The 57,671-nt window shown below is 73.8% G+C and carries 46 protein-coding genes and 1 pseudogene (1 of these 47 running past the window's edge); 14 read left to right on the forward strand and 33 right to left on the reverse strand.

The window, feature by feature from the left end; genetic code table 11:
• Window positions 1-55: 55 nt before the first annotated feature.
• Together gltX and ACI799_RS15485 are read right to left on the reverse strand one after the other, a co-directional pair.
• Window positions 56-1,531, reverse strand: a complete 1,476-nt coding sequence (gene gltX, locus ACI799_RS15480; RefSeq protein WP_456613423.1) for a glutamate--tRNA ligase — start codon at window positions 1,529-1,531, stop codon at window positions 56-58.
• Entirely contained in the window at window positions 1,528-2,340 is an 813-nt protein-coding gene (locus ACI799_RS15485; RefSeq protein ID WP_456588847.1) for a fumarylacetoacetate hydrolase family protein, read from the reverse strand. The genes gltX and ACI799_RS15485 overlap by 4 nt, the downstream gene beginning before the upstream one ends.
• A 42-nt stretch (window positions 2,341-2,382) precedes the next feature.
• On the opposite strand from ACI799_RS15485, the gene ACI799_RS15490 reads away from it, so the two are divergent.
• The 3 genes from ACI799_RS15490 (at window position 2,383) to ACI799_RS15500 (ending at window position 4,059) form a co-directional block, all read left to right on the forward strand.
• Window positions 2,383-2,763, forward strand: a complete 381-nt coding sequence (locus tag ACI799_RS15490) for a VOC family protein (RefSeq protein WP_456597995.1) — start codon at window positions 2,383-2,385, stop codon at window positions 2,761-2,763.
• Between the two features lie 238 nt (window positions 2,764-3,001).
• Complete coding sequence (locus tag ACI799_RS15495) at window positions 3,002-3,328, forward strand: putative quinol monooxygenase (protein WP_456588849.1); 327 nt, start codon at window positions 3,002-3,004, stop codon at window positions 3,326-3,328.
• 8 nt (window positions 3,329-3,336) lie between these two features.
• A complete protein-coding gene (locus ACI799_RS15500; RefSeq protein WP_456588850.1) occupies window positions 3,337-4,059 on the forward strand; it encodes a glutamine amidotransferase in 723 nt (240 codons plus the stop codon).
• Here the strand turns inward: ACI799_RS15500 and cimA are convergent.
• Entirely contained in the window at window positions 4,050-5,633 is a 1,584-nt protein-coding gene (gene cimA, locus ACI799_RS15505) for a citramalate synthase (RefSeq protein ID WP_456588851.1), read from the reverse strand. The two genes, ACI799_RS15500 and cimA, sit on opposite strands and share 10 nt — an antisense overlap.
• Window positions 5,634-5,847: 214 nt before the next feature.
• Between cimA and ACI799_RS15510 the strand changes: the two genes are divergently transcribed.
• Window positions 5,848-6,252, forward strand: coding sequence for a hypothetical protein (locus ACI799_RS15510; RefSeq protein WP_456613424.1), 405 nt, complete (start codon window positions 5,848-5,850; stop codon window positions 6,250-6,252).
• Window positions 6,253-6,256: 4 nt separating this feature from the next.
• On the opposite strand, the gene ACI799_RS15515 is transcribed toward ACI799_RS15510, so the two are convergent.
• Both ACI799_RS15515 and ACI799_RS15520 read right to left on the reverse strand, forming a co-directional pair.
• On the reverse strand, window positions 6,257-6,754 hold the full coding sequence (locus tag ACI799_RS15515) for a hypothetical protein (RefSeq protein ID WP_456588853.1): 498 nt from the start codon (window positions 6,752-6,754) through the stop codon (window positions 6,257-6,259).
• Between the two features lie 27 nt (window positions 6,755-6,781).
• Window positions 6,782-7,804, reverse strand: a complete 1,023-nt coding sequence (locus ACI799_RS15520; RefSeq protein WP_456588854.1) for a 3-isopropylmalate dehydrogenase — start codon at window positions 7,802-7,804, stop codon at window positions 6,782-6,784.
• A 145-nt stretch (window positions 7,805-7,949) separates the two neighbouring features.
• Between ACI799_RS15520 and ACI799_RS15525 the strand changes: the two genes are divergently transcribed.
• Window positions 7,950-8,771 (forward strand): hypothetical protein, encoded by an 822-nt coding sequence (locus tag ACI799_RS15525; RefSeq protein ID WP_456588855.1) that lies wholly within the window; start codon window positions 7,950-7,952, stop codon window positions 8,769-8,771.
• 120 nt (window positions 8,772-8,891) lie between these two features.
• The gene (locus ACI799_RS15530) at window positions 8,892-9,506 is read left to right on the forward strand and encodes a hypothetical protein (RefSeq protein WP_456613425.1); all 615 of its coding nucleotides are present in this window, start codon (window positions 8,892-8,894) and stop codon (window positions 9,504-9,506) included.
• Between the two features lie 69 nt (window positions 9,507-9,575).
• Here the strand turns inward: ACI799_RS15530 and ilvC are convergent.
• From ilvC to ilvD, 5 genes and pseudogenes are all read right to left on the reverse strand, one after another.
• Window positions 9,576-10,622: pseudogene (gene ilvC / locus ACI799_RS15535) on the reverse strand (ketol-acid reductoisomerase); the annotation flags it as partial.
• Window positions 10,623-10,704: 82 nt separating this feature from the next.
• Window positions 10,705-11,232, reverse strand: coding sequence for an acetolactate synthase small subunit (gene ilvN / locus ACI799_RS15540; protein WP_091933248.1), 528 nt, complete (start codon window positions 11,230-11,232; stop codon window positions 10,705-10,707).
• An 11-nt stretch (window positions 11,233-11,243) separates the two neighbouring features.
• Window positions 11,244-13,127, reverse strand: a complete 1,884-nt coding sequence (locus ACI799_RS15545; protein WP_456613426.1) for an acetolactate synthase large subunit — start codon at window positions 13,125-13,127, stop codon at window positions 11,244-11,246.
• A gap of 234 nt (window positions 13,128-13,361) precedes the next feature.
• On the reverse strand, window positions 13,362-16,175 hold the full coding sequence (locus ACI799_RS15550) for a putative bifunctional diguanylate cyclase/phosphodiesterase (protein WP_456613427.1): 2,814 nt from the start codon (window positions 16,173-16,175) through the stop codon (window positions 13,362-13,364).
• A gap of 68 nt (window positions 16,176-16,243) precedes the next feature.
• Window positions 16,244-17,968, reverse strand: a complete 1,725-nt coding sequence (ilvD, locus tag ACI799_RS15555; RefSeq protein ID WP_456588859.1) for a dihydroxy-acid dehydratase — start codon at window positions 17,966-17,968, stop codon at window positions 16,244-16,246.
• A gap of 63 nt (window positions 17,969-18,031) precedes the next feature.
• Here ilvD and ACI799_RS15560 point away from each other — a divergent pair, with 63 nt between their 5' ends.
• Window positions 18,032-18,418, forward strand: coding sequence for a PH domain-containing protein (locus tag ACI799_RS15560; RefSeq protein ID WP_456588860.1), 387 nt, complete (start codon window positions 18,032-18,034; stop codon window positions 18,416-18,418).
• On the opposite strand, the gene ACI799_RS15565 is transcribed toward ACI799_RS15560, so the two are convergent.
• A complete protein-coding gene (locus ACI799_RS15565; protein WP_456599668.1) occupies window positions 18,412-19,356 on the reverse strand; it encodes a 2-hydroxyacid dehydrogenase in 945 nt (314 codons plus the stop codon). The genes ACI799_RS15560 and ACI799_RS15565 overlap by 7 nt on opposite strands.
• 73 nt (window positions 19,357-19,429) lie before the next feature.
• Between ACI799_RS15565 and ACI799_RS15570 the strand changes: the two genes are divergently transcribed.
• Window positions 19,430-20,560, forward strand: coding sequence for a PQQ-dependent sugar dehydrogenase (locus tag ACI799_RS15570; RefSeq protein WP_456613428.1), 1,131 nt, complete (start codon window positions 19,430-19,432; stop codon window positions 20,558-20,560).
• A 3-nt stretch (window positions 20,561-20,563) separates the two neighbouring features.
• Here ACI799_RS15570 and ACI799_RS15575 read toward each other — a convergent pair whose 3' ends face one another.
• Genes ACI799_RS15575 through gatC form a run of 5 tightly spaced genes read right to left on the reverse strand, consistent with a single transcriptional unit; the run spans window position 20,564 to window position 24,620 of the window.
• A complete protein-coding gene (locus tag ACI799_RS15575; RefSeq protein WP_456613429.1) occupies window positions 20,564-21,100 on the reverse strand; it encodes a GNAT family N-acetyltransferase in 537 nt (178 codons plus the stop codon).
• A 10-nt stretch (window positions 21,101-21,110) separates the two neighbouring features.
• Window positions 21,111-22,610 carry an Asp-tRNA(Asn)/Glu-tRNA(Gln) amidotransferase subunit GatB gene (gene gatB, locus ACI799_RS15580; RefSeq protein WP_456588864.1) on the reverse strand — a complete coding sequence of 500 codons (1,500 nt, stop codon included), beginning with the start codon at window positions 22,608-22,610 and terminating at the stop codon, window positions 21,111-21,113.
• Window positions 22,607-22,801, reverse strand: a complete 195-nt coding sequence (locus ACI799_RS15585) for a hypothetical protein (protein ID WP_456588865.1) — start codon at window positions 22,799-22,801, stop codon at window positions 22,607-22,609. Before ACI799_RS15585 ends, gatB begins: the two co-directional genes overlap by 4 nt.
• Entirely contained in the window at window positions 22,798-24,306 is a 1,509-nt protein-coding gene (gene gatA / locus ACI799_RS15590; RefSeq protein ID WP_456597980.1) for an Asp-tRNA(Asn)/Glu-tRNA(Gln) amidotransferase subunit GatA, read from the reverse strand. Before gatA ends, ACI799_RS15585 begins: the two co-directional genes overlap by 4 nt.
• The gene (gatC, locus tag ACI799_RS15595) at window positions 24,303-24,620 is read right to left on the reverse strand and encodes an Asp-tRNA(Asn)/Glu-tRNA(Gln) amidotransferase subunit GatC (protein WP_456588867.1); all 318 of its coding nucleotides are present in this window, start codon (window positions 24,618-24,620) and stop codon (window positions 24,303-24,305) included. The genes gatA and gatC overlap by 4 nt, the downstream gene beginning before the upstream one ends.
• 220 nt (window positions 24,621-24,840) lie before the next feature.
• Here gatC and ACI799_RS15600 point away from each other — a divergent pair, with 220 nt between their 5' ends.
• Window positions 24,841-25,515: an ACT domain-containing protein gene (locus tag ACI799_RS15600; protein ID WP_456588868.1), complete on the forward strand. Its 675-nt coding sequence runs from the start codon at window positions 24,841-24,843 to the stop codon at window positions 25,513-25,515.
• A 66-nt stretch (window positions 25,516-25,581) separates the two neighbouring features.
• Here ACI799_RS15600 and ACI799_RS15605 read toward each other — a convergent pair whose 3' ends face one another.
• On the reverse strand, window positions 25,582-26,226 hold the full coding sequence (locus ACI799_RS15605; protein ID WP_456599665.1) for a glyoxalase superfamily protein: 645 nt from the start codon (window positions 26,224-26,226) through the stop codon (window positions 25,582-25,584).
• Window positions 26,227-26,624: 398 nt separating this feature from the next.
• On the opposite strand from ACI799_RS15605, the gene ACI799_RS15610 reads away from it, so the two are divergent.
• A complete protein-coding gene (locus ACI799_RS15610; RefSeq protein WP_456613430.1) occupies window positions 26,625-28,661 on the forward strand; it encodes a DUF222 domain-containing protein in 2,037 nt (678 codons plus the stop codon).
• 33 nt (window positions 28,662-28,694) lie between these two features.
• Here the strand turns inward: ACI799_RS15610 and ligA are convergent, their stop codons facing one another.
• The 14 genes from ligA to ACI799_RS15680 form a co-directional block, all read right to left on the reverse strand.
• A complete protein-coding gene (gene ligA / locus ACI799_RS15615) occupies window positions 28,695-30,833 on the reverse strand; it encodes an NAD-dependent DNA ligase LigA (RefSeq protein WP_456613431.1) in 2,139 nt (712 codons plus the stop codon).
• Between the two features lie 84 nt (window positions 30,834-30,917).
• Window positions 30,918-31,958, reverse strand: a complete 1,041-nt coding sequence (locus ACI799_RS15620) for a methionine synthase (protein ID WP_456588872.1) — start codon at window positions 31,956-31,958, stop codon at window positions 30,918-30,920.
• Between the two features lie 35 nt (window positions 31,959-31,993).
• The gene (locus tag ACI799_RS15625) at window positions 31,994-33,856 is read right to left on the reverse strand and encodes a bifunctional metallophosphatase/5'-nucleotidase (RefSeq protein WP_456613432.1); all 1,863 of its coding nucleotides are present in this window, start codon (window positions 33,854-33,856) and stop codon (window positions 31,994-31,996) included.
• A 167-nt stretch (window positions 33,857-34,023) separates the two neighbouring features.
• Window positions 34,024-36,273: a 5'-nucleotidase C-terminal domain-containing protein gene (locus ACI799_RS15630; protein WP_456613433.1), complete on the reverse strand. Its 2,250-nt coding sequence runs from the start codon at window positions 36,271-36,273 to the stop codon at window positions 34,024-34,026.
• A gap of 131 nt (window positions 36,274-36,404) precedes the next feature.
• A complete protein-coding gene (mnmA, locus tag ACI799_RS15635; RefSeq protein WP_456613434.1) occupies window positions 36,405-37,514 on the reverse strand; it encodes a tRNA 2-thiouridine(34) synthase MnmA in 1,110 nt (369 codons plus the stop codon).
• Entirely contained in the window at window positions 37,511-38,716 is a 1,206-nt protein-coding gene (locus ACI799_RS15640; RefSeq protein WP_456588876.1) for a cysteine desulfurase family protein, read from the reverse strand. The genes mnmA and ACI799_RS15640 overlap by 4 nt, the downstream gene beginning before the upstream one ends.
• Window positions 38,713-40,113 (reverse strand): MFS transporter, encoded by a 1,401-nt coding sequence (locus tag ACI799_RS15645; RefSeq protein WP_456588877.1) that lies wholly within the window; start codon window positions 40,111-40,113, stop codon window positions 38,713-38,715. The genes ACI799_RS15640 and ACI799_RS15645 overlap by 4 nt, the downstream gene beginning before the upstream one ends.
• Before the next feature lie 179 nt (window positions 40,114-40,292).
• Window positions 40,293-41,255: an electron transfer flavoprotein subunit alpha/FixB family protein gene (locus ACI799_RS15650; RefSeq protein WP_456588878.1), complete on the reverse strand. Its 963-nt coding sequence runs from the start codon at window positions 41,253-41,255 to the stop codon at window positions 40,293-40,295.
• A 33-nt stretch (window positions 41,256-41,288) separates the two neighbouring features.
• Window positions 41,289-42,068, reverse strand: a complete 780-nt coding sequence (locus tag ACI799_RS15655; RefSeq protein ID WP_456597971.1) for an electron transfer flavoprotein subunit beta/FixA family protein — start codon at window positions 42,066-42,068, stop codon at window positions 41,289-41,291.
• 171 nt (window positions 42,069-42,239) lie between these two features.
• On the reverse strand, window positions 42,240-43,259 hold the full coding sequence (locus ACI799_RS15660) for a CNNM domain-containing protein (RefSeq protein WP_456599659.1): 1,020 nt from the start codon (window positions 43,257-43,259) through the stop codon (window positions 42,240-42,242).
• Window positions 43,256-44,644, reverse strand: a complete 1,389-nt coding sequence (locus ACI799_RS15665) for a hemolysin family protein (RefSeq protein ID WP_456613435.1) — start codon at window positions 44,642-44,644, stop codon at window positions 43,256-43,258. The genes ACI799_RS15660 and ACI799_RS15665 overlap by 4 nt, the downstream gene beginning before the upstream one ends.
• A gap of 150 nt (window positions 44,645-44,794) precedes the next feature.
• A complete protein-coding gene (cds1, locus tag ACI799_RS15670) occupies window positions 44,795-45,892 on the reverse strand; it encodes an L-cysteine desulfhydrase Cds1 (protein ID WP_456588882.1) in 1,098 nt (365 codons plus the stop codon).
• Between the two features lie 5 nt (window positions 45,893-45,897).
• Complete coding sequence (locus ACI799_RS15675; protein WP_456588883.1) at window positions 45,898-46,677, reverse strand: enoyl-CoA hydratase/isomerase family protein; 780 nt, start codon at window positions 46,675-46,677, stop codon at window positions 45,898-45,900.
• A gap of 76 nt (window positions 46,678-46,753) precedes the next feature.
• Window positions 46,754-47,560, reverse strand: a complete 807-nt coding sequence (locus ACI799_RS15680; protein WP_456613436.1) for an ABC transporter ATP-binding protein — start codon at window positions 47,558-47,560, stop codon at window positions 46,754-46,756.
• Between the two features lie 70 nt (window positions 47,561-47,630).
• On the opposite strand from ACI799_RS15680, the gene glgX reads away from it, so the two are divergent.
• A complete protein-coding gene (gene glgX / locus ACI799_RS15685) occupies window positions 47,631-49,781 on the forward strand; it encodes a glycogen debranching protein GlgX (protein ID WP_456613437.1) in 2,151 nt (716 codons plus the stop codon).
• Between the two features lie 142 nt (window positions 49,782-49,923).
• On the opposite strand, the gene ACI799_RS15690 is transcribed toward glgX, so the two are convergent.
• Together ACI799_RS15690 and glgP are read right to left on the reverse strand one after the other, a co-directional pair.
• Window positions 49,924-50,877, reverse strand: a complete 954-nt coding sequence (locus tag ACI799_RS15690; protein ID WP_456613438.1) for an FHA domain-containing protein — start codon at window positions 50,875-50,877, stop codon at window positions 49,924-49,926.
• A gap of 121 nt (window positions 50,878-50,998) precedes the next feature.
• A complete protein-coding gene (gene glgP / locus ACI799_RS15695; protein ID WP_456588887.1) occupies window positions 50,999-53,548 on the reverse strand; it encodes an alpha-glucan family phosphorylase in 2,550 nt (849 codons plus the stop codon).
• Between the two features lie 159 nt (window positions 53,549-53,707).
• Between glgP and ACI799_RS15700 the strand changes: the two genes are divergently transcribed.
• Complete coding sequence (locus tag ACI799_RS15700; protein WP_456588888.1) at window positions 53,708-55,741, forward strand: alpha-1,4-glucan--maltose-1-phosphate maltosyltransferase; 2,034 nt, start codon at window positions 53,708-53,710, stop codon at window positions 55,739-55,741.
• 112 nt (window positions 55,742-55,853) lie between these two features.
• Window positions 55,854-57,671: a maltose alpha-D-glucosyltransferase gene (gene treS / locus ACI799_RS15705; RefSeq protein ID WP_456599656.1), complete on the forward strand. Its 1,818-nt coding sequence runs from the start codon at window positions 55,854-55,856 to the stop codon at window positions 57,669-57,671.
• A protein-coding gene (locus tag ACI799_RS15710; RefSeq protein ID WP_456613439.1) for a maltokinase N-terminal cap-like domain-containing protein crosses the window boundary here: on the forward strand, window positions 57,668-57,671 show its 5' portion. The gene runs 1,364 nt beyond the window's last position; the window shows 4 of its 1,368 coding nt (coding positions 1-4); it begins with the start codon at window positions 57,668-57,670; the stop codon falls past the right edge of the window. Before treS ends, ACI799_RS15710 begins: the two co-directional genes overlap by 4 nt.

A 57,671-nucleotide genomic window follows, 5' to 3' on the forward strand; every position in this document is an offset into this window, starting at 1 on the left:
GGTGGCGGTCCGGCGTACGGCTCGTCGGCCGGACCGCCACCGGTCCCCGGGAAGGTCATCCCGCCGTCGCCACCGTGCGGGCCGCCGCGAGCCGGGCCATCGTCCGCTCGCGCCCGAGCAGTTCCATCGACTCGTACAGCGGCGGGGACACCGTGCGCCCGCTGACGGCGACCCGCACCGGCCCGAAGGCCTGCCGCGGCTTGCGCCCCAGGCCCTCGACCAGCGCGTCCTTGAGCGCCTGCTCGATGGCCGGGGTGGTCCACTCCGGCAGCTCGCGCAGCGCCGCCTCTGCCGCGTCCAGCACCTCGACCGCGCTGTCCCCCGCGAGCTGCTTCTCCGCCGCCTGTGGGTCGATGGTGACCTCGTCGACGAACAGGAAGCCCAGCAGCCCGACGGCCTCGGAGAGCACCACCATGCGCTCCTGGGCCAGCGGCGCGATCGCCCGCAGCACCGACTCCTGCTCGGCGGTGGGCGGCTCGGCGACCAGCCCGGCGCCCGCCAGGTACGGCACCACCCGGGCGGTGAACTCCTCGACCGGCAGGGAACGCAGGTGGGTGGCGTTGATCGCCTCGGCCTTCTTCAGGTCGAACCGCGCCGCGTTCGCGTTCACCTTCGTGACGTCGAACGCCTCCACCATCTCAACGACCGAGAAGATGTCGCGGTCGTCGGCGATCGACCAGCCCAGCAGCGCGAGGTAGTTGACCAGCCCCTCGGGGAGGAAGCCGCGCTCCCGGTAGACGTCGAGGTTGGACGTGGGGTCGCGCTTGGACAGCTTCTTGGTGCCCTCGCCGGTGACCAGCGGGAGGTGGCCGAACCGGGGGGTGCCCTGCGCAACGCCGATGTCGGTGAGCGCCGCGTACAGGGCCAGCTGCCGCGGGGTCGAGGGCAGCAGGTCCTCGCCGCGGAGGACGTCGGTGATGCCCATCAGGGCGTCGTCGACCGGGTTCACGAAGGGGTAGAGCGGGGCGCCGTTGCCGCGCACGAGCACGAAGTCGGGCACCGCACCCGCGGCGAAGCGCACCTCCCCGCGGACCAGGTCGGTCCAGCTGAGGTCCTTGTCGGGCATCTTCAGCCGCAGTACCGGGGACCGGCCCTCGTCGCGGAAGGCCTGCTTCTGGGCGTCGGTGAGGAACCGGTCGTGGTTGTCGTAGCCGAGCTTGGGGTCCTCGCCGGCGGCGCGGCGCCGGGCGTCGACCTCCTCGTTGGTCGAGAACGACTCGTAGGCGTGGCCGGCCTCGAGCAGCTTCGCGGCCACCTCCCGGTAGACGTCGTGCCGCTCGGACTGCCGGTACGGGCCGTTCGGGCCCCCGACCTCCGGCCCCTCGTCCCAGTCCAGCCCGAGCCAGCGCAGGCTGTCGAGCAGGTGCCGGTAGGACTCCTCGGAGTCACGGGCGGCGTCGGTGTCCTCGATGCGGAAGACGAACGTGCCGCCGTGGTGGCGGGCGTGCGCCCAGTTGAAGAGGGCCGTGCGGATCAGCCCGACGTGGACCAGCCCGGTTGGCGACGGGCAGAAGCGGGTGCGCACGGTCATCGGGCGCCACCGGCCGTCGAGACGGCGTCGGCCGCCGTCACGGTGTTGGTCAGCGTGCCGAGGCCCTGGATGCTGCACGCCACGGTCTGGCCGGGGCGGATCGGGCCCACGCCCGAGGGGGTGCCGGTGAGCACCACGTCGCCGGGCAGCAGCGTCATCACCTGCGAGATGTAGGAGATGAGCGTGGGGACGGCGAAGAGCAGCTGGCTGGTGCGCCCGGACTGGCGGCGCTCGCCGTCGACGTCGCAGGTCACCTCCAGGTCGCCGGCGTCGAGGCCGATGCCGGCCAGATCGGTCTCGATCCACGGCCCGAGCGGGCAGAAGGAGTCGAAGCCCTTGGCGCGGGTCCACTGCCCGTCGCTCCGCTGCATGTCCCGCTCGGTGACGTCGTTGCCGATCGTGTAGCCGAACACGCTGCCCAGCGCCTGCTCCGGCGTGACGTTGCGGGCCCCGCGGGCGCCGATCACCACAGCGAGCTCCACCTCGTGGTGCACGTTCGTGCTGCCGGGCGGGATGCGGATGGCGTCGCCGGGGCCGATGACCGACGTCGAGGGCTTGAGGAACAGCAGCGGTTCCTTCGGGGCCTCCCCGGTGTTCATCTCCTTGACGTGCTCGGCGTAGTTCTTCCCGACGCACACGACCTTGCTCGGCAGGATCGGCGAGAGCAGCCGGATGTCGGCCTGCGCGTAGCGGGTACCGGTGAAGGAGATCTGGCCGAAGGGGTGGCCCTCGATCTGGGCGACCTGGCCGTCCCCGTCGAGGACGCCGAAGGACATGCCCTGAGGAGAGGCGAAACGGACGATGCGCACGAGCCGAGGTTAGTCGCGCGCCGTTCTGCCTATCGTCCGCCCATGGCCTGCCGGTTCAGCGAACTCGTCGTCGACAGCCGGGACCCCGAGTCCCTCGCCGCCTTCTGGGCGGCGGTGCTGGGCTACCGGGTGCTGGGACGGGAGGAGAACGGCGAGGTCGAGATCGGGCCCGAGGCGGGGTTCGGCGGGCCGGCGCCCACGCTCATCTTCCAGCCGGTGGCCGAGCCCACCCCGGGCAAGGTGCGGCTGCACATCGACGTCAACCCGACCGACCGCGACCAGGCCGCCGAGCTGCAACGGCTGCTCGACCTGGGCGCGACACCCGCCGACGTCGGGCAGTCCGGCGACGAGAGCTTCCACGTGCTGGCCGACCCGGAGGGCAACGAGTTCTGCCTGCTGAGGACGCGGCTGGAGCCGCTGTAGGTAGCGCGGCTCCGCCCGTCAGGGGGACGGCAACTGGCCGCGGTATCGCGGCGAGTGGGGCCCGGAGGGTCCCGGGCAGCCGCGACGGAGCCGCTCCGCCCGTCAGGGGGACGGCAACTGGCCGCGGTATCGCGGCGAGTGGGGCCCGGAGGGTCCCGGGCAGCCGCGACGGAGCCGCTCCGCCCGTCAGGGGGACGGCAACTGGCCGCGGTGTCGGCCGGAGGCCGACAATGTGACCGTGATCCTGATCGTCGTGAAGTTCCCCGTCCGTCCCGAGCGCGCCGACGAGTGGACCGGGCTGGCCGCCGACTACGCCCGCGCGGTGAATGCCGAGGAGGGCTCGCTGTTCTTCGAGTGGTCGCGGAGCCTGGAGGAGCCCGACACCTACGTCTGCGTCGAGGGCTTCCGCGACGCAGACGCGGGCGCCGCCCACGTGGCCACCGACGCCTTCAAGCGCTTCGTCGAGCAGGCGCCGGACCTGGTGTCGGCGCAGCCGCAGATCATCTACGTGGACGCGCCCGAGGTCGCCGGGTGGGGCCCGATGGGTGAGATCCAGCCGCGCTGACACCTCAGGTGCGGCCCTTCCTGCTGCTGTCCTCCCGCCCGGAGGACGAGGCAGCCGACGAGGAGTACGCCTCGTTCCTGCGGTGCACCGCGCTGCCTGCTCGGCGCCTGCACCGGATCCGCTTGGAGACGGGGCCGCTGCCTGCGATCGATCTCGACGACTACGCGGGCGTCTTCCTCGGCGGCGGACCGTTCAACTCCTCCGACGAGGAGAAGTCGGCCGTCCAGGTGCGGGTGGAGCGCGAGGTCGGCGGCCTGCTCGACGAGATCGTCGACCGGGACCTGCCGTTCTTCGGCGCCTGCTACGGGATCGGCACCCTCGGCACCCACCAGGGCGGGGTCGTGGACCGCGCGTTCGGCGAGCCGGTGTCGGCGGTGGAGGTGACGGTGACCCCGGAGGGGCGGGAGGACCCGCTGCTGGCCGGGGTGCCCGACCGGTTCGCGGCCTTCGTCGGCCACAAGGAGGCATGCCGCGTCCTCCCACCGACCGCGGTGCTGCTGGCCTCGTCCGAGACCTGCCCGGTGCAGATGTTCAAGGTGAAGGAGAACGTCTACGCCACGCAGTTCCACCCGGAGCTCGACGTGGCGGGGATCGTCCAGCGGGTGCGCATCTACCAGCACGCCGGCTACTTCGCGCCGAGCGAGGTGGAGGCGGTCGTCGAACGGCTGACCCCCGCGGTGGTGACCGCGCCCGGCCGGCTGCTGGCGAACTTCGTCGCCCGCTACGGCTGAGGCCGGCGGATCACCGCGTAGGTGAGCGCGTCGACGAGCGCGTGCCACGACGCCTCCACGATGTTGGCGTGGACGCCGACGGTGGTCCACTCCCCCACCCCGTCGGTGGTGTCGATGAGCACGCGGGTGGTGGCGCTCGTGCCGCCCTTCCACCCCAGGATGCGGACCTTGTAGTCGGCCAGGGAGACGTCGGCCAGCTGCGGGTAGCGGTGCACCAGCGCCTGGCGGAGCGCGTTGTCCAGGGCGTTCACCGGGCCGTTGCCCTCGCCGGTGCTGATGATCCGCTCGCCGTCGACGTGCACCTTGACCGTCGCCTCGCTGACGACGACGCCGTTGCCCCAGTGCTCGACGGAGGTGCGGTAGCTCTCCAGCTCGAACAGGGGCGGCGGCGCCTCCGGCAGCTGGGCGCGCAGCAGCAGCTCGAAGGAGGCGTCGGCGGCCTCGAAGGACCAGCCGTCGGCCTCCAGCACCTTGACCTGGTCCACGACCCGGCCGATGGCGTCGGACTGGCCGGAGAGGTCCACGCCCAGCTCGCGCCCCTTCAGCTCGACCGACGCCCGGCCGGCCATCTCCGTGACCAGGATGCGCATGTCGTTGCCGACCACCGCGGGGTCGAGGTGGTTGTACAGCTCCGGGCTGACCTTGATCGCGCTGGCGTGCAGCCCCGCCTTGTGCGCGAACGCCGAGGCGCCCACGTAGGGCTGGTGGTCGTCGGGGGCGATGTTGGCCAGTTCGGCGATCGCGTGGCTGACCCGCTGCAGCTCCGGGAGGCACTCGGCGGGCACCGCGGGGATGCCCATCTTGGTGACCAGGTTGGCGATCAGCGCGAACGTGTCGGCGTTGCCGGCCCGCTCCCCGTAGCCGTTCGCCGTCCCCTGCACGTGGGTGACGCCGGCCTCGACCGCGGCCAGGGTGTTGGCCACGGCGCACCCGGTGTCGTCCTGGCAGTGGATGCCCAGCTTGCCGTCCACGCGGGATGCCACGTCGGCGACCACACGCCCCACCCCCATGGGCAGCATGCCGCCGTTCGTGTCGCACAGGACGCCCACCTCCGCCCCGGCGTCGAACGCCGCCTGCAGCACGCGCACCCCGTAGTCCGGGTCGGCGGCGTAGCCGTCGAAGAAGTGCTCGCAGTCGAGGAACACCCGCCGGCCGGCGGCGACGAAGAAGGCGACGGTGTCGGCCACCATCGCCAGGTTCTCCTCCAGGGTGGTGCGCAGCGCCTCCCGCACGTGCCGCACGTCGGACTTCGCCACCAGGCAGACCACCGGCGTCTCCGCGTCGAGCAGGGCGCGGACCTGCGGGTCGTCGGCCACCGCGACGCCGGCCTTGCGGGTGGACCCGAACGCCACCAGCTGGGCGTGCTCGAGCTTCAGCTCGGTCCGCGCCCGGGCGAAGAACTCGGTGTCCTTGGGGAGGGCACCCGGCCAGCCACCCTCGATGTACCCGACCCCGATCTCGTCGAGCAGCCGGGCCACCGCCAGCTTGTCGGCGACCGAGTAGCTGACCCCCTCCCGCTGGGCGCCGTCGCGCAGCGTGGTGTCGAAGACGTGGAAGTCGGTCTCGGTGGTCACGGTGTCTCCCGGGGATGGCAAGGGCCGAACACGAAAAAGACCCCCCGGGTACGGGAGGTCTGCGCGCAGTCGGGGAGGTGACTGCGCGCTAGGCGATGATGATCGTGCCGCTGGTGTGCATCGCCGACCATGAAAGCACGGGAGGCGCGGTGCGCGGCACCCCCGTCCCGGAAACCGGGCGACGGGCCACCGCCTGCGCTGGTACCCACTCCTGGTGATCCCGACCGAGTGGACCCCCGTGCACCGCCCCGTCGACGGCGAGCTGGTGGGCTGGCTGGCACCCGACGGCGCCGCCGGCCAGGTGCGCCCGGTGCTGCTCACCGGCGCTCCCCTGGCCGGCCCCCGGTCCCCCGGCGACGCCGCGGCGCTGCTGCGCACCGAGGGGCTGCGCGCACTGGACCGGCGGTGGTGGGCCCGGCTGCCCGAGCCGTTCCCCGCCGGCACCGTCGCGGCCGGGGAGCCGGGCGAGGACTGGACCTGGCAGCCGGTCGTGCTGGTGGAGTCCTCCCCCGCCGGCTGCACGGTGCGCCCGGAGTGGCCCGCCCCGGGCGGGACCGGGCGCGCCGTCCTCCCGGTGCCGGTCGGCGACCTGCTGCGCGAGCAGCCTCCGGAGGGCTGAGACGTCACCCCCGGTCGGGGACCCGGGCGCGCAGCCGGTCGCTGAACTCGACGTCGTAGGGCAGACCCCGGAGGTCCTCCGCGACGACCTCGACACCCGCGGCGCGCAGCAGCTCGGCGAGCCATTCCCAGGGGTGGTCCTCGCCGGTGTCCTCCGCATCGTCCGGGAGCACGGTCGTGCGCACGTCGTCGGCCAGGTGCGCGAGGGTCAGGCCCTGCCACGGGTCCGCACCGCCGCCGAGCGTGAACCCCCGCTCGTCGTGCAGCCGGATGCGGCGCCCGTCCGCCAGGACGGCGAACTCCTCGACGCGGAACGAGATGCCGCCCGGATCGAGGACCGGCTCGTCGGGGGCCGGCACGTACGGCGCGTACCCCCACCGCGAGGTGGCGCGCTCGCCCGCCCGCGCGTCGTCGCCCTCGGCGCCGGCGAGCAGCCGTCGGCGGGCTTCCTCCTCGGTCACCAGGTCGCACCATGCGCCCAGCCCGACCACCGGCGTCCCCACGACCCGACCGTAGCGCCGGCCGGAAGGTCAGCCGCCGGCGAGGGCGGCGAGCCTGTCGCCGACGTCGGACGTGCGGATCGTCGCCCGCGGGTCGCGGGTGGACAGGTCGAAGGCGACGGCGGCGTCCACCTTGCGCGCCTGCTCGGTACGGCCCAGGTGCTCCAGCAGCAGCCCGACCGAGAGCACGGTCGCGGTCGGGTCCGCGATGCCCTGACCGGCGATGTCGGGGGCGGAGCCGTGCACCGGCTCGAACATGCTCGGGTTGGCCCCCGAGGCGTCGAGGTTGCCGCTGGCCGCCAGGCCGATGCCCCCGGTCACGGCGGCTGCGACGTCGGTGACGATGTCGCCGAAGAGGTTGTCGGTGACGATGACGTCGTAGCGGCCCGGGTCGGTGATGAAGAACATCGACGCGGCGTCGACGTGCTGGTAGGCGACGGTGACCTCAGGGAACTCGACCGACACCTCCTCCACGATCCGCGACCAGAGCCCGCCGGCGTGGGTCAGCACGTTGGTCTTGTGGATCAGCGTCAGGTGCTTGCGCGGGCGCGCCACGGCCCGCTCGAACGCGTAGCGGACGACCCGCTCCACCCCGAAGGCGGTGTTGAGGCTGACCTCGGTGGCGATCTCCTGCGCGGTGTCCTTGCGCAGCACACCGCCGTTGCCGACGTAGGGACCCTCGGTCCCCTCGCGGACGCACAGCATGTCGATCGGGCCGGGCTCGACCAGCGGGCTGCGCACACCGTCGAACAGCTTCGCCGGGCGCAGGTTGACGTGGTGGTCCAGCTCGAAGCGCAGCCGCAGCAGGAGCCCGCGCTCGAGGATGCCCGGGGGCACGCTCGGGTCACCGATGGCACCGAGCAGGATCGCGTCGTGCCGGCGCAGCTCGTCGAGCACCGTGTCGGGCAGCAGCTCCCCCGTCCGCTGCCACCGCGCGGCACCCAGGTCGTAGGGGGTCGTCTCCAGGTCGGGGGCGACCGCGCGGAGGACCTTGAGTCCCTCCGCCACGACCTCGGGTCCGATGCCGTCTCCGGGGATCACTGCCAGGCGCATGGGAAGGGACCCTAGGTCAGGGGGTGGGGTGTTCGGCGGGCCGGGCCGCGCGTGGCCCCACCCCGCCGGGTCCTTGCCCCCGTGTGGGCGCACCGACATCCTGGGCACCGAAGCCGGCACGGGCCGGCCCCGACGGAGGAGAACAGTGAGCCAGTCCGACGACCAGGGTCGAAACGATCCCCAGTCCTCCGCTCCTGGGAACGGGCAGGACCACGGCCAGCCCCCGTACGGGCAGCAGCAGCACGGGCAGCCCCAGCACGGTCAGCAGCAACACGGGCAGGGCCAGTACGGGCAGCAGCAGTACGGGCAACCCCAGTACGGGCAGCACCAGTACGGGCAGAGCCCCTACGGCCAGCCCCAGTACGGGCAGCCCCAGTACGGGGAGCAGCAGTACGGGGAGCAGCAGTTCGGGCAGAGCCCCTACGGCCAGCCGGGGTACGGCACGCCGGCCCCCTACGGTCAGCAGTACCCGCAGCCGTACGGCCCGTACGGCGCTCCCGGCGTCCCCGCCAAGCCGGCCGGCGTGATCACCGCGGCCGTGCTCGGTTTCGTCTACGGCGCCATCGGGCTGCTGGTCACCTTCTTCCTCTTCGTCGTGGGCGCGGCCGCCAGCGGCGCCGGCGGCGGGCTGGACGAGGAGATCCCCGGCTTCGGGGCGGTGACCGGTGCCGTCGGGGGCGTGCTGATCGGCTTCGGTGTGCTGGCCCTGGCCTGGACCGTCGTCATGATCTGGGGGGCGGTCTGGGCCCTCACCGGCCGCAGCCGGGTGCCGCTGCTGGTCGGCGGTTCGATCGCCCTGGCCTTCACCACCATCGGCCTGCTCGGCACCCTGGCCGACGGCACCGCCGGCGATGTCGTGGTGAACCTGATCTTCTTCCTGGCTGCCCTGGCGATCGTCGTCCTGCTGGCCATGAAGCCGGCCACGCAGTTCTTCGCCGCGCACCGCTACCGGCGTACCGGTCACTGAACCGGGTGCTTCCGGCCGGAACGGCCCGTTCCGGCCTGCCGGGCCCCCCTGCAGGTGTGAGGATTGCTACAACCCGCGTCCGTCGGCCCCGACGGATCCCTCGAGCAGGAGGTAGCTGCGATGTCCGGCCCCACGCCCGGTTCCGATCCCGACCACCCGCAGGGAGGGTCGCCGCAGGGGCAGCCCGGCTGGGGCCCGCCGCCCGGCCAGCAGCCCGGCCAGGGATACGGCCAGGGCCAGGGCTACGGCCAGGGGTACGGCCAGGGGTACGGCCAGGGGTACGGCCAGCAGCCCGGTGGCTACCCCGCCGCCCCGGCCGGCTACGGGCAGGCGCCCGCCGGCCAGCGCCCGGGTCAGGTGACGGCGGCCGCCGTCATCGGGGTGGTCATCGGCGGGCTCGGGACCCTCGGCGGACTGCTGACCCTCTTCGCGATCGGTGCGGTCTTCGAGGTCGACGCCCTGCTGGGCATCCTGGCGCTGCTGTCGTTCGCGGCCGCCGTCGTCCTGCTGATCGGCGGCATCCAGGTGCTGCGTGGCCAGGACCCGAAGCTGCTCCTCCTCGGCAGCTACGCGTCGATCGGCCTGCAGCTGCTGTACCTGCTCTGGAGCCTGGTGCAGGAGGAGGGCTTCATCTTCACCGGGCTGCTCGGCTTCGTGCTGCCGGTCCTCATCGTCGTGCTGCTGCGCAGCGGCCAGTCCCAGCAGTACTTCGCGGCCCGGGGCCAGTCCGTCTGAGTCCCCACCCCACGCGAGACGGCCCCCGCTGCGTGCGCAGCGGGGGCCGTGGTCGTCGTGCGGCCCGGATCAGTTGCGGGCGGCCGTACCGGTGTAGTCGTCGGACGCCGAGACCCAGCTCATCAGCCCACGCAGCTTGCGCCCGGTCTCCTCGATCGGGTGCGCCTCGGCGGCGGCCCGCTTGGCCTTGAAGTCGGGCGCGCCGGCGTCCTGGTCGGCGATGAAGGCCGCGGCCCAGGAGCCGTCCTTGATCGCGCCGAGGACCTCCTTCATCGACTCCTTGACCCGGGCGTCGATGACCTTGGGCCCGGAGGTGTAGTCGCCGTACTCGGCGGTGTCGGACACCGACCAGCGCTGCTTGGCGATGCCGCCCTCGTACATGAGGTCGACGATCAGCTTCAGCTCGTGCAGGCACTCGAAGTAGGCGACCTCCGGCTGGTAGCCGGCCTCGGTCAGCGTCTCGAACCCGGCGGTGATCAGCGCGCTGGCGCCACCGCACAGGACGGCCTGCTCACCGAACAGGTCGGTCTCGGTCTCCTCGGCGAAGGTGGTCTTGATGACGCCGGCGCGGGTGCCCCCGATCCCCTTCGCGTACGAGAGCGCGAGCGCCTGCGCGCTGCCGCTGGCGTCCTGTTCCACGGCGATCAGGCAGGGCACGCCCTTGCCGTTCTCGAACTCGCGGCGCACCAGGTGGCCGGGGCCCTTCGGGGCGACCATCGCGACGTCGACACCGGCCGGGGGCTTGATGTACCCGAACCGGATGTTGAAGCCGTGGCCGAAGAACAGCGCGTCGCCGTCCTGCAGGTTGGGCTCCACCGACTCGGCGTAGAGGTGCCGCTGCACGTGGTCCGGCGCCAGGATCATGATCAGGTCGGCCTCGGCGGCCGCCTCGGCGGGCGTGACCACCCGCAGCCCCTCGGCCTCGGCCTTCGCCCGGCTCTTGGACCCCTCGGGCAGGCCGACGCGGACGTCGACGCCGGAGTCGCGCAGCGACAGCGCGTGGGCGTGCCCCTGGCTGCCGTAGCCCAGGACGGCGACGGTCCGCCCCTGGATGATCGAGAGGTCGGCGTCGTCGTCGTAGAAGATCTCGGCGGCCATGCTGGTGGTTGTTCCCTTCGGTAGGTGACGTGCTGGAACGGCCCCGTCGCAGGGGCCCGCGGCGTGCGGAGCGCGTCGTGGGGGGCGACGGGGTCCTTGCTCAGGCGGTGCGCTCGACCGGGCGCAAGGTACCGGCGCCGGACATCGCCCGCGGCCCCCGGCCCAGGGCGACGGTCCCCGACTGGGCCATCTCCTTGATCCCGAGGGGGGCGAGCACGGCCAGCAGGGCCTGGAGCTTGTCGGGCGTCCCGGTGGCCTCGAGGGTCACCGTGTCGGGGTTGACGTCGACGACGCGGGCGCGGAACAGCTCGGCGGTCTGCAGCACCTGGGTGCGCTCGGCCATCGGCGCGCGCACCTTCACGAGCAGCAGCTCGCGCTGCACGGCGGCCTCGCCGTCCAGCTCGACGATCTTGATGATCTCGATCAGCTTGTTGAGCTGCTTGGTGATCTGCTCGAGCGGCTGGCTCTCCGCGTCCACGACGATCGTCATGCGGGAGAGGTCGGGGTTCTCGGTCGGCCCGACGGCGAGGGACTCGATGTTGAAGCCGCGACGGCTGAACAGCGCCGAGACGCGGGCCAGCACACCCGACTTGTTCTCGACGAGGACCGACAGTGTGTGACGGGACATGGGTGCGCTCCTCAGACCTGGCCGTCGCCGAAGACCGGGCGCAGGTCGCGCGCGGCCAGGATCGCGTCGTTGCTGGCGCCGGCGGCGACCATCGGCCACACCTGGGCGTCGGCCCCGACGACGAAGTCGATGACCACTGGCGCGTCGTTGATGGCCATGGCCTTCTCGATGACGGCGTCGACGTCGTCCTTGCTCTCGCACCGCAGCCCGACGCAGCCCAGCGCCTCCGCCAGGGCGACGAAGTCGGGGATGCGCACCGGCTTGGGCGAGCCGTCGGGGTTGCGCGCGTGCAGCTTGGTGTTGGAGTAGCGGCCCTCGTAGAAGAGGGTCTGCCACTGCCGGACCATGCCGAGGTTGCCGTTGTTGATGACGGCGACCTTCACCGGGATGCCCTCGATGGCGCAGGTGGCGAGCTCCTGGTTGGTCATCTGGAAGCAGCCGTCGCCGTCGATGGCCCACACGGTGGTGTCGGGGCAGCCGTACTTGGCGCCCATCGCCGCCGGGACGGCGTAGCCCATGGTCCCGAGGCCGCCGCTGTTGAGCCAGGTGCCCGGCTTCTCGTACCTGATGAACTGGGCCGCCCACATCTGGTGCTGACCGACGCCGGAGGTGTAGATCGCCTCCGGACCGGCGATCGCGCCCAGCCGCTCGATGACGTACTGCGGCGACAGCGCGCCGTCCTCGGGCCAGTCGTAGCCGAGCGGGTAGCGCTCGCGCCAGTCGTCGAGCTGCGCCCACCACGCCGCCAGGTCCGGCGTGCGGCCGGCCGCGTGCTCGGCGCGCAGGGCCTCGACCAGCTGCGCGATGGTCTCCTTGGCGTCGCCCACGATCGGCACGTCGGCCTTGCGGTTCTTGCCGATCTCGGCGGGGTCGATGTCTGCGTGGACGACCAGGGCGCCGGGCGCGAAGCTGGAGAGCTCGCCGGTCACCCGGTCGTCGAACCGAGCCCCGAGCGCCACGATCACGTCGGACTTCTGCAGGGCGGTCACCGCCGCGACCGTGCCGTGCATGCCCGGCATGCCCAGGTGCTGGGGGCTGCTGTCGGGGAACGCCCCCCGGGCCATCAGGGTGGTGACGACGGGGGCGCCGGTCAGCTCGGCGAGCTCGGCCAGCTCCGCGGTCGCCTGCGCCTTGAGCACCCCGCCGCCGACGTAGAGGACCGGGCGACGGGCGCCGGCGATCAGGCCGGCCGCCTCGCGGACCTGCTTGCCGTGCGGGCGCGTCGTCGGCTTGTAGCCCGGGAGGTCGAGCCGGGGCGGCCAGGTGAAGTCGGTGGTCGCCTGCAGGACGTCCTTGGGGATGTCGACCAGGACGGGGCCGGGGCGGCCGGTGGAGGCGAGGTGGAACGCCTCGGCGATGCGCTGCGGGATCTCCTCCGCCGTCGTCACCAGGAAGTTGTGCTTGGTCACCGGCATCGTGATGCCGCGGATGTCCGCCTCCTGGAAGGCGTCGGTGCCGATGGCCGCGCTCGGGACCTGGCCGGTGATCGCCACGATCGGGACCGAGTCCATGTAGGCGTCGGCGAGCGGGGTCACCAGGTTGGTGGCGCCGGGGCCGGAGGTGGCCATGCAGACGCCGACCCGGCCGGTGGCCTGGGCGTACCCGGTGGCCGCGTGCCCGGCGCCCTGCTCGTGCCGGACGAGGACGTGGTGGACGTGCGAGTCGAACAGCGGGTCGTACGCCGGGAGGATCGCCCCGCCGGGGATGCCGAAGACGACGTCGACGCCGACCGCCTCGAGGGACCGGACGAGGCTCTGCGCGCCGGTGATGCCGGTGGCCGGCTGGGCGGCGGCCTCGGCCACGGAGCGGGCCGTGGTCTCGACGCCGGTCAGCGCGGCGGCGGCCTCGCGGGTGGCGGCCTCGGAGTGGGGGGCCTCGTTCGGGGTGCTGGTCATCGCGCGGATCTCCTGTGCCTTGCGGCGTGGTGCGGGCTGGTGCGACGGGCGGCGTGCTCGCTGTGCGGCGGATCACGGCCAACAAAAAACCCCTCGTGCCCCGGGCACGAAGGGTCAGCGCGTCGGTCGGTGACCGGACGCGCTAGGCGAGTACGAGGACGCCGAGGGTGCGGGCGTCGGCGAGCATGAGGGTGCGAGGCACGGGGACACTGTGCGCCTGCCGACGCCCCTGCGTCAACCGCCGCGTCCCACCAGGTGGACACCGGCGTCCAGATTCGGCGGTCCCGGCTCGGCCGCGTCGAGTATGGAGTCGTCGAACGAGGCGAGCAGCGCCCGCAGTTCCGCGAACGGCATCGGCCGCCCGAAGAGGTAGCCCTGCAGGTAGCGGCAGTCCATGGCCTGCAGGTGGGCCATCTGCGCCTCGGTCTCCACGCCCTCCGCGACGACGTCCATGCCGAGCGTGCGGCCGAGCTCCACGACGGCGGCCACGAGCACGCGCCCCCGGGGACCGGTCTCGATGCCGGCCACGAACTCGCGGTCCATCTTCAGGATCTGCACCGGCAACCGCGCCAGGTAGGCCAGCGAGGACCACCCCCGCCCGAAGTCGTCCAGGGAGAGGACGACGCCCATGCCGCGGAGCGTCTCGAGGTCGCCGAGCACCCCTTCGTGCACGTCCAGCAGCACGGACTCGGTGATCTCCAGGACCAGCTTGCCGGCGGGCAGCTGGGCGGCGGTGAGCGCGGCGGCCACGTCCGGTGCCAGGCAGCCGGCCTGCAGGTGGCGCACCGAGACGTTCACGCCCATCTGCACGTCCCAGCCGTCGGCCAGGAGCACGGCCGCGTGCTCCGTCGCCACCCCGAGCACCCAGCGCTGGAGCGGCACGATCAGCCCGTCCTCCTCCGCCAGCGGGATGAACTCGTCCGGCGGCACGGTGCCCAGGAGCGGGTGCTCCCAGCGCACGAGCGCCTCCAGCCCGAGCACCCGGCGGTCGTGCACCCCGACGACGGGCTGGTACAGCACGCGCAGCTGGCCCTCGGCGAGCGCCGTGGGCAGGTCCCGGGCCAGCCGGGTGCGGCGGACCAGCGCCGCGTCGATCGCCTCGCCCGAGGAGCGCACGCAGCGCTTGCCCGCGGCCTTGGCCGCCCGCAGGGCGAGATCGGCCTGTCGGACGGTGTCCGACGCGTCGGCGACGGGATCGAGCTCGGCCAGGCCGATGCTCCCCGAGACGGCGAACCGCGGGCCGCTGCCCTGCCCGTCGGCCGACGGCGCACGGAACGGTCGGTCCAGCGCCACGACCAGCCGCTCGGCGAGCCCGGTCGCCTCTCCGAGCCCCCCGGGCACCAGCAGCGCGAACTCGTCCCCGCCGAGGCGGGCGACGAGGTCCTGCGCGCGGGCGCCGTCGCGCAGCTGGTCGGCCACCTGGACGAGCAGCTGGTCGCCGGCCTCGTGTCCGGCGACGTCGTTGACGGCCTTGAAGCCGTCGAGGTCGACCAGCAGCACGCAGCCCGCGTGCCCCTCGGCGGCGCGTAGCCGCGCGTCCTCCAGGGCGGCGAGGAACCGGGCGCGGTTGGGCAGCCCGGTCAGGTAGTCGGTGTAGGCCATGCGCTCCAGCTCCCGCTGGGTGGTCCGGCGAGCGGTGACGTCGCGCAGGTGGAGGACCAGGCCCTCCCGCAGCCCGGTCCCCGGCACCCCGGCCCGCGCGGCACCGGCGAGCTCGACGTCGCGCCGGTCCCCGCCGCGGGTGCGCAGCCGCACGGTCGGCGGCAGTGCGGCGGGGTCCGCCGGCACCCGTCCGCCGAGCACGTCCTCGAGCACCACGTGGTCGTCGGGGTCGACCAGGTCGGCCAGCAGGCGACCGGTGAGCTCCCGCTCGGGCCACCCGAGCTGACCGTCGGCCGCGCCGGAGACCCAGCGGACCCGGCCGCCGCCGTCCAGCACCACGGTGACGTCCTCGGCGCTGGCGGCCAGCGCGCGGAAGTAGGCCTCGGTCTGCAGCAGCCGGCGGGTGAGCCGCCCACCGTCGACCACCCACAGCAGGCTGCGGATCGAGGTGCAGACCATGAGCAACCCGATCGCCACCTGCTCGAGCCGGGTGAACACGTGCCCGGCGCTCAGCACCACGATGACCACGCCGGCGACCCCGTAGGCCGACGCGTGGCTGACGGCCAGGCCGAACAGCGGCAGGCCGTCGGCATCCCTGCCCTGCGCGGGGAGCCGCCCGGGGTCGGTGTCCACGGCGCGGACGCCGGCGGCGAGCATCCCCGACCAGGCGATGCTGACCAGCAGGTCCGCGGGCCGCTCCCCCAGCACATGGGCCAAGGCGGGCGCGACCCCGAGGACCGCCGTCCCCACCGCCGCGACCAGCAGCCACACCGCCGGGCGCCGGCGGGACGCGGGCGCCCGGGTGACGACCACGAGCGCCACCGCGCACAGCAGCGCACCCGCGGCGGGGTACCCCATGTTCTGCAGCACGCCGGTGACGCCGCCGCCGCGGACGCCCGACCGGGAGAGCACGAGCCCGGTGAGGAGCACGACCGCGACCAGCACGATGGCGCCGTCGAGCAGCTCCCGCACGCCGGCCCGCCCGCTCCGGCGCGGCAGCAGCAGGAAGCAGGCCGCGAGGCCGAGCGGCAGCGCGAGCACCTGCGGGACGTGGACCAGCGCGCCGTCCACGGCGCCGAGGAGGCGGCCGGCGGCCAGCAGCACGCCGGCCGCCGCCACCGCCTGCCACGGCCGGCGGGCGGCGGGGTCCAGCCGGGCCGCGTGCCTGCGGACGACGAGGGCGGTGGCGAGTGCTGCGCCCGCGAGGAGGACGGTCAGCAGGCGTTCGGCGCCCGCACCCAGGCCGGGCCGGGCGATACCGCCGCACAGCGCCAGCACGGCGAGCGCGACGTAGAGGAACACCGACTCCCGCCGCTCCCGCGCGGACGCGGCCGACGGCAGCAGGCCGATCGGGCAGGTGCGCAGCGGCGCGGCGAACGGGAGCGCCGCGAACGGCTCGGGCACCGACGGCGCACCGCCGTCCCGTCGCCGCGCGTCGGAGTCCACGACCCTCTGGTCGGCAAGGACCCCGGGGCGGTGGAGCCGCCACCGTCCCGGGGTCACCCCAAGGGGGGTCAGCCGCAGATGGCGCCCTGGGCGGCCGAACCGACGAGCTTGGCGTACTTGCCGAGCACGCCGGTGGTGTAGCGCGGCGGCAGCGGCTCCCAGCCCTCGGCCCGGCGGGCCAGCTCGTCGGCGTCGACCAGCAGGTCCAGCGTGCGGGTCGTCAGGTCCAGCCGGATGCGGTCGCCGTCGCGCACGAAGGCGATCGGGCCCCCGTCGGTCGCCTCCGGGGCGACGTGGCCGATGCACAGGCCGGTGGTGCCGCCGGAGAACCGGCCGTCGGTGAGCAGCAGGACGTCCTTGCCGAGTCCGGCGCCCTTGATCGCGCCGGTGACCGCGAGCATCTCGCGCATGCCCGGGCCGCCCCGGGGGCCCTCGTAGCGGATGACGACGACGTCGCCGGCCTGCAGCGTGCCCTCGGTGACGGCGTCCATGGCCCCCTGCTCGCCGTCGAACACGCGGGCGGTGCCCTCGAACACGTCGGCGTCGAAGCCGGCCGACTTCACGACCGCGCCCTCGGGGGCCAGCGAACCGCGGAGCACCGAGAGCCCACCGGTCGCGTGGATCGGGTCGTTCATCGCGTGGATGATCGCGCCGTCGGGGTCCGGCGGGGCGATGTCGGCCAGGTTCTCGGCCATCGTCTTCCCGGTGACGGTGAGCACGTCGCCGTGCAGCAGACCGGCGTCCAGGAGGGCGCGCAGGACCACCGGGACCCCGCCGACGCGGTCGACGTCGGTCATGACGAACCGGCCGAAGGGCTTGACGTCGGCCAGGAGCGGGGTGCGGTCGCCGATCCGGTTGAAGTCCTCGAGCTCGAGGTCCACCTGCGCCTCGTGCGCGATCGCCATGAGGTGCAGGACGGCGTTGGTCGAGCCGCCGAGCGCCATGACCACGGTGATCGCGTTCTCGAACGCCTTCTTCGTCATGATCTGGCGCGCGGTGATGCCCTTGCGCAGCAGGTTGACCACCGCCTCACCGGAGGCGACCGCGTACGCGTCGCGCCGGTTGTCGGGGGCCGGCGGGGCGGCGCTGCCGGGCAGCGCCATGCCCAGGGCCTCGGCGACGCTGGCCATCGTGTTGGCGGTGTACATGCCCCCGCACGAGCCCTGGCCGGGGCAGGCGGCGCGCTCGATCGCGTCGAGCTCGTCCTGGGTGATCAGCCCGCGGGCGCAGGCCCCGACGCCCTCGAAGACGTCGATGATCGTCAGGTCCCGGTCACCGAGCTTGCCCGGCATCGTGGAGCCCGAGTAGAGGAAGACGCTGGCCAGGTCCAGGCGCGCGGCGGCCATGAGCATGCCCGGCAGGGACTTGTCGCAGCCGGCCAGCAGCACCGAGCCGTCCAGCCGCTCGGCGAACATGACGGTCTCGACCGAGTCGGCGATGACCTCGCGGGACACCAGCGAGGCGCGCATGCCCTCGTGGCCCATGGAGATGCCGTCGGAGACCGAGATGGTGCCGAACTCCAGCGGGAAGCCGCCGGCGGCGTGCACCCCCTCCTTGGCCCGCTTGGCCAGCCGGTCCAGCGACAGGTTGCACGGGGTGATCTCGTTCCAGGAGGACGCGACGCCGATCTGCGGCTTGGCGAAGTCGTCGTCCCCCATCCCGACCGCACGCAGCATCGCCCGCGCCGGGGCCTTCGCCAGCCCGTCGGTCACCTCGTAGCTGCGGGGCTTGAGCGGGCTGTGCGTCGCGCTCGCTGGCTCGTTTCCGGGGATGAGGTCCTCGCCGATCGTCACGAGCGGCGATGGTAGGCCCGTCGCCGGACCGACCGGGGGGCGCGGGTGGGAGGATCGCCCTCCGTGACCCCTCCTGCCCGCTTCCGGATGAACCGGAGCGCGCTGCTGCCCGTGATCCTGCTGGCCCTCGGCATCCTCCCCACCGCCCTCGTGAGCCCGTGGACCCTCCTGCTGCTGCTGGTCCCGGTGGCCGTGGCCGCCTGGGTCCTGCGGACCGGCGTCGACGTCGACGACCGCGGCATCACCGCACGCTCGCTCGTGGGATCCCGGACCGTGCCCTGGCCCGAGCTGGCGGGCATCCGTCTCGGCCGGCGGGGGGAGCTGTGGCTGGTGACGACGAGGTCGACCGAGGTGCGGCTGCCGGTGCTGCGGGTGCGTGACCTGCCCCGCCTGGCCGCTGCCTCGGGCGGGCGCCTCGACGATCCTTCCGCCCGCCCCGTGGGTCAGTAGTCGCCGACGACGTTGGCCAGCGGCCGACCCGCGAGGATCCGGCCGATCTGCTCGGTGACCGCCGCCGTGGCCCGCTCACGGGTCGCCGGCACCTCCCCGCCGACGTGCGGGGTGAGCAGCAGGTTCGCCGCATCCCACAGCGGGTGGCCCTCCGGGAGCGGCTCGGGATCGGTGACGTCGAGGGCCGCGCGCAGTCGCCCGGACGAGAGCTCGGCCAGCAGGGCCCCCGTGTCCACGACCGGCCCGCGCGCCGCGTTCACCAGCAGGGCACCGTCGGGCATGGCGGCCAGGAAGCGCGCGTCGACCAGCCCGGTGGTCTCCGGGGTCAGGGGGACGAGCAGCACGACGACGTCGGCTGCGGGCAGCAGCTCCGGCAGCTCGGCCACCGTGCGCACGCCCTCGCGCGGGCGGCGGGCCACGTAGGTCAGCCGCACGTCGAAGCCGGCGAGCATCCGGCCCACCGTGATCGCGATGTCGCCGGCGCCGACGACCAGCACCCGCGCGCCGACCAGTGACCGGTGCGTGGCGAACGACCACCGTCCGGCCTCCTGCTCACGGACGAAGAACGGCAGCCCGCGCTGGGCAGCGAGAGTCGCCGCCACGACCCATTCGGCGGTCGCCGGGGTGTGCGCGCCCCGGGCGTTGCAGAGCACGACGCCCTCGGGCATGCGCCCGGCGAACCCCTCCGCCCCGGCGCTGGTCAGCTGCACCAGCCGCAGCCGCGGCAACGCGTCGAGGAAGCCGTCCGGCGGCGGCGCGGAGCCACCGCCGGCCACCCAGACCTGGGCCTGCGCGGGCTCGCCGCGGGGCGGGCCGTCCGCCGGCGCCACCCGGTGCGCCCGCACCCGCGGCGACAGCGCCTCCACCACCTCCGCCAGGCGCCGGGAGGGCACCAGCACGTGCAGCGTCTCGTCGGCCGTCAGCTCGAGCGTCGTCACCGCCTCACGCTAGCCAGCCCCGGTCGCACGCGCGCACGCCGACAGCGCATCCGCCGCACGTACCCTGGGCCCGGTGAGACCGAGGAGGGCGCGGAGCGCGCCGCGGGTGGTCACCGCACTCCTCGCCGGAGTGCTGCTGGCCGGCTGCGGCGGGGGCGGCTACGAGCCCGCCGGCCCGTTCCGGCCGCTGCCGGAAGCCCCCCCGCCCCAGGTGGGTCCGCCCCCGGCAACCCTGCCGCCGCCGGCGGACCCCGCCCAGCCGGGCTCGGGCGAGGAGGTCGGCGACCCCAACGTCGTCGCCACCGGGCTCAGCGTGCCCACGGGACTGGTCGTGCTGCCCGACGGGTCGGCGATCGTGGGCGAGCGGGACACCGGCCGCCTGCTGCAGGTCTTCCCCGACCGGTCGCCGGCGCGGGAGCTCATGACCGTTCCGGAGCTGGACACCAGTGGTGACGGCGGGCTCCTGGGCCTCGCCCTCTCCCCCACCTTCGCGGAGGACGGGCTGCTGTTCGCCTACGTCACCACCGCGACCGACAACCGCGTCGTGCGGTTCCCCGTCGGCGGGACGCCGAACCCGGTGCTGACCGGCATCCCGCGCGGTGAGACGGGCAACGGCGGCGGCCTGCTCACCGGAGCCGACGGCCACCTCTACGTCGGCACCGGGGACGCCGGGGACCCGGCGCTCGCCGCCGACCCGGACTCGCTGGCCGGCAAGGTGCTGCGCATCGACGTCTTCGGGCGCGCGGTCGGTGGGAGCAGCCCGGTGCACAGCCGGGGGTACCGCGACGTGACGGCACTCTGCCAGGACGGCGAGCGGCTCTACGCCACCGACGAGTCACGGCAGGGCCCCGACGAGGTCGACGTCGTCCAGGAGGGGGGCGTCGGCACGCTCCTGCTGCCGATCCCGGCCGAGGAGGGCGGTCTCGGCGGCTGCGCGGCGGCGAACGGCACGGTGTTCCTGGGCGCGCTCGACGGGCAGCGGGTGCACGTGATCACGCTCGACGAGAACGGCGTCCCGGTCGAGGGGGCCGCCGACGAGGTGCTCGTCGGCAGCTACGGCCGGCTGCGCACCGTCGTCCTCGACCCCGAGGGCGCGCTCTGGGTGACGACGTCCAACCGCGACGGCCTCGGCGCCCCCGCCGACGACGACGACAAGGTGCTGCGGATCCGTCCCCCCGGCGGCCAGCCGAATTCGCCGCTGTAGGGATCAGCGCACGAACCGGTGGACGACGTGCAGCCGGGAGTCGATCGGGTTGTCCGGGGTCAGCTCCCCCTCCGCGTACCAGGTCGCGCCCGCCCGCCGCAGTGCCCGCCAGGAGGCCTCGTTGGCCGCCACCACCGGCACCAGGACGTCGTGTGCGTCGGGGTGGTCGGCGAAGCCGCGCGCCACGGCCGCCGCGATCAGCGCGGCACCGAGCCCCCGGCCGCGGGCCGACGGCTCCCCCACCAGGTAGTCGATGCTCAGCGCCCCCGGCGGCACGGGGCACACCGCGCTGAGCTCGGCGAGGGACTCCGGCTCGTCGTCGAAGCGGTAGACCTGCACCAGCCCGAACGGCTCGCCGTCGTGCACGCCGAGGTACACCGAGGTGGCGTCGGTGCCGTCGATGCTGGGCCCGTACTGCGCCTCCACCGCTGCGGGGTCGTCGTCCCACCACCGCGCCACGAGAGGCTCGGCGAGCCATCGGGCCAGCAGTGGGAGGTCCGACCGCCGCAGCGGCCGCAGCACCACCTCGGGCAGCTCCACGCCGCAGAGGCTAGGACGAGACGAGCCGCTCCTCGAGCATCCGCTTGACGGTGGCGGCGTCGGCCTTGCCGCGGGTGGTCTTCATGACCGCACCCACCAGCGCCCCGATCGCCTGCACCTTGCCGCCGCGCACCTTCTCGGCGACGTCGGGGTTGCCCTCGATGGCGGCCTCCACCGCGGCGACCAGCTCGTCGGACTCACCCAGCACCGCGAGGCCGCGGGACTCCACGACCGCCGCCGGGTCGCCCTCGCCGGCGAGCACGCCGTCGAGCGCCTGGCGGGCGAGCTGGTCGTTGACCGTCCCGGCCTGCACCAGGCCCGCCAGCTCCGCGACCTGTCGCGGCGTGACCGGCAGCTCGGTGAGCTCGACGCCGGCGTCGTTGGCGCGGCGGGCCAGCTCGCCCAGCCACCACTTGCGGGCGTCGGCGGGCGAGGCACCGGCCGCGACGGTCTCGGCGACCAGGTCGACGGCCCCCGCGTTGGCGATCCACGCCATCTCGGTGGCCGACAGGCCCCACTCCTGCTGCAGCCGGGTCCGGCGGGCGGCGGGGAGCTCGGGCAGCGCGGCACGCAGGCCCTCGATCCACTCCTCGTCCGGGGCGAGCGGGACGAGGTCGGGCTCGGGGAAGTACCGGTAGTCGGTGGCCTCCTCCTTGCTGCGGCCCTCCGAGGTGCTCCCGGTGTCCTCGTGGAAGTGCCGGGTCTCCTGCACGATGCGCCCGCCGGCGTCGAGGACGGCGGCCTGGCGGCGCATCTCGTAGCGGACGGCCCGCTCGACCGAGCGCAGCGAGTTCACGTTCTTGGTCTCGGTGCGCGTGCCCCACTCGAGGCTACCGATCGGCGCCAGCGAGGTGTTGACGTCGCAGCGCAGGTTGCCCTGCTCCATGCGCACCTCGGAGACGCCGAGGGTCAGCAGGATCTCGCGCAGTTCGGTGACGTAGGCCCGGGCCACCTCGGGCGCCTTGGCGCCGGTCCCCGGGATCGGTCGGGTGACGATCTCGACCAGCGGGATGCCGGCGCGGTTGTAGTCGACCAGCGAGTGGTCGGCGCCGTGGATGCGCCCGGTGGCGCCACCGACGTGCAGGTTCTTGCCGGTGTCCTCCTCGATGTGCACCCGCTCGATCTCGACGCGGTAGGTCTCGCCGTCGACCTCGACGTCCAGGTGCCCGGCGGTGCACAGCGGCTCGTCGTACTGGCTGGTCTGGAAGCCCTTGGGGATGTCCGGGTAGAAGTAGTTCTTCCGGGCGAAGCGCGACCAGCCCGCGATCCGGCAGCCCAGCGCCAGGCCGATGCGGATCGTCGACTCGATGGCGGCAGCGTTCACCACCGGCAGGGAGCCGGGCAGCCCCAGGCAGACCGGGCAGGTCTGCGTGTTGGGCTCGGCGCCGAACGTGGTGGAGCAGCCGCAGAACATCTTCGACGCGGTGCCCAGCTCGACGTGCGTCTCCAGACCGATGACCGGCTCGTAGCGGGTCAGGACCTCGTCGAGGCCGACCAGGGTGTCGCTCATGAGGGGTCGTTCTCCTTCGGGGCGGCAGGGCCCTGCTGCTGGCGGCCGGTCACCACGGCGCCGACGGCGGTCAGCACGCCGAGGACCAGGAAGACGGCGAAGACGGCCCGGCCGGTGACGGCCCAGCCGACGATCCCGGCGAGGACGACGAAGGCGGTGAGGGCCCAGGCGGCCTTGAGCGGGCCGTTCACGCCGCGCCGCCGATCGCGTCCAGCAGCGCGTGGCCGCGGGCCGCGTCCTGCGCCGCCTCCAGCGCGGCCGCCACGCGGTAGCAGCGGTCGTCGGCCAGGGCAGGCGCCATGACCTGGAAGCCGACCGGCAGGCCCTCGGAGAGCCCGCACGGCACCGAGATGGCCGGGATGCCCGCGAGGCTGGCCGGCAGCGTGCACAGGTCGGCGGCGTACATGGCGATCGGGTCGTCGACGCGGTCACCCAGTGACCACGCGACGGTGGGGCTGGTCGGGCTGACCAGCACGTCGACGTCGTCCCACGCGGTGGTGAAGTCCCGCGTGATCAGGGTGCGCACCTTCTGCGCCTGCCCGTAGTAGGCGTCGTAGTAGCCGGCCGACAGCGCGTAGGTGCCGAGGATGATCCGGCGCTTCACCTCCGGGCCGAAGCCCTGCTCGCGGGTCAGCGCCATGACCTCGTCGAGGTCGCGGCTGCCGTCGTCACCGACCCGCAGGCCGTACCGGACGCCGTCGAAGCGGGCCAGGTTGGACGACGCCTCGCTGGGCGCGATCAGGTAGTACGCCGGCAGGGCGAGGTCGAACGCCGGGCAGGAGACCTCGCGGACCTCCGCGCCCATGCTCTCCAGCAGGGCCACCGTCTCGCGGAAGCGAGCGAGGACGCCGTCCTCGTAGCCGTCGGTGTGCCCCTCCCCGCCCAGCTCGCGGACGACGCCGACCTTCAGCCCGGCCAGCTCCCCCTGGGCGCCGCGGCGCGCGGCCTCGGCCAGCACGGGCACCGGCGCGTCGATGCTCGTGGAGTCCAGCGGGTCGTGCCCGGCGATGGCCTCGTGCAGCAGTGCGGCGTCCAGCACCGTCCGCGTCATGGGGCCGGCCTGGTCGAGGCTCGAGGAGAAGGCGATCAGCCCGTAGCGGGAGACCGAGCCGTAGGTGGGCTTGTGGCCGACCAGCCCGGTGACGGCGGCCGGCTGGCGGATGGACCCGCCGGTGTCGGTGCCGATGGCCCACGGGGCCAGCCCCGCGGCGACCGCGGCCGAGGAGCCACCCGAGGAGCCACCCGGGATGCGGTCGGTGTCCCAGGGGTTGCGGGTGACCTGGTAGGCGGAGTTCTCGGTGGACGAGCCCATCGCGAACTCGTCCATGTTGGTCTTGCCGAGCAGCACCGTGCCGGCGGCCTTCAGCCGTGCGGCGACGGTCGCGTCGTAGGGCGGCCGCCAGCCCTCGAGGATCCTGGAGCCGCTGGTGGTGGGCACGCCCTCGGTGACGACGACGTCCTTGAGGGCGAGAGGAACGCCGGCCAGCGGGCCGAGCTCGGCCCCGGCGGCGCGGGCGGCGTCGACCTCGCCGGCGGCCTGGAGCGCGGCCTCGGCGTCGACGTGCAGGTAGGCGCCGATGACGGCGTCCTGGTCGCTGATCCGGTCGAGGTACGCGCGCGTCACCTCGACCGCGCTCACCTCGCCGGCCTGCAGCGCCTCGCTGAGCGCGGCGGCGCTCGTGGTCGGGATGGTCACGCCTCCTCCCCGAGGATTCGCGGGACCCGGAAGCGGTCGTCCTCCGCGGCCGGGGCGCCGGCGAGGACGACGTCGCGGGGCAGGCTCGGGCGGGCGGCGTCGGGGCGCATGACGTTGGTCATGGGCACGGCGTGCGTGGTCGGGGCGACCTCGGCGACGTCGGCCTTGCCGACCTGCGCCACGGCGTCCAGCACGGCGGCGAGCTGGCCGGCGAAGAGATCCAGCTCTTCGTCGCTCACGGCGAGCCGGGACAGGTGTGCCAGGTGGGCCACCTCGTCACGGGTCAGTCGACCCTTCGGGGAGGGGGTGCTCATGCTGCGGCGGAACTCCACTTCGGCGGTGCCCGGCGGCCCGCTCTCGGCCCGGGGCGTGACCGGGCCACTCTACGTGGGGCCCTCCGGACGCCGGTCAGCGTGAGAGGCTCCTCCCGATCGCGATCGACGGAGATCGAACGAGGCCCCCCTCCTCCCCACCGCTCGCAGGCTCGCGGCGGGCCCCGGAAGGGGGCCATGGGGCCCATGACCCGGAGGAACCGTGTCCTATCTCCTGCGCCTGGTGCTGCCCGACCGCCCGGGCATCCTCGGTGCGGTGGCGACCGCACTGGGCACCGCAGGCATCGACATCGTCTCGGTGGACGTGCTCGAGCGGGGCAACGGGATCGCGGTCGACGACGTCGTCGTGGACCTGCCGGGCGACCGGCTGCCCGACAGCCTCATCACGGTGGCGCAGGCGGTCGACGGCGTGCGGGTGGAGTCGCTGCGCCCCTTCGCCGGCCCGCTGGACACCCACCGCGAACTGGACCTGCTGGATGCGCTCGCCCGCGGCGATCGCCCGCCGACCGAGCTGCTGACCGCGTCGTTGCCGCGGGTCTTCCACAGCGGCTGGGCGGTGATCCTCGACGACTCGGGGCAACCGGCCCCGCTGACCGAGGGCGCGGTGCTCGCGGCCTCGGACGCGGCGCCGGCCTTTCCCGGCCTCACCTTGCCGTGGCTGCCGCTGAGCGGCCCGCGGCTGCTGCCCAGCGACGACCCCTGGCTGCCGGAGCGGTGGCAGGAGATGGCCATCGAGATGATGGCCGTGCCCTACGGCGCCGGCCGGGCCATCGTGCTCGGCCGCTCCGGCGGCCCGGCATTCCGCCGGTCGGAGCTCCTCCGCCTGGCCCACTTCACCGGGATCGCGACGACGGTCGCCCACCTGCCGCCGCCCTGACCGGCATTCGGCGACCGCCACCAGCGGCCGGCACCCCGCTCGGGCGCCACCAGGACCGCTCGCCGCTCAACCGGAGGAACCCACGGCTCCCCACGCGGGCAGCAAGCGCCGGGCCTCCGCATCGGTGGGCTCGTTGAGGTGGAGATGGTTGCCGAACGGGTCGGCAAGGGTCAGCACGCGAGCTCCCCACGGCGCCTCCTCGATCTCGGGCACCCAGACCGCCGGGCCCCATACCGGCACCTCCGCCCGGCGGGCGTTCAGCTCCTCCCGGAGGGAGTCCAACCCCGCGATCCAGACCAGCACCGTGGCTCCGGCGCCGGGCGTGTAGGCGACCTCGGTCAGGTGCAACGTGGTGGACGCCTGGGTGACCTGCCCGTAGAAGGGCGTCCCCTCTCCGCCCGACGGGCCCCCGAAATCCAGGCGGAACCCGAGGAAGTCGACGTAGAACTGCAACGCGACGTCGACGGAGAAGATTCGCAACACCGGGATGGTGGTGCCCGACCCACCCCACGGCACCCGCACCGGGGACGGCGCGAGCCTGGCGTTGAGGGTGTTCCAGTCCGCCGCGCCCAACTGGCGCGCCACCAGCTCCAGGCACTGGCCGTGCGTCAGCTCGAGCCCCTGCCGCTCGCGCAGCGCGGCGCGGAGCCGCCTGGCCATCTGCTTGGCGGACCGGCTGTCCGGATCGCGCCTCGACTCGGCGTCCGACATGGATCCTCCGATCGGCGAACCCGTCGATGCACGCCAGTGCTCGCGTTGCTGACTGGTTCGCCGTGGTGGACCGGTGGACAGGTCAGTGAAGTCACGATGCGTTCACCACACCCCCGGGGGCGCGAGCGGCCGGCCGCATCAGCCGAGCAGGAACCTAGGCAGCCGCAGCAGGTCGGTCAACCCCCTTCCGGACGCCTCGAGGCCTGGTCGCTGAGCCCCTGACCTGCGCCTTCTTCGTGCTTCGCTTGCACCGACGTTCCTTCGAACACATGATCGAAGGCATGACCGGGACGACGTCAGGGACGACGCTCCCTCCGTCCGCGTCGGGTCGTCCGGCATCGGGCGCCTCCGCTGCCTCGGCGCCCGCCGCCGGCTGGGCCACCGGTCCGCTGGGTGCTGTGCAGGCGGCGGACCGGGAGATCGCCCGGCAGACCGCGCTGCGCGCCCGGGCGGTCGCCGAGTTCGCCGCCACCCGTCCCGCCTCGGCCGATCGCCCGGCGGGCCAGCCGGGGGCCATGAGCGAGGAGCGCCGCGCCGCCCGGCCGGAGGTGCTGGCCGACGTCAGCGAGTGGGCAGCGCAGGAGCTGGTGGTGGCCCTGTCGATCTCCACCCAGGCGGCCGAGCAGCTGCTGACGCGATCGCTGACGCTGGTGCACCGTCTCCCGGGAACGCTGGCCGCACTGGAACGCGGAGATCTCCACCCGGGACACCTCTGGCCGATGCTCGAGCGGGTGGCGCCGATCGCCGACGCGGCGAAGCGGGCCGCCGTCGAACGGGAGCTGCTCCGGTGGATGTCCGGCCGGGTGACCACACCTGCGCAGCTCGGCGCCAAGGCGCGCCGGCTCGGCCTGGCCCGTGACGCACGCGACGAAGCCGCCCGGCTGGCTGCGGCCCTCCGCGAGCGAGGCGTCTCCGTCCGGCCCGATCGCCGCGAGGGCATGGCGGTCCTCGGCGCGCTGCTCACGGTGCCCGAAGCGCAGGCGCTGCTGGATGCGCTGGGGCGCTACGCCGACAATCTGGACGACCCGGACGACCGCAGGACGCGCGGCCAGAAGATGGCCGACTGCCTGCTCGACCTGGTGCTCCGGCCGGAGCAGAACGAACTGCCCGCCGTGCAGGCGCAGCTGACCGTGGTCGCGGGGGTGCGAACCCTGCTCGGCGGCGACCAGCCGGGTGAGATCGGCGGTGAACCCGTACCGGCCGAGGTCGTCCGCGCGCTCGCCCGCGCCCTGGGCCTGCTGCCCGGGCCGGCGCCGGATCCCTGCGAGGAGGGCGCCACGACGGCCGCGGACGGCCACTCGCCGACAGGAGATGGCCGGGCCGACAGCCGGCCGGAGGACGCCCACGGCACCGACTCCTCGCCCGACGACGTCTGCCCCACCGATGCCTGGCCGCTGCACACCCGGGCCACGGAGTGGCGGGAGGCCGACGAGCGGTGGTGGGCGGAGGTCGAGGCCCGCGCTCTCCGGGGCGAATGGGGCGGCGCGGACTACACCCCGGAGGACGAGCTCCTCCGGCGGTGGGCCGAGGAGGCCCGCTTCGAGGCCTGGCTCGAAGCAGCCGGGGCGTTCTCCGAGCCGGCGCCGGACCCCGAAGCGGAAGGATCCCCCGATCCCGGGCTGGAACCGCAACACGGCCCCGGCCCTGACCCGGAACCCGACCCCGGGCCCGGCACCGAGGTGGAACCAGGGACAGACGACGGCGACAGCTCCTCTCACTGGGCCAACGCGCACGGGTCGCTGCAGGCCGCCGCAGACGCCCTGCTCGGCCTGGACCGGGCGATCGGTCGCGCCCGGAGGATGGTGGCCGACGCCCAGCGCGCCGACCGCCAGGACGAGAGCGCGTGGCTGCGCAGCGCCGCCGGCCGGGTCACTCGTGCGCCGAGCGATCTCGACGCCTGCGCCGACGCCGGGGAGTCCCGCCGGGCAGCCCTCGCCGCGCTGCTCGATGCGAGCAGCGGCGGGACGCTGGTCGACCGACCGCGGATCGCGGTGGTCGACGAACTCACCGGCGCGCTGCTCGCGCTCACCGACAGCCGCGAACTCCGCCGCCTGGCCCACTGCGGCGACGCCGCCTGCCGCCGCGCGCCGACCCGGTGCACGCACGACCTCACCGGCCGTCCGGGGCTCGACCCGCCCGGCCCGACCGACGGGTATCGACCCGGGGCCGCGCTCGACCGGTACATCCGCGCCCGCGACCGCCGCTGCCGCTTCCCGAGCTGCCGCCGGCGCGTCCCGCTGGGCGGGGAGCTCGACCACGACCGCCCCTACCCCGAGGGGCCGACGAGTGCGGAGAACCTCACCGGCTTCTGCACCCGCCACCACCGGGGCAAGCACCAGGCGCCCGGCTGGGCCTACGACCTCGCGCCCGACGGCACGCTCACCGTCACCACACCGACCGGCATGGTGGCGAGCACGACTCCCCCGCCCTACTGACCCAGGTGATCGTTGGCGCACCCGGCCGCGGGGCTACTCGCTGCCGTCGCCGATCGACGCGACCTCGCGGGCGGCGTCCGGCCCCTGCTCCAGCAGCACCCGGAAGCCGTCGTCGTCCAGGATCGGTGCCTTCACCTGCACCGCCTTGTCGTACTTGCTGCCCGGGTCGGCGCCCACGACGACGAAGCCGGTCTTCTTCGACACCGAACCGGTCACCTTGCCGCCCCGCTCCTGGATCGCCGCGATCGCCTGGTCGCGGCTGAAGTCGCGCAGCGACCCGGTGACGACCACGGTGACGCCGGTCAGCGGTCCCGGGGGTGCGTCCTCGGCCGCGTCGGCCATGCGCACCCCGGCCTGCCGCCACTTCTCCACGACGTCGCGGTGCCAGTCGACGGCGAACCAGTCGCGCACCGACCTCGCGATCGTCGGACCTACGCCGTCCGCGGCGGCCAGCTCATCCTCCGTGGCGGCGATGATCCGGTCCATCGACCGGAAGTCGCGGGCCAGCGCCTGCGCGGCGGTGGGCCCCACGTGCCGGATCGACAGCGCGACGAGCACCCGCCACAGCGGCACGTCCTTGCGGACCTGCAGGTTGGTCAGCAGCTTGGCGCCGTTGGCCGACAGGGTGCCGTTCTTCCGCGTGAAGAACGGCGAGCGCTGCAGCTGCTCCTCGTCGAGGAAGAACAGATCGCCCTCGTCGGTGAGCAGCCGGCTCTGCAGCAGTGCGACCGCCGCCTCGTAGCCGAGGTTCTCGATGTCGAAGGCGCCACGCCCCGCCACGTGGAAGACCCGTTCCCGCAGCTGCGCCGGGCAGGACCGGGCGTTGGGGCAGCGGATGTCGGCGTCCCCCTCCTTCTCCGGCCGCAGCTCCGTGCCGCACTCGGGGCAGTGGGTCGGCATGACGAACTCGCGCTCGTCGCCGGTCCGGGCCGCGACGACCGGGCCCAGCACCTCGGGGATCACGTCACCGGCCTTGCGGATGACGACCGTGTCGCCGATCAGCACGCCCTTGCGCTTCACCTCGCTGGCGTTGTGCAGGGTGGCCAGCTGCACCGTCGACCCGGCCACCTTCACCGGCTCCATGAAGGCGAACGGCGTCACCCGGCCGGTGCGCCCGACGTTGACCCGGATGTCCAGGAGCTTCGTCGTCGCCTCCTCCGGCGGGTACTTGAACGCGATCGCCCACCGCGGCGCCCGGGAGGTCGACCCCAGCCGACGCTGCAGCGCGACCTGGTCCACCTTCACCACGACACCGTCGATCTCGTGCTCCACCGCGTGGCGCTGCTCGCGGTAGCGCTCGATGTAGGCCCACACGCCCTCGAGATCGGGGACGACCTGGAAGCGGTCGCTCACCGGCAGCCCCAGCGCGCGCAGGCCCTCGTAGGCCGCCGACTGCCGCTCCGGCTCGAAGCCCGTGCGGGCGCCCAGCCCGTGGACGACCATCCGCAGCGGGCGGGACGCGGTGACCTTCGGGTCCTTCTGCCGCAGCGAGCCGGCCGCGGCGTTGCGCGGGTTGGCGAACGGCGGCTTGCCCTGCTCCACCATGGCGGCGTTCACGTCGGCGAACGCGGCGACGGGGAAGTAGATCTCGCCGCGGACCTCCAGCAACTCCGGGACGTCGTCGCCGGTGAGCTGCTGGGGGACGTCGTCCATCGTGCGCACGTTGGCGGTGACGTCCTCGCCGGTCACCCCGTCGCCCCGGGTGGCGGCCCGGACCAGGCGGCCCCGCTCGTAGACCAGGTCGACGGCCACCCCGTCGACCTTCAGCTCGCACAGGTAGCTGGCCTCCGCCGCGCCCTCCCGCTCGGCGCGCGCCGCCCAGGCCGACAGCTCGTCGCTGCTGAAGGCGTTGTCCAGGCTCTGCATGCGCTCCAGGTGCTGCACGGGGGCGAAGGTCGCGGTGAAGCCACCGTTGACCTTCTGGCTGGGCGAGTCCGGGGTGACCAGGGCCGGGTGCGCGGACTCGATCGCCTTCAGCTCGGCCATCAGCTCGTCGTACTGGCCGTCGCTGATCAGCGGCTCGTCGCGCACGTAGTACGCGAAGGCGTACCGGTCCAGCTCCTCGGAGAGGTCGCGGTGGCGCGTGCGGACGTCGTCGGGGACCTCGGTGAGGTCCTCCCGGTCGGCCACCGGGGTGACGGACGGTTCGACGAGGTCGGCGTCGGTGCTCACGGGCGAACGGTATCCGGCGGGTACGACGGTCAACCGGGGCTCACCCGCTCGTGGCGCGGTGCTCCCGGCGGCAGGTCCCTCGCGCTACCCGGGCAGCAGGTACTTCGCGGCCTCGCGCACCTGGCGCATCGCGGCGCGGGCGTAGGACGGCGTCGCCCCCGCGAGTCCACAGGCGGGGGTGAGCGTCACCGCCCCGGGCAGCCGTTCGGCGGCGAACCCCAGCTCGCTCCACCAGGCCTGCACCCGCGACGCCGTCGCCTTCGGAGCCGGCAGTGCGGTGTCGGTGCCCGGCACGACGCCCGGCAGCAGGTGCACCCCGGCGTCGACCGCCTCACCCACCGCGTCGAGGTCCTGGACCAGGCCCAGGTCGAACGAGAGTCCGGCCGCGCCGGCTGCACGGAACAGGGTGAGCGGCATGCGCGGCGCGCAGCAGTGCACCACCACGGGGCCGGGCAGCGCCCGCAGGACGGCGGCCAGCTCCTGCTCGACGACGTCGGCGGCGACCGCCGGCAGCTTCCCGAAACCGCTGATCGTCGGCAGCCCGCCCTGGAGCACCGCGGGAACCGACGGCTCGTCGAGCTGGACCACGATCCGCGCGCCGGGGAGCCGGTTCTGCACGGCCGCCACGTGCGCGGAGAGCCCCTCGGCCAGCGACTGACCCAGATCGCGCCGCGCCCCGGGATCGACCACCGCCCGGTCCCCCCGAGTGCGCTCCAGCCCCGCGGCGAGGGTCCACGGCCCGGTGGCCTGCACCTTGAACGGCCCCGTCCAGTCCTCGGCCACGTCGTGCAGCGCGTCGAGGTCCCGGGCGAGGAACTCCTCGGCCCGCTGCTGGTCCATCCCGGGCCGCGGCACCAGCCGCCAGCCCGAGGGGGTGAGGTCGACCGCGAGGCCGACCAGCAGCGCCGCGGTGCGCCCGAGCATGTCGGCCCCGGGGCCCCGGCCGGGCAGCTCGGGGAGGTGGGCGAACCCCGGCAGCTCCCCCACCACCGTGCGCGCCGCCTCGGCCGGGTCGCTGCCCGGCAGGGATCCCACACCGGTGGCGGGGCCCCAGGGCGGACCGGCCGGCTGGGCGCCGTCGGCAGCCCCCGGGGCGGGATGGGCGGGGTCGAGCGGGGAGACCACGGCGGCGACGGTAGCCCGTCGCCCGGAGCACCGGTTCAGCAGGCCAGCCGCTGGTCGGTCGGGACGGCGAGCCCCAGCGCCGGCGGACCCACCGGGGAGCGCGACCCGAGATACGCCACCAGGGCCCGGCGGTCCGAGGGCCCGCGCACGACGTCGTCGCCCTCGGCGAAGGAGGTGTACCCCTCGCCCCCCTCGCGCAGGTAGCTCGTCATAGCCACCCGGTAACGCCCCTCCGGCTCGACGCGCGCGCCGTCGATCTCCAGGGAGCAGGGGTCCACGCGGTCGCCCAGCGGCCGGGCCGGGTCGTAGCGGTAGGTCAGGCTGCTGGAGGTGCTCAGCACGAGGACGTCCGCGTGGGTGAACTGGTGTTCCAGCGCCTCCCGGATCGCCGCACCGGAGACGGTGAGGGTCTCGACGCGGAACCCGAACGGCAGGGCGCGGAATGCGTCCCGGTAGGTCACGACGCCGTCGGCGCCCGGCGGGTCGCCGTCGTCCCGGAGCAGGCCGGCCCGCAGCATGGGCACGGTCGTGAAGGCGAGGACGGGACGGCCGTGCCGCTCGTCCTGCACGGCGGCGAGGAACGCATCCGCCACCAGCACGCCCATGGGCGACTCCGGCGCCGGCCCGGCCGGGACGTCCTCGGCCACCTCGCCCACCACCCGGTCGCCCTCGGGCTCGGCACGGGCCACCCAGTGCCCGACGATCCGCTCCACCTCCGCGTCCGCGGCGGTGCGCAGGACCGGCACGGCCGTGGCGGTCGTGCGCTCCCGGTCCACGTCGCCGTCGGCGCGGACGACCAGCCGCAGGTCGGTGACCGTCCGCCCGTAGGTGGCCGCCTGCGTCACCGGCCGCGGAGCGCCGTCGGGGTCGGCCAGCGAGCAGGTGTACGGCGCGTGCGTGTGCCCGCCGATGATCACGTCGACAGCGGGTGACACCTCGGCGTTCAGCGCACCCGCCGGGGTGCCCGCGAGCTCCCCGACGCAGGTGTCCGGCGTCGTGCCCGGCGGCTGGCCGCCACCCTCGTGCGCCAGCAGGACGATCGCCTCCACCCCGCGCTCCTGCAGCTCGGCGGCGTACCGGTTCGCCCCTGCGGCCGGGGGCTCGATCGTCAGCCCCGCGAGCGCCGAACCGGGGACGTAGTCGAGGGTCTCGCGGGTGACGACCCCGATGATCCCGACCTGCGTGCCTCCGCTGGTGCGCACCACCGCGTACGGGGGGAGCGCCGGCTCGCCGGTGTCGGTGTCCCGGACGTTGGCGGCGAGGTAGCCGAACCCCGAGCCGGAGAACTCCTCGCCGGTGCTGTCGCGGAAGCAGCCCTCCGTCCGCCGCGCCACGCCGTCGCAGGCGCCGATGTCGTCGGAGAACTGCCCGTCGGTCGCACCGGACAGCCGGAACAGCTCCTCCTTGCCGCGGTCGAACTCGTGGTTGCCGACCGCGGCGAAGTCCAGACCCAGGGCGTCGAGGACCTCGATGGCCGGTTCGTCCTGGTACAGCGTGGAGGCGAGCGTCGAAGCGCCCACCAGGTCACCCGCGGCCAGGGTGAGGGAGTCCTGCTCGGCGCCGCCGAAGTCCGCCCGCCGGTCGGCGAGCGTCGCGGCCAGGTACGCGGCCCCGCCGACGGGCCAGGGGCCGTCGTCGGGCGTGTCCGGGACCCCATCGGCCCCGGGCCCCGGCTCACCGGTGTCGAGGAGACCGTCCACGCCCGCCGGCACGTCCAGCCTGCCGTGGAAGTCGTTGAGGGCGAGCACCTGCACCGTGGTCTCGGTGACCGGGGTGGCGGTCCTCTCCGTCGCGGCGGGCTCGCCGTCCGCCGTCGGCGCGACCGTGCTCCGGCAGGCGGTCAGGAGCAGCAGCGAGAGCGCGACGGCCGGCGCTCCGACGCGGTGGGACAGGAGCACAGGACCTCCTCGTCGAGCCGGGCAGGACCACCAAGATGATCACGCCCCCGGCGGACCTGCCACCCGGGAACGCACAGGTCGCCGGTGGCTCCGTCGGTGACGCCGGAGGCCGGCCCCCGCGGTGCGGGAACCGGCCTCCGGTCAGCGTGCTCGGTCGGCGCGGCGGCTCAGCCGAGCGTGAAGGTGGTCGTCGCCCACTCACCCGAGGTGCCGGTCACCGTCACCGTGTACTCGCCGGCCGGAGCCCGCTTGGGCACCGGGAAGCGCATCGTGGCGGTGCCCTGCGCATCGGTCCGGCCCTCGGCCAGGCGGCGCCCGTCGGACAGCACCGCGGTCACCTTCTCGCGGGGGCCGAAGTCCGCCACGGTCACCGAGATCACGTCGCCGAGGTCCGGGGTGGCCGTGGAGAGGGTGGCCGTGGCGTCGCACGGGCCGGCCACGGCGCTGGTGCCGTCGGCGACCGCCGGCGGCTGCGCCGGGGCGTCGGTGCCGCTGAGACCGGTGGCCACCGGCGGGAGGGGGAAGCTGCCCGGCTGGCCGTGGTCGGCCGCCGGCGGGGCGACCGGGCCGGACGCCGCCTCGAAGTAGGCGACGGCGGTCTCGACGTCGACCGGACCGGTGGCGGGATCCGTCCCGTTGGTGAAGGCGGTGAAGGAGTCGCCGCCGGCGATCAGGAAGGAGTTCGCCGCCACCCGGTAGCTGGCCGCGGGGTCGACGACCTCGGCCGGCAGCGGGCCCGAGCCGTCGGGGTCCAGGGTGATCGACGCCGGGTCGACCCGCTGCCCGTAGGGGTTGGCGGTGTCGAAGCGGTAGGAGAAGCCCTCCGAGGTGCCCAGCCGCAGGGTGCTCGCACGCGGCTGGTCGGACTGGAACTGCTGCTCCAGCACCGCGCGGATGTCAGCGCCGGTCAGGGTGATCGCGTTGACCGTGTTCCCGAACGGCTGCACGGTGAACAGCTCGGCGTAGGTGACCTCGCCGGCCTCGATGTCGGCGCGGAGGCCACCGGGGTTCATGAACGCCAGCACGGGGTCGCCGTAGGCGGGGTCGACCTGCAGCGCCTCCAGCTGCATCTGCGCCACCAGGTTGCCCAGGCTGGACTCGCCGTCCCGGACGGGGCGGAACACCGGCTGCCCCGTCGTCGGGTCGGTGGTCCAGGTGCCGGCGCGGCGGATGTCCTCGCTGGCGGTGCCGACGACGCGGTCACCCGCCTCGGCGGACCGCTCGTCCCAGTACTCCACGATCCCCGCGATCTCGGCGTCCGGGTTGTCGCGCAGCACCGGGACGTTCGCCGCCCGGTAGTCGCACCCTCGCTGCACGTCACCGGTGCGGCCGTCCAGCGTCAGCCGGATGTCGCTGACCAGGCGGCCGTAGGAGCCGGCCTGGGTGATCAGCCGCGGCTGGCCGGCGGGGTCGGCCACCAGGCAGGAGTAGCTCGCGTGGCTGTGCGAGCTGACGATCAGGTCGACGGCCGGGGAGACCCGGTCGTTGATGTCGACGACCGGGCCGGTCAGCTCGTCGCAGCCGTTGAAGTCGGCCGCGTCCTCGCCGGTGTTCTCCCCGCCCTCGTGCAGGAGCACGCCGATGGCCTCGATGCCCTGCTCCCGCAGCTCGGGGACCCAGCGGTTGACCGCCTCGGCCTCGTCGCCGAAGTCGACGTCGGCGATGCCGGTCGGGGAGACGATGGTCGGGGTGGTGTCGGTGACCACACCGATGAGGGCGATCTTCTTGCCGCCGGCCACGTCGAAGACCTGGTACGGGGGCAGGATCGGCTGGTCCGTGCCCTTGGCGTAGACGTTGGCCGCCAGGTAGGGGAAGTCGGCGCCGCGGAACGCGTTCCCAGTGCTGTCCTCGAAGCAACCGGTCACCCCGACCTCGACGCCCTCGCAGGCCTCGACGTCGTCGGTGAACGTGCCGTCGGTGGCCGCCGAGATGCGGCGCAGCTCGTCGGTGCCGCGGTCGAACTCGTGGTTGCCCACGACCGAGACGTCCAGACCCAGTGCGTTGAAGACCTCGATCGTCGGCTCGTCCTGGAAGACGCTGGAGTCGAACGGCGAGGCGCCGATCAGGTCGCCGGTGCTGACGAAGAGCGACGAGTCGGCGTTCCCGCCGGACTGCACGAACGCGGCCCGGGTCTCCTCGACGGTGCTCGCCAGGCTCGCGGCGCCGCCGACCAGGACGGTGCCGTCGTCGGCGGTGCCGGCGACGCCGTCGGGGCCGGGGCCCTCACCGGTGACCAGCGTCGCGTCGCTGCCCGTGGTCTCGGAGATCCGGCCGTGGAAGTCGTTGATCGCGAGGAGCTGGACCGGGACGTCGGCGTAGCGGTCCGGAACGGGGGCGGCCGAGGCCACGGCCGGCAGGCCCACCACCACGGCCGACGCCGCCAGGGTGGCGGTCAGGGAGAGGCGCGTTCTGCGCACGGGAGGTCCTCCAGAAGGGCGTGCGGGACCAGACCGCCGGGAGGGACGGCCTGCGGGTTCGGTGCACGGAGTCGAGCTGCGCGCTCGCGCTCGGGGAGACGGTTCGCGTGAAAGCTAGCGGGCGGCCCGGCTCATGCCAAGGCCCCGTGACGAACCGTCCCTCCTCGTTCACCGGCGGTTCGGATCGCGGCCTGTCCCAGGACCCGGTCACCACGTTCGGCGTCGGGTTCGTAGAGCACCGCCGACTGCCCGGCGGCCACCCCGCGCTGCTCGGCGTCGAGCAGGATCCGCAGCCCGCCGGTCTCGTCGGCGGTCACCGTGCAGGGCACGGGCGTGCCGTGCGCGCGCAGCTGCACCTCCGCCCGGAACGGCGGCACCGGCGGCTCCCCGGTCCACGTCGGAGCGCCGGTGACGACCAGTTCCACGCCGGCGAGGTCGGCGGTGCCGATGGTCACCGTCCGGGTGACCGGCTCGATCCCGAGCACGTAGCGGGGGCGCGAGTCACCGGCGCTCACCCCGAGGCCGCGCCGCTGGCCGACGGTGAAGCCGTAGGTGCCGTCGTGCTCGCCGACGGTCGCGCCGGTGGCGGCGTCGACGACGGGGCCGGGGCGGCTGCCCAGCCGGCGGGCGAGGAAGCCGCGGGTGTCGCCGTCCGGGATGAAGCAGATGTCGTGCGAGTCCGCCTTGGTGGCGACGGCGAAGCCCCGCTCCGCCGCGATCTCCCGCACGCAGTCCTTCGTCATGCCCCCCAGCGGGAACATCGCCGCGGCCAGCTGCTCCGCGGTCAGCACCCCGAGCACGTAGGACTGGTCCTTCGCGGCGTCGACCGACCGCCGCAGCTCGCCGTCGGCCAGCCGCGCGTGGTGGCCGGTGACGACGGCGTCGAAACCGAGCGCCCGCGCCCGGTCCAGGACGGCGGAGAACTTGATCTTCTCGTTGCAGCGCAGGCAGGGGTTCGGCGTGCGACCGGCGGCGTACTCGGCCACGAAGTCCTCGACCACGTCCTCGGTGAACCGCTCGGCCATGTCCCAGACGTAGAACGGGATGCCGAGCTCGTCGGCGACCCGCCGCGCGTCGTGGGAGTCCTCGACGCTGCAGCACCCCCGCGCCCCGCTGCGCAGCGTCTGCCGGTCCGGGGAGAGCGCGAGGTGCACCCCGGTGACGTCGTGGCCGGCATCGACGGCGAGCGCCGCGGCGACGGCGGAGTCCACTCCCCCGCTCATCGCGGCGAGCACCCTCACCGGCGCCCCGTCCCGGCCCGCCGGGCGCGCTCGACCACCGGGGCGATCACCTCGAGCAGGGCGTCGACGTCGTCGTCGGTGCTGGTGTGCCCGAGGCTGAACCGCAGCGAGCTGCGCGCCCGGTCGGGGTCGGCGCCCACGGCCAGCAGGACGTGGCTCGGACGGGCCACCCCGGCGCTGCACGCCGACCCGGTCGAGCACTCGATGCCGCGGGCGTCCAGCAGCATGAGGAGCGCGTCGCCCTCGGCGCCGGGGAACGACAGGTGGGCGTTGCCGGGCAACCTGCCGGGGCCGGAGCGCACCACGTCGTCGAGCGGGGCACCGTTGAGCTGCGCGTCGGGCACCTGCGCGGCGACGCCGGCCACCAGCCGGTCGCGCAGCCGGGCCAGGTCCGCGGCCCGCTCGACGCGGCCCTGCACCGCCGTGTGCGCGGCCACCGCCAGCCCGACGATGGCGGCGACGTCGAGGGTGCCGGAGCGGACGTCGCGCTCCTGGCCTCCTCCGTGCAGCAGCGGCGTGCACTCGGCGTCGCGGCGCAGCAGGAGGGCGCCGGCGCCCATGGGCCCGCCCAGCTTGTGCCCGGTCATCGTGAGCGCGTCGACGCCGCTGGCGCCGAAGTCGACCAGCACCTGCCCGACGGCCTGCACCGCGTCGGTGTGGAAGGGGACGCCGACGTCGTGCGCGGTGGCCGCGAGCGCGGCGACGTCGCTGACGGTGCCGATCTCGTTGTTGGCCCACATGACGCTGGCGACCGCGACGTCGCTGCCATCACCGAGCGCCTCGGCGAGCGCCTGCGGGGTGACCCGGCCCGTCGGCTCGACCGGCAGCCAGGTGACCTCGGCGCCCTCGTGCTTGGCCAGCCACTCGACGCTGTCCAGGACGGCGTGGTGCTCGGCCGGGCTGACCACGATCCGGCGACGGCGGGAGTCGGCCTCGCGCCGGGCCCAGAACAGTCCCTTGATCGCGAGGTTGTCGCTCTCCGTGCCACCGCCGGTGAACAGCACCTCCGAGGGCCGGGCACCCAGCGCCTCGGCCAGCCGCTCGCGGGCCTGCTCGGCGGCGCGGCGCGCGGCCCTGCCGCTCGCGTGCAGCGACGAGGCGTTGCCCACGCGGCCGAGCTGCTCGGTCATCGCGGCGAGCACCTCGGGCAGCATCGGCGTGGTCGCCGCGTGGTCGAGGTAGACCGGCTCGGAGTACGTCATGACGCGCTCAGGGTAGTCGCGGGAACGGCCGCAGCCGCTGTCGCCGTCGGGGAACCACCCGCACGCGGGGCGAGCACCGCGCCGGTGACCGCGACGGCCGACAGCACGACCACCCCGGCCACGACCGCCAGCGGCAGCGTCAGCGCCCCGGTGACCGCAACGGCGACGAGGATCCCGACCACGCCGACGCAGAGCGCGGCTCCGGTGACGTCGGCGATCTGGAAGGCCGCGGAGTCCGCGCCGCGGGTGGCGTCGGACGAGCGGTCCAGCAGCAGGACGCTGAGGCTGGGCATGCCCAGCCCCATGCCGAGCCCCGCCACCGCCCAGCTCGCGTACGCCGGCCAGCCGCCGATACCCGGGACGGCGATGGCCGCGGTGGCCAGCAGCCCTGCGGTCAGGACCACGAACCCGAGCCGCAGCAGGCGCACCCGCGACCAGTGCGCGTTGCGCCCCTGCAGCTGCGAGGCGGTGGCCCAGCCCAGGGCGCCGGCGGTGAGCGGGATCCCCGCGGCGGTGGCGGAGTACCCGTGCAGCTCGGTGAGGGCCAGCGGGAGCAGGGCGTCCATGCCGAAGAAGGCGCCGGCCAGCAGGCCGCGCCCGGCGACCACCGCGGGCAGCCCCGGTCGGGCGACGGCGGTGCCCGCGGGCAGCAGCGGGCGGAGGCCGACGACCAGGGCCAGCAGCCCGGCGACGGCCAGCCCGGCCGCCAGGAGGTCCAGGCGCTGCCCGGCGTACTGCAGCGCCCCGATGCCCACGCCGGCCAGCAGCGCCCACCAGCGGCGGGCGGACGCGGGGGCGGCGGCCGCGGCCGGCCGGGGCAGCGCGCGGACTGCGGGCAGCACCAGCCCGAGGCCGAGGAGGATGAGCGGCAGCAGCCCGAGGAAGACCAGCCGCCAGGTGAGGTGGGTGGTGAGCAGCCCGGCGACGACCGGGCCGATCAGCGCCGGCAGCACCCAGGCCGCGGCGAACGCGCCGAACAGCCGGGGCCGCAGGCCGGGGGCGAACGCCTGACCGGCCACCACGTACAGCGAGACGGCGATGACGCCCCCGCCGACGCCCTGCAGCGCCCGCGCCGCGACGAACACCGCCATGTGCCCCGAGACGCCGGCGGCGAGCAGCCCCGCCGCGAAGACCGCCACACCGGTCAGCAGCGCGACCCGGGACCCGCGGCGGTCACCCAGGTCACCGCCGAGCACCATCCCGACGACGGAGGCGACGAGGAAGGCGCTGAACGGCCACGCGTACCAGGCGAGCCCGTCGAGCTCCCGCACCGCGGTCGGCATCGCGGTCGCCACCGCCATCGCCTCGAAGGCGACGAAGGTGACCAGCATCAGCAGCCCGGCGGTGGTCAGCCGGTGCACCCGGTCGAACAGCGTCGGGGGCGCTCCGGTCTCCACGCCGTGGCCAACCACGCGCGCCCCCGGCTGCTTCCCGTCCCCCGACACGAGTCGAGCGCCGACCCCCGGAGGGATCGGCGCTCGACCGGTTGTTCAAGCCTTGCGGGTTCAGTCCGCGCGGCCGGCCCCGTCCAGAGGCTCACGCCGAGCGGAGCGAGGCATGAGGAGGACGGGGTCCTTCACTTGCGGGCGTTGATCTGCTCGGTGGCCTGCGGCACGACCGTGTTCAGGTCGCCGATGACACCGAAGTCGGCCAGCTCGAAGATCGGGGCCTCGGGGTCCTTGTTGATGGCCACGATGGTCTTCGAGGTCTGCATGCCGGCGCGGTGCTGGATCGCACCCGAGATGCCGACGGCCACGTACAGCTGCGGCGAGACGGTCTTGCCGGTCTGCCCCACCTGGAAGCTGTGCGGGTAGAAGCCGGAGTCCACCGCGGCGCGGGAGGCGCCGACGGCGCCGCCCAGCGAGTCGGCCAGGGCCTCGATGATCGAGAAGTTCTCGGCGCTGGCCACACCGCGACCACCGGAGACGACGATCGAGGCCTCGGTGAGCTCGGGGCGGTTGCTCTTCTGCTCGACGACGCGCTCGACGACCCGGACCTGCTTGGCCGCGTCGCTGATCGACACCGACACGGGCTGCTCGGCGCCGGCGGCCGGAGCCGGCTCGGGGGTGACCGAGTTGCCGCGCAGCGTGTAGATCGGGGTGCCGGTGGTGACCTTCGAGTGGACGATCGTCGCCCCGGCGAACGCGGCCTGGGCCGCGGTGCCGTCGGCGGCGATCTCGGTGACGTCGGTCAGGAAGCCGCTGCCGGTCTTGACGGCCAGGCGCGCGGCGATCTCCTTGCCCTCCGGGGAGGACGGGATGACGACGGCGGCCGGCGACTTCTCGCCCACCAGCTGGGCCAGCACCTCGGCCTTGGGGGCCACGAGGTAGTCGTCGATGTCGGCCGACTCGGCCACGTAGACGGTGGCCGCGCCGTACTCGGCGAGCTGGTCGCGCACGCCGGCCGCGGTGCCGGGGGCGCCGAGGACGACGGCCGAGGGCTCACCGAGCGCGCGGGCCGCGGTGAGGGCCTCCAGGGTGGTCTTGCGGACGCCGCCGCCGGCCGGGTTCAGCTCGGCCAGGACCAGGACCTCTGCCATGATTTTCTCCTCTTCCTTCGATCCGGGCCGGGCTCAGACGATCTTCTGGCTGGCGAGGAAGTCGACGAACTTCTGCGCGCCGTCGCCCTCGTCGGGAACCTTGACGCCCTCGCCCTTGGGCGGGCGGCCGGCGAAGTCGAGCACCTGGGTGGTGGCGTTGGCCAGGCCCACCGTGGAGGCGTCGACGCCGAGGTCGGCCAGGGTCCTGGTCTCGACCGGCTTCTTCTTCGCGGCCATGATCCCCTTGAACGAGGGGTAGCGAGGCTCGTTGATGGTGTCCCAGGTGGAGATGATCGCCGGCAGCGGAGCCTCGAGGGCCCAGTAGCCGCCGTCGGTCTGCCGCTCGACCTTGGCGGTGCCGCCGTCGATGGTGACCTTGCGGGCCCCGGAGAGCTGCGGGATGCCCAGGCGCTCGGCCAGCAGGGCGGGCATGACGCTCATCTGGCTGTCGGTGGCCTCGGCCCCGCACATCACCAGGTCGTACTCGAGCTGCTGCAGGGCGGCGGCCAGGACGGCGCTGATCTGCGAGGCGTCCGAGCCGTGGATCGCCTCGTCGCTGACGTGGACGGCCTTGTCGGCGCCCATGGACAGCGCCTTGCGGATGGCGTCCGTGGCGTCGTCGGGGCCGACGGTGAGGACGGTGACCTCCCCGCCCTGCGCCTCCTTGATGGTGAGCGCCTCCTCGATGGCGTACTCGTCCATCTCGTTGATCACGTTGTCCGCGGACGCCCGGGCGACGGTGTTGTCGGCCGGGTCCAGCTTCCGCTCACTTCCCGAGTCCGGGACCTGCTTGACAAGAACGACGATGTTCATCGCGCTGAACCTTCCTCAGGACGCGTTCAAGACGCGGGCACGGTGACCCGCCTGGCTCCGATCATGGAGGCTACTGCGCAGTAACGCTGCTGCGGCACGAGGGGCCGGTGAGGCACGTCACGCCGACCTCCCCCGCGTCCCGCGGGCCGGCAGGACGCAGGCAAGGTCAGGTCAGGTCGCCGCCCCCGACGGCTCCGGCAGCAACCGGCGCAGCACGTCGGCCAGCGTGATGACGCCGATCACGGCGCCGGCGTGAGTCACCAGCGCGAGGTGGTTCCTGGTCTCCCGCATCGCGGTCAACGCCGCGTGGACGGTGGTGTCCGCGTCGAGGCGGAAGACGGGGCGCGCGAACTGCTCGGCGGGAGCGTCGTCCGGTGCCGAGAGGGTGTCGCGGACGTGCACGACGCCGGCGATCCCCGCTCCGTCGTCGAGCAGGATCCGCAGGTGCCCGGTCGTCCGGGTGGCTTCGCGCACCTCACCGGCGGTCCCGTGCACCCCCACGGCCACCAGCGGGGCGCCGGGACGGACGAGCTCGCCGACGGTGAGGCGCTCGAGCTCCAGGGCGCTGGAGAGCTGGCCCGAGAACCGTGCGTCGAGGGCGCCGACGTCCACCGAGTGCTCCACCAGGTGCCGCAACGCTGCGGAGCCGTGACCGGCTGCGACCCCGTTCGCCGGTTCGACGCCGACGCTGCGCACCAGGACGTTCGCCGCCGAGTTGAGGACGCGCAGCAGCGGACGGAACACCGCCATGAACGCCCGCATGGGCAGCGCGAGCATGGTCGCGGAGCGCTCCGGGTGGGCGATCGCCCACGACTTCGGGGCCATCTCCCCCACCACCAGGTGCACGAACGTGACCACGACCAGCGCCAGGACGAAGCCCACGACGTCTGCGGCGACAGGCGGCAGTCCCCAGGCCTCGAACACCGGGGTCAGCCAGTGGTGCACGGCGGGCTTGCTGATCGCACCGAGCGCGAGGGTCGCGGCGGTGATGCCCAGCTGCGAGCCGGCCAGCAGCAGCGTCAGCTCCGAGGAGCTCCGCAGCGCGGCCCGGGCGGAGCGGCTGCCGGCGGCCGCGTCCTCCAGGCGGTGCCGCTTGGCCGCCAGGGCGGCGAACTCGACCGCCACGAAGAAGGCGCTGAGCGCGACGATGACCACCGTCGCGGGCAGCACGACCCAGGGGCTGCCGCTCACCGGCCGGCCTCCTCGGTCGCGGTGGGGGCCTCGACCCGGCGGGGCAGCTCGAGGCGTACCCGCGACGGGACGTGGCGTTCGACCGCCAGCACCTCGAGGCGCAGCTGCCGGGGGGCGGGGGCGCCGTCGGCGACCAGATCGGCGAGGTCGGGCGGCAGCTCGACCTCCAGCCGGGTGCCGGGTTCGGGAAAGGCTCCGTGGACGGCGATGACCAGGCCGGCGATCGTCTCGAAGTCGCCCCGCGGCAGGTCGGCGCCCAGCGCCCGCTCCACCTCGTCGACGTGCACGTCGCCCGGCATCTCCCACACGCCGTCGCCCTCGACCGGGACGTACCCCGAGTGCTCGGCGTCGTGCTCGTCGGTGATCTCACCGACGAGCTCCTCGGCCAGGTCCTCGACGGTGATGACACCGGCGAAGCCGCCGTACTCGTCGATGACGCAGGCCAGCCGGTCGTCGGTCTGCCCGAGCAGGAGCAGCGTGTCGGGCAGCGGGCTGAACGTGGAGACGGTCAGCGGGGGCCGGGCGATCGTGGTGACGGGCGCGCTGTCGGACGCCGTGGTGGTCAGCAGGTCGACCAGGTGCACCACGCCGACGACGTCGTAGGTGTCGCCCGCCAGCACCGGGTACCGGGAATGCCCCTGCGCCATGAGCGTGCGCAACTGGCCGATGGTGTCGGCATCGGTCACCGTGTCCACCCGCGGGCGGGGGGTCATCGCGTGCCCGGCGTCCCGGCCGGGGAAGTCGAGGATGCGGTCGAGCATCATCGACAGCTCCGCCGGCAGGTCCCCGCTCTCCCGTGAGTCCTCCACGATGTGCTCGAGGTCGCGCGCGGTCGCGGCCTGCTCGACGTCGTGCACCGGCTCGATGCGCAGCGCCTTCAGCAGCAGGTTCGATGCGGCGTCGAAGACCCGGATCAGCCAGCCGAAGGCGGTCAGGTAGAGGACGGTCGACCGGGCCAGCCACCGGGCGACGGGCTGGGGCCGGGCGATGGCGAGGTTCTTCGGGAAGAGCTCGCCGAACAGCATCTGCACGACCGTGGAGAACAGCAGCGCGAGCACCGCGCCGATGCCCACCGACACCGCGGCGGGGATGCCGATGCCGCCGAGCAGCGTGCCGAGGGACCGCCCGATCAGGGGCTCGGCGACGTAGCCGACGAGGAGCCCGGTCACGGTGATGCCCAGCTGGGCGCCCGAGAGCATGAAGGAGGTGCGACGGGTCACGGTCAGCGCCTGCTCGGCGGCGGAGTCACCGTCCGCCGCCAGGGCGGTGAGCTCCGACCGGTCGACCGCCATGTAGGCGAATTCCTGCGCCACGAAGTACCCCGTGACGACGGTGATGCCGAAGACGACGAGCACGCCGGTCAGGAGGGTGAGGACCTCGGTCACCGGCCGCGAACCCCCTCGTCGGATCCGGGGGGCGCGGCCGGGCGTCTGTGACTCGTACTCATGTCTCTCTTCGTGGGCCGGTGGGGGCGGGCGACGCCTCCGCGACCGACCAACGGTGCGTGGGCCCCGAGCGTTCCGCGACCGAGCGGCTCAGGCCGGTGGCCACTCCCCCGTCGTGGCGAACCGCCGGAGGATCTCGGTGTACGGGGCGAGGTCCAGCCCCTGCGCCGCGACCCAGTCGTCGGAGTAGTAGGTGCGCGCGTACCGCTCCCCGCCGTCGCACAGCAGGGTCACCACGCTCCCCTGCCGCCCGGCGGCGACCATCTCGGCGACCAGCCCGAAGGCGCCCCACAGGTTGGTGCCCGTCGAACCCCCCGCCCGGCGTCCGGTGACCTGCTCCAGGTGCCGCATCGCGGCCAGCGACGCCGCGTCGGGCACCGCGATCATCCGGTCGACGATGGTCGGCACGAACGAGGGCTCCACGCGCGGCCGCCCGATGCCCTCGATGCGCGACGGCGTCCCCGTCGTCCAGCCCGGCTCGCCGGCCGCGTACCCGGGGAAGAAGGCGGAGTTCTCCGGGTCGACCACGGCCAGCCGGGTCGGGTGCCGCCGGAACCGGAGGTACCGGCCGATGGTGGCGCTGGTCCCGCCGGTGCCGGCCCCGACCACGACCCACTCCGGCACCGGGTGCCGCTCGGCGGCGAGCTGCTCGAAGATCGACTCGGCGATGTTGTTGTTGCCGCGCCAGTCGGTGGCGCGTTCGGCGTAGGTGAACTGGTCGAGGTAGTGCCCCCCGCACTCGTCGGCGAGCCGGCGGGCCTCGTCGTACATCTCCGGGGCCCGGTCGACGAAGTGGCACCGCCCTCCGTGAAACTCGATGAGCGCCACCTTCTCCGGGCTGGTGGACCGCGGCATCACCGCGATGAAGGGCAGGCCGAGCATCCGGGCGAAGTAGGCCTCGCTCACCGCCGTCGACCCGCTGGAGGCCTCCACCACCGTGCTGCCCTCGGTGATCTGCCCCGAGCACAGCCCGTAGAGGAACAGCGACCGGGCCAGCCGGTGCTTGAGGCTGCCGGTCGGGTGGGTGGACTCGTCCTTGAGGTAGAGGTCGACCCCCCACTCGGGCGGCAGCGGGTAGACCAGCAGGTGGGTGTCCGCGCTGCGCCGCGCGTCGGCCTCGACGGCCGAGACGGCGCGGTCGACCCACGCCCGGCCGCCTGGGTCGGACCGGTCGACGACGGCGTCCACGGGGGTCAGCGGCCGGTGAATTCGGCCTTGCCCGGACCGTTCTCCAGGAAGGAGCGCATCCCGGACTTCTGGTCCTCGGTGTCGAACAGCTCGGCGAACAGCCGGCTCTCCAGGTCCAGCCCCTGCTCGATCGGCAGCTCGAGGCCCTCGTCGATCGCCCGCTTGGCCGCCGCCAGGGCCAGCGGCGGGCCGGCGGCGAGCTTGCGGGCCATGGCGAGTGCGGTGTCGTACACCTCGGCGTCGGGGACGACGGCGTCGGCGAGCCCCATCTCCAGGGCCTCCTCCGCACCGACGTGGCGGCCGGTGAACACCAGGTCCTTGGCCCGCGCCGGGCCGACCAGCCGGGCCAGGCGCTGGGTGCCGCCGGCGCCCGGGATGACGCCGAGCAGGATCTCGGGCTGGCCGATCTTCGCCCCCGCCCCCAGCACGCGGAAGTCGGCGCACAGCGCCAGCTCGTAGCCGCCGCCGAGCGCGTAGCCGGTGACGGCGGCGATGACGGGGCGCGGGATCCGCGCCACCGCGCGGAACGAGTCCTGCAGCTCCTTGCCCCACGCGGTCATGCCGGTGGCGTCGAGCTGCGACATCGCCTTGATGTCGGCGCCGGCGGCGAAGACCCGCTCCCCGCCGTAGATGACCACGGCACGCACGTCGTCGCGCTGCCCGGCCTCCAGCGCCGCGGCCCGCACCTCCAGGTGCAGCTGCTCGTCGATCGCGTTCATCTTCGGCCGGTCGAGCCGAATCGTGCCGACACCGTCGGCCACCTGCAGGGTCACGAATTCGGGCATGCGGGGAGCCTATCCGTGGCCCCCTCCAGGGGACCGCCCCGAGCGTGCGAGGGGTGGGAAGGAGGGGGTCCTTCTGCTAGCGAGCCCGGCGGGCGGTGAAGCGGCCGTCGGTGCGGGTCAGCTCGAGCGGGAGCCCGAAGGTGTCCGACAGGTGCCCGGCGGTGAGGACGTCGTCGGCCGCACCGGAGGCCACCACCTCGCCCTCCCGCAGCAGCAGCGCGTGGGTGTAGCCCGGCGGGATCTCCTCGACGTGGTGCGTGACCAGCACCTGCGCGGGCGCGTAGTGGTACTTCGCGAGGTCCGTCAGCCGGGCCACCAGGTCCTCGCGCCCGCCGAGGTCGAGGCCGGCGCCGGGCTCGTCCAGCAGCAGCAGCTCGGGGTCGGGCATCAGCGCGCGGGCGATCTGGGTCCGCTTGCGCTCACCTTCGCTGAGCGTGCCGAAGGGCCGGTGGGCGTACTGGGCCACCCCCCACTGCTGCATGAGGATCCCGGCCCGGGTCAGGTCGTGGACGTCGTAGCGCTCCCGCCAGCGGCCGACGACGGCGTAGCCGGCCGACACGACGATGTCGCCGGTCCTCTCCGACGGGGCGATCCGCTGGGCGAGCGAGGCGCTGGTCAGCCCGATGCGGGGCCGCAGCTCGAACACGTCGACGGCCCCGAGCGTCTCGCCCAGCAGCCGCACCTCTCCGCGGGTCGGGTGCAGCTGCGCGGCCGCCAGCTGCAGGAGCGTCGTCTTCCCCGCCCCGTTGGGGCCGAGCACCACCCAGCGCTGGTCCTCCTCCACCACCCAGTCGATGCCGCGGAGCAGGTGGTTCTGGCCCCGGACGACGTCGACCCCGGTCATCCGTACGACCGCCCCCTCGGGGGCGTCAGGGTTCGCCACGCCCCCATCCAACCAAGCGGCGCGGCGGTCGGTGCGCCCGCTCCGGGTGAGGACTTGGCACGATCGCCCGGTGACCGATCTCCCGGCCGCCGGCCACCCGCTCCTCGACGTGCTGCCCGGCGCGCCCGCCCCCCTGGGCGCGGTGTGGGACGGCCGCGGGACGAACTTCGCGCTGTGGTCGGCCGGCGCCTCCGCCGTCGACCTGTGCCTGTTCGACCCCGACGGCGCCGAGCACCGGCACCGCCTCGAGGAGACCACCCACCAGGTCTGGCACGGCCGGCTCCCGGGCATCGGCCCCGGGCAGCGCTACGGCTACCGCGTGCACGGCGGCTACGACCCGTTCTCGGGGCAGCGGTTCAACCCGGCCAAGCTGCTGCTCGACCCCTACGCGCGGGCCGTCGACGGCGAGCTCCGGCTGCACACCGCGCTCTTCGGCCACCCGTTCGGCGCCCCCGACTCCGCCGTCCCCGACGACCAGGACTCCGCGCCGTACGTGCCGCGCGGCGTCGTCGTGCACGACCCGTTCCCCTGGGACGGGGACCGCCCGCTGCGGCGCTCGTGGTCCGACACGGTCATCTACGAGGTGCACCTCAAGGGCGCGACCGCCCGTCATCCCGGGGTCCCGCCGCACCTGCGCGGCACGTACGCCGGGCTCGCCCACCCGGCGTTCGTCGAGCACCTGCTGGCCCTCGGCGTGACGGCGGTGGAGCTGCTGCCGGTGCACCAGTTCGTCAGCGAGCCGCACCTGCTGCGCCGCGGGCTGACCAACTACTGGGGTTACAACACCCTCGGCTACTTCGCACCGCACGCCGCCTACAGCTCCTCCGGCAGCGGCGGCGGGCAGGTGACCGAGTTCAAGACGATGGTGAAGGAGCTCCACGCCGCCGGTATCGAGGTGATCCTCGACGTGGTCTACAACCACACCGCCGAGGGTGACCACACCGGGCCGACCCTGTCGTTCAAGGGCATCGACAACCCCGGCTACTACCGGCTCGACGGCGGCAACCCGGCCCGTTACACCGACTACACCGGCTGCGGGAACACCCTCGACGTGCGCCGGCCGGCGGTCCTGGGGCTGCTCATGGACTCGCTGCGCTACTGGGTGACCGAGATGCACGTCGACGGCTTCCGCTTCGACCTCGCCTCCGCGCTTGCGCGCTCCATGCACGACGTCGACCGGCTGTCGGCGTTCTTCGACGTCGTGCACCAGGACCCCGTGGTCAGCCAGGTCAAGCTGATCGCCGAGCCGTGGGACATCGGCCCCGGCGGCTACCAGGTCGGCAACTTCCCGCCCCCGTGGACGGAGTGGAACGGCAAGTACCGCGACACCGTGCGGGACGTGTGGGCGGGCGCCCACGTCGGGGTGCGGGACCTCGCCTACCGGCTGACCGGCTCCTCGGACCTCTACCGCTCCGACGGCCGCCGTCCGTTCGCCAGCATAAACTTCGTCACCGCGCACGACGGCTTCCCCCTCGCCGACCTGGTGAGCTACGAGCACAAGCGCAACGAGGCCAACGGCGAGGAGAACCGGGACGGCGAGAGCCACAACCGGAACTGGAACTGCGGCGTCGAGGGGCCCACCGACGACCCGGAGGTGCTCGCCCTGCGCGCGCGCCAGGTGCGCAACCTCCTGGCCACGCTGCTGCTGTCCACCGGGGTGCCGATGCTCACCGCCGGTGACGAGCTGGGCCGCACCCAGGGGGGCAACAACAACGCCTACTGCCAGGACAACGAGATCTCCTGGCTGGACTGGGACAACGCCGACGAGGACCTGCTCGCCTTCGTCACCCGGCTGGTCCGGCTCCGGCGCGGCGCCCCGGTGCTGCGGCAGGAGGCGTTCTTCGAGGGGCACGAGCTGGCCGGCACCGGCGGCACCCGCGACCTGGCGTGGTTCGCCCCGGGTGGAGGTCAGCTCACCACCGGGCACTGGTTCGACACCGGGCTGCAGACGGTAGGCATGTACCTCGACGGCCGCGGCATCCGGCACCGCGACGAGCACGGCCACCCGGTGGTCGACGACTCCTACCTGGTGCAGGTGCACGCCGGGCCCGACCCGGTGACCGTCGAGCTCCCCGGCCCGCCGTGGGCCGACGGCTACGAGCTGGTGCTCTCCACCGAGTACGCCCGCGGCACCCCGCCGGAGCCGACCTTCGTGGCCCCGGGGCCGCTGGTGATGCCCGGCCGCTGCGTCTGGCTGCTCCGCGTCGAACGCCGCCCCTGAGACGTCGACTGCGCAGTTGTTGCCGCCGACACGCGGCGGCACGCCGTCCTGAGCTGCATCAACTGCGCAGTCGGGCGGCCCCCACGACGCACGAGAGCCCCCGGTCCTGGTGACCGGGGGCTCTCGGTGGTTCGCCCTGCAGTTACTCCTGCGGCTGCTCGAAGGTGATGACGGTCCAGCCCAGCAGCAGGCGGTCGCCGTCGGAGAGCGGGTGGGCCACACCCGGCTCCAGCTGGGTCCACTCGGTGGCCTCGGGGCCGGCGACGTGGGTGCCGTTGAGCGAGCCGAGGTCGACCAGCGAGACCTCGCGGCCGTTGCGGGTCAGCGCGGCGTGGGCGGAGGAGAGCACGTTCTGGGTGTCGGCTATCGGCACCGCACGCGCCGAGCCGCTGGAGACCATCTCGTGGTTGTCGGGACGCCGGCCGAGCACGAGGTCCTCGTCGATGGTGACCACCATGCCGTCGTCGAACCGCAGGATCGGGGTGGCCTCGGCGGGGTCCGGCCGCCAGAAGGCGGTCTGCTCCCCCGAGTCGGGGCGGGCCGACGCCGCCGAGGAGCCCCGGCCGGCGCCGAAGCCCGCGTCCGTGCCCGCAGAGAACGACGACTGCGCCGCCGCCACCGGTGCCGCGGCGACCGGCGCCGCACCGGCCAGGTGCAGCGTGGCGCTGCCGCCGGGCACGGTGCCCTCGACCAGGTCGTAGCTCACCCCCGGCGGGGTGCGCGGCGCCGACTGCCCCGGGCCCACGTAGAGCGACTGCCCCAGCGAGAAGCCGGCCGCGAGCGTGCCGCCCTCGACCGACGACCCGGAGACCGGGACGCCGTCGACGGCCGGCTGCCCCTTGCCCGCCCACAGCGCGACACCGGTTCCGGCGTCGGCGGTGACGACGAGGGCGAAGGACACGCTGCCGGAGGCGAGGGAGCTCAGCTGACCGGCGACGGCGGCGAGGACGCGGTCGGCCCCGGGACCCGTCACGCCCAAGCAGGCGTGCAGGGCCGACACGAGGGCGGGCGAGCCGGGAGCGTCGACCCACAGCAGGCCGCCGCCACGGCGGGCGACGACGGCATCTCCGGGGAGGACTTCACAGCGGTCGGGCATGGCGTCCAGCCTAGTGATCCGCGAGCGGTCTGGCTGGGCGCGGGCCGACGCCACGCCGGGGCGTCACGACGTCACACGGTGTCGCTGGGGCCGACGTGGTGGATGAGCCGGCTGAGCCCGGCTACGCCGTGCTCACCACGCCGAGCTCCGCCGGATCGGCGAGGTGCTCCGAGTGCGGGAGGACGCGCACCGTGTAGCCGAAGGCGCCCGTCCGCTCCAGCGGCACGGTGGCGGTGAACCAGTGGCGCGTCCCGTCCGCGTGCTCGTGGGCCATGGGCACGGTGGTCACCTCGTGCAGCCCGTCGGCGTCGTCGACCCGGCCGTAGGCGGCCTGCACCTGGACGTCGCCGGGCTGCAGCCCCGGCAGCTCGACCTCGGCCCGCAGCGCGAGGGTCGAGCCGATCTCCGGGGTGTCGCCGGCGCCGGTCGCCTCGACGTGGGCGACGCGCACGTCGTGCCACTGGGACAGCAGGTGCGCCCGCCACGAGGCCTCGGTGCGCGCCGGTGCGTAGCCGTCGGCGGCCATAGCACGGGCCGAGCCGGCCGCCGGCACGTACAGCCCGCGGACGTAGTCGCGGACCATCCGGGTGGCCAGGACCTTGGGGCCGGTCTCGCGCAGGGTGTGCCGCACCATCTCCACCCAGCGGCCCGGCACGCCGTCGCTGTCCCGCTCGTAGAAGCGCGGCAGCACCTGGGTGCTCAGCAGGTCGTAGATCGCCCGGGCCTCCACCTCGTCGCGGCGGTCGGAATCGGCGACGCCGTCGGCGGTGGGGATCGCCCAGCCGTTCTGCCCGTCGAACCACTCGTCCCACCAGCCGTCGCGGATGGAGAGGTTCAGGCCGCCGTTGAGCGCGGCCTTCATGCCCGAGGTGCCACAGGCCTCGAGCGGGCGCAGCGGGTTGTTCAGCCAGACGTCGCAGCCCCAGTAGAGGTAGCGCGCCATCCCGATGTCGTAGCCGGGCAGGAACGCGATCCGGTGGCGGATCTCCGGGTCGTCGGCGAACTCCACCATCTGCTGGATGAGCCGCTTGCCGCCGTCGTCCGCGGGGTGGCTCTTCCCGGCGATGACCAGCTGCAGGGGTCGCTCGGGGTCCAGGAGGAGGGCCTTGAGCCGCTCCGGGTCGCGCAGCATCAGCGTCAGCCGCTTGTACGAGGGCACCCGGCGGGCGAAGCCGATGGTGAGCACGTCGGGGTCGAAGGCGGTGTCGGTCCACCCGACCTCCGTCTCGGTGGCACCGCGGGACAGCGCGGTCTCCCGGATCCGCCGGCGCACCTCCTCGACGAGGCGGCCCCGCAGCGCCCGGCGGACGCCCCACAGGACGTCGGCGGGGATCTTGTCGACGCCGTCGAAGTGCACCGGCCCGTCGACCGTGACCGGATCGCCCTGGCTGGAGGTCTGGGTGCCCATCTCCACCAGCTCGCGCGCGGTCCAGGTGGGGGCGTGCACGCCGTTGGTGATGGAGCTGATGGGCACGTCACTCTCGTCGAAGCCCGGCCACAGGTCGTTGAACATCCCCCGGCTGACGTGCCCGTGCAGCGCGCTCACCCCGTTGGCCCGCTGGCCCAGGCGCAGGCCCATGTGCGCCATGTTGAACTTCGTCGGGTCGTCCTCGGCGCCCAGCGGGAGCAGCTGGTCCATCGGCACGCCGAAGCCGGTGAAGTAACGCTCGATGAGCGCCTTCGGGAACCGGTCGATGCCGGCCGGCACGGGGGTGTGGGTGGTGAAGACGGTGCCCGCGCGCACGGCCTGGAGCGCCTCGGCGAAGGTGAGACCGTGCGCCTCGGTGAGCTCCCGGATGCGCTCGACGCCCTGGAAGCCGGCGTGGCCCTCGTTGGCGTGGAACACCTCCGGCTGCGGGGTGCCGGTCAGCGAGCAGTAGGCGCGCAGCGCCCGCACCCCGCCGATGCCCAGCAGCATCTCCTGCCGGAGGCGGTGGTCCTCGTCGCCGCCGTAGAGCCGGTCGGTGACCAGCCGCTCGCCCGGGGCGTTCTCCTCGATGTCGCTGTCCAGCAGCAGCAGCGAGACCCGCCCGACCTGCGCGCGCCAGACGTGCGCGTGCAGGGTCCGCCCCTCCGGCAGCGGCACGGTGATGACCACGGCCGAGCCGTCGGCCTGGCGGAGCAGCTTGATCGGCAGGCCGTGCGGGTCCAGCGAGGGGTAGTGCTCGAGCTGCCACCCGTCGGCGGACAGCCCCTGGCTGAAGTAGCCGGCCCGGTACAGCAGGCCCACGCCGATCAGCGGTACGCCGAGGTCGGAGGCGGCCTTCAGGTGGTCGCCGGCGAGGATGCCCAGGCCGCCGGAGTACTGCGGGAGCACCTCGCTGATGCCGAACTCGGCGGAGAAGTAGGCGATGCTCCGCGGCGCCTCGTCGCCCAGCGACTGGTACCAGCGCGGGGTGGCGAGGTACTCCTCCAGGTCGTCGACGGCGTCGGTCAGCCGGCGGACGAACCGCCGGTCCTTGGCCAGGGTGGCCAGGCGTTCGGCCGACACCTCCCCCAGCACGCGCACCGGGTCGCCGCCGCAGCGGCCCCACAGATCGGGGTCGAGGGCCTCGAACAGATCGCGGGTCTCGACGTGCCAGGACCAGCGCAGGTTCGTCACCAGCTGGGAGAGCGGCAGGAGCGGCTCCGGCAGAGCCGCGCGGACGGTGAACCGACGAAGAGCTCGCACCCGGCGAGCCTAACGAGTCGCGGGCCCTCCGTCGCGTCCGTCGCGCGGTGCCCCGTGGAGCCCGCCGGAGCAGGCCACCGACCCCGGACGGGTGAGGTGGGAGCTGCGGACGAGCGGCCGAGATGCTGGTGAGGCGGCAGCTCAGTAGCGTGGTCGCCGATGACTGGCCGCGCTGATCTCCGCCTCGGCATCACCGATGTCGCCCCCGTCGTGTCCTGCGGGTCCTTCTCGGCCCGCGCGGTGGTCGGTGAACACCTGCCGATCACCGCCACCGTCTTCCGCGAGGGCCACGACGCCGTCGCGGCCAACGTCGTGTGGATCCCACCCGGCGCCGAGGACGACCCCGGCCCGCTGCGCCGCCTGGCGAAGCACGGGCAGGAGCCCGACCGCTGGCTCACCACCGTGGTCCCCGACCGCGAGGGCTCCTGGTCCTTCCGCATCGAGGCCTGGAGCGACCCCCTGGCCACCTGGCGGCACGCCGTCGAGGTCAAGGTCGAGGCCGGCCAGGGCGCCGACGAGCTGGCCAACGACCTGGAGGAGGGCGCCCGGCTGCTCGACCGGGTGGCCGCGGACGCCGAGGAGGACTGGCGCGGCCGGGTGGAGGCCGCCGCCGCCGCGCTCCGCGACACCTCGCAGGAGCTGACCGTGCGCATCGCCCCGGCGCTGGCCGCCGGGCTCCAGCGCTACCTCTACGAGCACCCGGTGCGCGAGCTGGTCACCCGCTCCCCCCGGTACGAGGTGTGGGTCGACCGTCGCGAGGCCCTCTACGGCTCCTGGTACGAGTTCTTCCCGCGGTCGGAGGGGCCCGTCGTCGGCGGCGTCCCGACGCACGGCACCTTCACCACCGCCGCCGACCGGCTGCCGGCGATCGCGGACATGGGCTTCGACGTCGTCTACCTGCCCCCGATCCACCCGATCGGCAAGGTCAACCGCAAGGGCCCGAACTCCAGCCAGTTCCCCGGCGGCAACCCGCACGACGTGGGCCCCGACGACGTGGGCTCCCCGTGGGCCATCGGCAGCGACGAGGGCGGGCACGACGCCGTCCACCCGCAGCTGGGCACCATGGACGACTTCAAGGCCTTCGTCGCCCGCACCCGGGAGCTGGGCATGGAGGTCGCGCTCGACTTCGCGCTGCAGGCCGCGCCGGACCACCCGTGGGTCGAGACCCATCCGGAGTGGTTCACGACCAAGCCCGACGGCACGATCGCCTACGCGGAGAACCCGCCGAAGAAGTACCAGGACATCTACCCGATCAACTTCGACAACGACCCCGAGGGCATCTACGCGGAGTGCCGCCGGGTGATCCAGGTGTGGATCGACGCCGGGGTGACGATCTTCCGCGTCGACAACCCGCACACGAAGCCGCTGAACTTCTGGCACTGGCTGATCTGGGACGTCAAGCAGAGCCACCCCGACGTGCTCTTCCTCGCCGAGGCGTTCACCCGGCCGGCGATGATGCACCAGCTGGCGCGCATCGGCTTCACGCAGTCCTACACGTACTTCACGTGGCGCACCGGGCGCGAGGAGCTGGAGGAGTACGGCCGGGAGCTGGCCGCGAACAGCCACTACATGCGGCCCAACTTCTTCGTGAACACCCCGGACATCCTCCACGAGTCGCTGCAGTTCGGTGGCCCGCCGATGTTCAAGATCCGCGCCGTGCTCGCGGCGATGATGAGCCCCACCTGGGGCGTCTACTCCGGGTTCGAGCTCTTCGAGCACGTGGCGGTGAAGCCGGGCAGCGAGGAGTACCTGGACAGCGAGAAGTACCGGCTGCGCCCGCGCGACTGGGCCGGCGCGGAGGCGTCCGGCCGGAGCCTCGCCCCGTACCTGCGACGGCTCAACGAGGTCCGGCGCGCCCACCCGGCGCTGCAGCAGCTGCGCACGCTGCGCTTCCACCAGGTCGACAACCCCAGCCTGCTCTGCTTCTCCAAGACCGACCCGGGCTCGGACGACGCCGTCATCGTCGTCGTGAACCTGTCCAGCCGCGACACCCAGATCGGGACGACGGCGCTGGACCTGCCGGCGCTGGGCCTGGACTGGCACGAGCGATTCGGGGTCACCGACGAGCTGACCGGCGCCCGCTACGACTGGGGCCAGTTCAACTACGTGGAGCTCGACCCCTACCGGGAGCCCGCCCACGTCTTCGCGGTCACCTTCCCGCGGCCCGTGCAGTTCCCCCCGCCGGTCGACTGAAAGAGGACCCGCCTGCCCCCCACCCCCACCGCTCGCGCGCTCGCGGCGGGCCCCGGCAGGCGGGCCGCGCACTTCCACCCCAGGCACGACAGGAGAGGGGCACCCGCTCCCGATGAACGTTCCCGTCCCCGACTCCCCCTCGCACCGGTCCGCGCTCCCGCCGCCGGGCACCGACCCCGAGTGGTACAAGCGCGCGGTCTTCTACGAGGTGCTCGTCCGCGGCTTCGCCGACAGCAACGCCGACGGCGTCGGCGACCTGCGCGGCATGAAGGACAAGCTGGACTACCTGCAGTGGCTCGGCGTCGACTGCCTGTGGCTGCCACCGTTCTTCGCCTCCCCGCTGCGCGACGGCGGCTACGACGTCAGCGACTACACGGCGGTGCTGCCCGAGTTCGGCACCATCGAGGACTTCAAGGAGTTCCTCGACGAGGCCCACGCCCGGGGCATGCGCGTGATCATCGACTTCGTCATGAACCACACCTCGGACCAGCACCCGTGGTTCCAGGCCAGCCGCAGCGACCCCGACGGCCCGTACGGCGACTTCTACGTCTGGGCCGACGACGACACCGGCTACGCCGACGCCCGGATCATCTTCGTCGACACCGAGAGCTCCAACTGGACGTTCGACCCGGTGCGCAAGCAGTACTTCTGGCACCGGTTCTTCTCCCACCAGCCCGACCTGAACTTCGAGAACCCGAAGGTGCAGGAGGCGATCATCGACGCCCTGCGCTTCTGGCTGGACCTCGGCATCGACGGCTTCCGGCTCGACGCCGTGCCCTACCTCTTCGAAGAGGAGGGCACCAACTGCGAGAACCTCCCGCGCACCCACGAGTTCCTCAAGGAGGTGCGCAAGGTCGTCGACGCCAACTACCCGGACACGGTGCTGCTGTGCGAGGCCAACCAGTGGCCGGCTGACGTCGTCGAGTACTTCGGCGAGAACGGCGACGAGTGCCAGATGGCGTTCCACTTCCCCGTCATGCCGCGCCTGTTCATGGCGGTGCGCCGGGAGCAGCGCTTCCCCATCTCGGAGATCATGGCGCAGACGCCGGACATCCCGGACAACTGCCAGTGGGGCGTCTTCCTCCGCAACCACGACGAGCTGACCCTCGAGATGGTCACCGACGAGGAACGCGACTACATGTGGGACGAGTACGCCAAGGACCCCCGCATGAAGGCCAACATCGGCATCCGCCGGCGGCTGGCCCCGCTGCTGGACAACGACATCAACACCCTCGAGCTGTTCAACGCGCTCCTGCTGAGCCTGCCGGGCTCCCCGGTCCTCTACTACGGGGACGAGATCGGCATGGGCGACAACATCTGGCTCGGTGACCGCGACGGCGTCCGGACGCCGATGCAGTGGACCCCGGACCGCAACGGCGGGTTCTCCACCGCCGACCCCCAGCGCATGTACCTGCCGCTCAACGCCGACCCGGTGTACGGCTACCAGGTCACCAACGTCGAGGCCCAGCTGCGCAACACCAACTCGCTGCTGCAGTGGGTCCGGCGGATGATCCAGGTCCGCGGCCAGCACCCCACCTTCGGGCTGGGCAGCTACGCCGAGATCGGCTCGCGCAACCCCACGGTGCTCTCGTTCGTGCGCGAGTTCGGCGACGACGTCGTGCTCTGCGTCAACAACCTGTCGCGCTTCCCGCAGCCGGTCGAGCTGGACCTGCGCCGCTTCGAGGGCTACACGCCGATCGAGCTCACCGGGCGGGTGGAGTTCCCGCAGATCGGCGTCCTGCCGTACATGCTCACCCTCGCCGGCCACGGCTTCTACTGGTTCGAGCTCTCCAAGCCGACCGAGCCCGCCGCCGACGAGCACGAGGACTGGGCCAGCGCCACCTCCAGCGCCGTGGCCGACTCCCTGCTGGCCGCGGGCGTGGTGAGCGCCGCCGACGAGCCGTCCGACGAGTCCGGAGATGCCCGATGA

It is taken from the genome of Blastococcus sp. SYSU DS0753 (genome assembly GCF_054051175.1).

Excerpts from the sequence above, each read along its gene's own strand:
- gltX (WP_456613423.1), bottom strand. The coding sequence starts at position 1,531 with ATGACCGTGCGCACCCGCTTCTGCCCGTCGCCAACCGGGCTGGTCCAC.
- ACI799_RS15490 (WP_456597995.1), top strand. The coding sequence starts at position 2,383 with ATGGCCTGCCGGTTCAGCGAACTCGTCGTCGACAGCCGGGACCCCGAG.
- ACI799_RS15520 (WP_456588854.1), bottom strand. The coding sequence starts at position 7,804 with ATGCGCCTGGCAGTGATCCCCGGAGACGGCATCGGACCCGAGGTCGTG.
- ACI799_RS15530 (WP_456613425.1), top strand. The coding sequence starts at position 8,892 with ATGTCCGGCCCCACGCCCGGTTCCGATCCCGACCACCCGCAGGGAGGG.
- ilvN (WP_091933248.1), bottom strand. The coding sequence starts at position 11,232 with ATGTCCCGTCACACACTGTCGGTCCTCGTCGAGAACAAGTCGGGTGTG.
- ACI799_RS15545 (WP_456613426.1), bottom strand. The coding sequence starts at position 13,127 with ATGACCAGCACCCCGAACGAGGCCCCCCACTCCGAGGCCGCCACCCGC.
- gatB (WP_456588864.1), bottom strand. The coding sequence starts at position 22,610 with ATGAGCGACACCCTGGTCGGCCTCGACGAGGTCCTGACCCGCTACGAG.
- gatC (WP_456588867.1), bottom strand. The coding sequence starts at position 24,620 with ATGAGCACCCCCTCCCCGAAGGGTCGACTGACCCGTGACGAGGTGGCC.
- ACI799_RS15605 (WP_456599665.1), bottom strand. The coding sequence starts at position 26,226 with ATGTCGGACGCCGAGTCGAGGCGCGATCCGGACAGCCGGTCCGCCAAG.
- ACI799_RS15640 (WP_456588876.1), bottom strand. The coding sequence starts at position 38,716 with ATGACGTACTCCGAGCCGGTCTACCTCGACCACGCGGCGACCACGCCG.
- ACI799_RS15650 (WP_456588878.1), bottom strand. The coding sequence starts at position 41,255 with ATGGCAGAGGTCCTGGTCCTGGCCGAGCTGAACCCGGCCGGCGGCGGC.
- ACI799_RS15655 (WP_456597971.1), bottom strand. The coding sequence starts at position 42,068 with ATGAACATCGTCGTTCTTGTCAAGCAGGTCCCGGACTCGGGAAGTGAG.
- ACI799_RS15675 (WP_456588883.1), bottom strand. The coding sequence starts at position 46,677 with ATGCCCGAATTCGTGACCCTGCAGGTGGCCGACGGTGTCGGCACGATT.
- ACI799_RS15690 (WP_456613438.1), bottom strand. The coding sequence starts at position 50,877 with ATGCCCGACCGCTGTGAAGTCCTCCCCGGAGATGCCGTCGTCGCCCGC.
- ACI799_RS15700 (WP_456588888.1), top strand. The coding sequence starts at position 53,708 with ATGACTGGCCGCGCTGATCTCCGCCTCGGCATCACCGATGTCGCCCCC.
- treS (WP_456599656.1), top strand. The coding sequence starts at position 55,854 with ATGAACGTTCCCGTCCCCGACTCCCCCTCGCACCGGTCCGCGCTCCCG.